Genomic DNA, 54,618 nt, shown 5'->3' with positions numbered 1-54,618 from the left:
GGCGACACCGAGGATGCCGGCGCCGACTTCGACCATCTGCCGGTTTTCCGGCGAGATCGTCGAAAGCTTGATGGCGAGATCGGCCATGTTGAGCGTGCCGGTCGCACCATAGATCAGGCTGACGCCTATCAGGAAGAGCGAGGAGGCGGCAAGGTTGATCGCGACATAGTGCAGGCCGGCCTTGACGCGCAACGGACCGGATCCGTGCAGCAGCAGGCCGTAGGATGCCGCCAGCATGAGCTCGAAAAAGACGAAGAGATTGAACAGGTCGCCCGTCAGGAACGCGCCGTTGAGGCCGGCGATCAAGAGCTGGAACAGCGAATGAAAGTGATGGCCGGCGGTGTGCCAGCGGGCGATCGAATAGACCTGGGCCGCAAGCGCCAGGCCGCTCGTCAGGCAGAGCATCAGCGCCGATAGCCGGTCGAGAACCAGAACGATCCCGAACGGCGCCGGCCAGTTGCCGAGCTGGTAAACGCTGGTGCCGGCAAGGAAGCCTTCGGTCGAGGCGGCTGCGCGCATCAGCACCATCGAGAGCACGAAAAGAACAAGCGTTGAGACGAAGCCCATGACGCCCTTGGCCATGCGGTTGCGCTCGTCGATCGGGATCATCGCCGCGCCGACCATCAGCGGTATGAGGATGGGCAGGATGATCAGGTGGTGCAGCCAATTACTCACTGCGCTGCTCCCTTCCGTCGACATGGTCGGTGCCGGTGAAGCCGCGCGAGGCGAGCAGCACGACGAGGAAGAGCGCCGTCATGGCAAAGCCGATGACAATGGCGGTCAGCACCAGGGCCTGCGGCACCGGATCGGTATAGCGCGAGAGATCGCCGACGCCGCCGGGTTCCAGAATGGGAGGCGCGTTCACGCGCAACCGGCCCATGCTGAAGATGAAGAGATTGACGGCATAGGAGAGCAGCGACAGACCGATGATCACCTGATAGGTGCGCGGCCGAAGCAGGAGGTAGACGCCTGAAGCGGTGAGGACGCCGATGGCGGCAGACAGGATGATCTCCATTACTTCGCCTCCTTTGCGGCGCGAAGGGCGCGGGCATGGGCACGCGGCGCGCGGATCGACTGGTGCGCGAGCGCGATCAGGATGAGGACGGTTGCCCCGACCACCAGCGAGAAGACACCGAGGTCGAAGAAGATCGCACTTGCCAGCGGGATCTTCCCGACAATCGGCAGGGTGACGTATTGGGCATGCGAGGTCAGGAAAGGATAGCCGAACAACCATGAGCCGATGCCGGTTGCCGCCGCGACGATGATGCCGATGCTCATCCAGCGAAGCGGGTGGATACGCAGCCGCTCTTCGACCCAACGCGTGCCGCCGGACATGTATTGCAGGATGAAGCCGATCGACATGGCGATGCCGGCGGCAAAGCCGCCGCCCGGCAGGTCATGACCGCGCAGGAAGAAATAGGCCGCCAGCATGCCGCTGACCGGGAACATCCAGCGCATGATCACCGAGGGAACGAACAGATATTCAGCGACGCTGTCGCCCTTGGCGCGGTCGGGATGATCGTCGTCGAAGGCATTCTGGACCTGCTGTTGTTCCGGCGCCTCCAGGCTGTCGGCCTGCGGACGGAAGCGCAGCAGAAGGGCAAAGACGGTCAGTGCGACGATGGCCAGCACCGCGATCTCGCCGAGCGTGTCGAAGCCTCGGAAGTCGACGAGGATGACGTTGACGACATTGGTGCCGCCGCCTTCCTTGTAGGCGCGCTCGAGGAAATAGCTGGCGATGGTTTCCGGCATCGGTCGGGTCATCACCGTATAGGCGATCAGCGCCACGCCGCCGCCTGCCACAAGGGCAAGCACAAAGTCGCGCAGTCGCCGCAGGCGTACCCGCAACGAAAGCAGTTCGGATTCCTGAGTGTCCTCGATGCGCTTGGGCAGCCAGCGCAGGCCGAGCAGGATCAACACCGTCGTGACGATCTCGACGAGGAGTTGGGTGACGGCAAGGTCGGGTGCCGACAGCCACACGAAGGTGATGCAGGTCACGAGACCGGCGCCGCCGAGAAGCACGAGCGCTGCCAGCCGGTGGAATTTCGCCTGGTAGGCGGCACCGACGGCGCAGGCGATGCCGATCGCCCAGAGAAGCGCAAAGGCCGGATCGATGCCACGGACCAGAAGCGGGGGCAGCTCGTAGTGGTTGAGCAGCAGCGGCAGGGCACCGGCCATGATCGCGACGAAGACGAGGAAGCGCATCTGCGGCTGCAGCCGGCGCGTGCCGAGCCGCTGTTCGAGCGAACGCGCCCATTTCCACGAGAGCGTGACCAGGACGCGCTCAAAGATACGCTGGCCGTGCAGCAGGCGGAAGACCGGCGGTCCCTCGGTGCTGGTTGCCAGATAGTTGCGCATCAAGAAGTAGAGGCCGATGCCGCCGAGAAGCGCCACGAAGCTCATGATCAGCGGCAGGTTCCAGCCGTGCCAGACCGAAAGGCTGTATTGCGGCGTGCTGGCGCCGAGGATGGACACGACGGCGGTGTGCAGGAACGGACCGATCGTGATCGCCGGAATGATGCCGACGACGAGGCAGGCCAGCACCAGGAATTCGATCGGTGCGCGCATCCAGCGCGGCGGCTCGTGCGGGATCTTCGGCAGGTCGCTCGGCGTCTTGCCGAAGAACACGCTGTGGATGAAGCGCAGCGAGTAGGTGACGGCAAACATGCCGGCGAGGGTGGCGACGTAGGGCGTGATCGTGTCGAGCAGGTTGGCCTGATGCGTCTCGATCGCCTCGGCGAAGAACATCTCCTTGGAGATGAAGCCGTTGAGCAGCGGCACCCCGGCCATGGCGGCGCTCGCGACCATCGCGAGCATGGCGGTGCCCGGCATATAGCGTATCAGCCCGCCGAGCTTGCGCATGTCGCGCGTCCCGGTTTCATGGTCGATGATGCCGGCTGCCATGAACAGCGATGCCTTGAAGGTAGCGTGGTTGACGATGTGGAAGACGGCGGCGACGGCGGCGAGCGGACTGCCGAGGCTGAGCAGCACTGTGATCAGCCCGAGATGACTGATGGTCGAATAGGCGAGCAGCCCCTTCAGATCCTGTTGGAAAATCGCGAAATAGGCGCCGAGAAGCAGCGTCGTCAGGCCGGCAAGCCCGACGATCCAGAACCAGGCCTCGGTGCCGGCCATAACAGGCCAGAACCGCACAAGCAGGAAAACGCCTGCCTTTACCATCGTCGCCGAATGCAGATAGGCGGAAACAGGAGTCGGTGCGGCCATCGCGTGCGGCAGCCAGAAATGGAACGGGAACTGCGCGCTCTTGGTCAGGGCGCCGAGCAGGATCAGCACCAATGTCGCCAGATAGAGCGGGTGCTCGCGGATGATGTCGCCAGAGGCGAGCACGACGTCGAGATCGTAGCTGCCGACGATGCGGCCCATGATCAACAGGCCGACCAGCATGCAGAGCCCGCCCATGCCGGTCATCGTCAGCGCCATGCGCGCGCCGTCGCGAGCGTGGGCATTGTGATGCCAATAGCCGATAAGCAGGAAGGAGACGATGCTCGTCAGCTCCCAGAAAACCGCAAGCAAGATCAGGTTGCCGGAAAGAACGACGCCGAGCATCGATCCCATGAAGGCGAGGAACAGGGCAAAGAAGCGCGGCACCGGATCTTCCGCCGCCATGTAATAGCGGGCGTAGAGCACGACGAGCACGCCGATCGCGGTCACCAGCACCGTGAACAGCCAGGCAAAGCCGTCCATCCTCAAGGTGAAGTTGAGGCCGAGTTCCGGTATCCAGGCCAGTTCATAGCGAAGAACGCCGCCAGATGTGACGAAGGGGTAGAGGCCGGCCGCAATCAGGAAGCAGAGAAGCGCGATTGCGCCTGCGAACCAGGCTGTGGCGCCGCGTTGATCGGGCGGAAAGAAGATTGCAATGAGGCTTCCCGCGAACGGGGCTAGGATGAAGACAGAAAGCAATTTCCCCGCGTATTCGATCGTACCGTTCCCTTCTCTTGGGCATAATGGAGATTGGGTGCCGAAGCCCCTCAAGGACCATCGCTGATGCAACGGTCGCAGACGATGCCGTCACAGTCCGCATAGCGGTAACAGCCGTATGTTTTTATGACGATTTTCCCGGGGGCTGCCAAGCCTCGAAGGTGGGAAAAATGTGAGATTGCGTCATTTTTGACCAGCACGGGCACGTGCCGAACCGTCGCGGGCGGATAGCGGCGATGTCAGGCCGCCTGCCACCTGCGCTCGAAAACAAAGGTGGCGAGATCGTTGGCGCTCATCGGCCGGGCAAAGGCATAGCCCTGCAGGCCATGACAACCAAGCTCCTGCAGCATGCGGGCGTGCTCGAGCGTTTCGACGCCCTCAGCGATCACTTCGATGCCGAGCGACGTGCCGATATCGATGATCGATTCGACGAGGCGCTTTTCGGTCGGCGAATCCAGGATCGGCAGAATCAGCTGGCGATCGATCTTCAGGCGCCGCGGGGTCAGCTTCAACAGGCTGAGGATCGAGGCATAACCGGTGCCAAAATCGTCGATCTCGATATCGATGCCGAGTTCCTTGATCCGGCGAATGTTCGACAGCACGGTGATGTCGCTCTCGTCGAAGGAGATCGACTCCAGAAGCTCGAAGGACAGGCGGCCGCGCGGGATCTGCAATTGTTCGAGACGGTCGATCAGCCCTTCATCGTGCAGACGCGCATAGGAGAGGTTGACCGAAACCTTCGGGATATGGATGCCGTTGGCCTGCCAGCGGTAGATCTGGAACAGCGCCTGCTCCAGGATCACCTGGTCGATGGACGCGACGACGTTGATGTCTTCGGCGGTCTTGAGAAAGGTGTGCGGACCCAGCAACCCCTTGGTCGGGTGGTCCCAGCGCGCGAGCGCTTCGACGCCGATGACCTCAAGGGTGCTCGGACAGAATTGCGGCTGGAAATGCGCGATGAATTCCTTGTGTTCCAAGCCGCGAAGGATTTCGTCGGCGGTCTGCTTGGTCTTGAACACGGCGGTCTTCAGATCGCCGGTGAAGGTTTCGTGCCGGTTGCGACCGCGGCGCTTGGCCTCGTAAAGGGCGATATCGGCATTGACGAGGATCTGGGATAGATCGTCGGTCGGTCGGGCTTGAGCGGCTATGCCGATGCTGACTCCGATGCGGCATTCCTGGTCCTTGTAGCGAACCGGAACGCTCATCGCCTCGATGATGCAGGATGCGAGCCGCGCGTCGGGCTCGGCGCTGTCTTCCGGGCGGACGATGACGAACTCGTCGCCGCCGATGCGGGCGACGAAGTCCTTCTCCTTGGCGTTGGTGCGCAGCAGCTCTGCGGCGTGACGTAGGATTTCGTCGCCTGCGGCGTGACCGAGCGTATCGTTGATCTGCTTGAACCGATCGAGATCCATGTGAAAGATGCTGAGCCTCGCCTCGGCATCGAAATGCTGGCTTCTGTCTGCAAGCACCTGGTCGAGAAACCGGCGGTTGGGCAGGCCGGTCAGCGGATCGTGCAGGGCATTGAATTCCATGCGGTGGCGAGCTGCTTCCAGTTCGGCGCTATGGGCTTCTGCCTGCCGCTTGGCTTCCGACAGCGTGGCACGGGTCTGGATGTCGGCAGTCACGTCCCAGTTGACGCCGACGAACTTCTTGCGCCCATCGGCGCCGTCATAGGCCGAGCCAACCGCACGGATATGGCGCACGGTGTCATCCGGCAGCCGCACCCGAAACTCGGAGTTGTAAGCGGCGCCCGAGCGAAGTGCTTCGGCAAACTCCTCCTCGGCACGAGCGACATCGTCAGGATGCAGCGTCGACTTCCAGTCGTCATAGGCCTGACGGACAGATCCCGTCTTGCCGTAGAGTTCCTTCATCCGCTCGTCCCAGAGCAGTTTGCCGCTGGCAATGTCGAGTTCCCAGATGCCGATCTCCGAGGTGTCGAGGGCGATCTTCAGGCGGTGCGACAGTTCCTGCAATTGCGCCTTGCTCTGCCTGAGGGCGCGGATGTTGTTCTGGCGCTCGCTCATCAACCGGCCGGTCAGGAGCATCGGCAGGACGATCATCAGTCCGCCGGCGACAATCAGCGCGCGGATGAGCCAGGCGTTGCGCGCGGTGTGCGGCCAACCGCCCTTGGGAATGGCAGCGATGTGCCAGGAGCCTCCCGGCAATAGGACCGTCATCTCCACCGGGGACTGATCGAAGACCTTGGCATTCCCGTAGAAGGCCGTACCGCCGCTGCCCGTCCCGTCGCGGCCGGTGATGGCGATATCGATGCCGAGCGAGGGGGAGAAGAGGCCGCTGTCATTGTAGAGACGATCGACGTCGATGACTGCCGAGACGATGCCCCAGAAGCGGTTGCTGCCGCCGCCCGCTTCGATCGAGACCGGAAAACGACCGATCAGCCCGCGCCCGCCCTGCACCAGATCCACAGGGCCGGCCAGAACCATCTTGCCGGTATCCCTGACCTTCATGACGGCGGCGCGCTGCGCCTCGTTCTTGCGGTAGTCGAGCCCGATCGCCTTTTCGTTGCCTTGCATAGGAAAGGCCATGCGCACGATGAGGTCGGGTGCGGCGGCGATGCTGCGCAATTGGGAGCGTTCGGTGAAGATGCTGCGCGAAAGAGCGGCGAAGCGCTGCTGCCCCATGCCCGGCTCGGTGACGATGGTTCCGATCAGGCCCCGCACGAGCTGGATGTTGCCGTTGATGCTGGCTTCAAGCTTGGAGCGGATCGGGTTGAGTTCGTCGGCGACCTGTGAACGCACGCGCGCTTCGGAGACCACCTGGTTCTGGTTGTCTGCGAGGATGCCAGCCACCAGAACGACGAGAGAGGCGATGATCGCGGGAAGGTAGTTCGGCGTCAGAAACCCGGAGAGTTTCTTTTTCCCGAGATCGAAGGCATGTCTGGCAGGCACAAGATCACCCCGGCGGCATCAGAAGGATACGAAACGACCGGGATGATCCCAAATTGGTATTAACAATTATTGTTTTAGTTCCGGCTTTTATGCCTGCCCAGGGTCATTTTGACGTCTTGCGCTCGGGCAGTTTCTTGTGCTTGGTTTCGGCAAGGTCTTCCAGTTCGCCTTCGGTCATGGATTTCTCCATCTCGCGCGACGCACCCTTGAGTTCGGATTTCTTCATGTCTCCACGTTTGGCGGCAAGTGCTGCGCCGGCCGCTTTCTGCTGTGCCTTGGATTTTGCAGGCATGTCGCATCTCCTTGCGGGTGTTCGAACAGCTCAAACGCAGGCTGAACGGACCGGTTCCCCGCGATGGATCACGATTTGCTCTCGATCATCGCCTGCAATGTCTCCAGGCGGTCGGCCTCATGAGGGAGCTTGTCCTGCCGCAGCCGCGCGATACGGGGAAAGCGCATGGCAACGCCAGACTTGTGCCGCGTCGAGCGGTTGAGGCCTTCGAACGCGACCTCGACAACGAAGCCGAAATCGCGATCGGCTCGCACTGCGCGCACCGGACCGAAGCGCTCGGTGGTATTGTCCCTGACGAAGCGGTCGAGAATTTCCAGTTCGGCATCGGTGAAGCCGAAATAGGCCTTGCCCACCGGCACCAGCGTTTCCAAGCCGTCAACCTCGGTCCATACGCCGAAGGTGAAATCGGAATAGTAGCTGGAGCGCTTGCCGTGGCCGCGCTGGGCATACATCAACACGGCGTCGACATTGTAGGGCGCGCGCTTCCACTTGAACCACGGACCCTTGGCCCGGCCGGCGGTATAGGGAGAATCCAGTCGCTTCAGCATGATGCCTTCGATGACGGGATCGGGCGGCTCGGAGCGGAGCTGGTCGAGCTCTTCCCAGGAGGAAAACGGCACGAGCGGCGACAGGTCGAAATGCTGCGGCGAAGCCCGTTCGACGAGGTCGCTCAGCATCGCCCGTCGCGCCAGGAAGGCTTCTGCCCGAACGTCGGTTTCGCCCGAAAAGAGGACGTCGTAGGCGCGGATGAAGGCGGGGTATTCGTCGAGCATCCTGCGGCTGACGGACTTGCGGTTCAGCCGCTGCTGCAGGTCGGAAAAGGTCCGGGTGGCGCGGTTGGTGCGAGCGGTGCCGCCGACCAGCAGCTCGCCGTCGATGATGCCGGAAAAGTCTGATGCCTCCAGCACGTCGGGGAAAGCACCGGAGATTTCATCGCCGCTGCGCGAATAGAGCCGTCTGGTGCCGCCGACATTGGCAAGCTGCACGCGGATGCCGTCCCATTTCCATTCGGCGGCAAAGTCCTTTGGGTCGAGCCCATCGAGATCGCCTTCGCCGACCGGTGTCGCAAGCATCACCGAATGGAAGACGGCGGGCGTCGACAGCACCGGCCTTTCCGCTTCGCCCGTCAGCCACTGGAAGAGCGGCAGGTAGGGTGGGGCGAGCCCATGCCAGAGGGTCTCGATCTCGGTGACGTCCTTGCTGCCCATCTCGGCCAGCGCCTGCTTGGCAAGCTTGGCCGAGACACCGATGCGCAGGCCGCCGGTCACGAGTTTCAGAAAGGCGAAGCGCGCCGACGTATCGAGCCGGTCGAGCATGTCGCGAACGACGCTGCGCACGTTGGCGCGGCCGGTCGTCTGCAGCTTCTCGATGGCGTCGCCCAGCGGAATGTCGTCCGGTACAACGTCTTCCGGCGGCTCCCAGACCAACGACACCGTTTCGGCGAGGTCGCCGACATAATCGTAGGAATAGCGAAACAACACTTCGTCCATGCGCTCGAGCAGGAGGTCACGGATCATCGCCGGCTTGACGGTGGCGAGCGACAGGGTGCCGGCGATGGCCGCCAGCGCATAGCCGCGATCCGGATCAGGCGCGGATCGGAAGTAGTCCGCCAGCAGCCGGATCTTGGCGTTGCGCTGCGGCGTCAGGACGAGGCGGTCGAGCAGTTCGGCGAAGGCCTTCATCGCTCATTCCCCCTCGTCGTCGTAGCCGACGAGATGCAAGGGCCGCGCGGCGATGCCCTCAAGCTCACACCAGCGCACCAGCGCCTCCTCGCGGCCATGGGTGACCCAGACCTGCGCGGGGGCGATCTCGCGGATCGTTTGCGTGAGTTCAGGCCAGTCGCAATGGTCGGAGATGACCAGCGGCAGCTCGACGCCGCGCTGCTTGGCGCGCTGCCGGATCATCATCCAGCCCGAGGCGAAGATCGCCAGGGGATCGACGAAGCGCCGGGCCCAGCGGTCGGCAAAGGCGGCGGGTGGGCCGATGACGACGGTGCCGGCAAAGTCCTGCTTCTCGTCGGCGGCAAGCGTTGCCGGGCGGAGTTCGCCGAGGTCGATGTCTTCGCTCCGATAGTAGTCGCAGAGTTTCTGCAGGGCGCCGTGGATGTAGATCGGCTGGTCGTAGCCCTGCTCGCGCAGAAGCGCGATCACCCGTTGCGCCTTGCCGAGCGCATAGGCGCCAACCACGTGGGTGCGCTCGGGAAATTGCTTCAGCGACGTCAGCAGCTTGCGCATTTCGGTGCGGTCGTCAGGGTGGTGGAAGACCGGCAGGCCGAAGGTCGCCTCGGTGATGAAGACGTCGCAGGGCATCGGTTCGAACGCCAGGCAGGTCGGGTCCCGCCGTCGTTTGTAATCGCCCGACACAACGATGCGCGTGCCCTTGGCCATGACCGAAATCTGCGCCGAGCCGAGAACATGGCCGGCCGGGTGAAAACGTACCTCGACGCCATTGACGGTTATCGTCTCGCCCAGGGCTACGGTCTGGCTGGTGCCGCAAAAGCCTTCGCCATAACGGATGCGCATGATGTCGAGGGTTTCGCGGGTGGCGAGCACCTGGCCGTGGCCGGCGCGGGCATGGTCGGAATGGCCGTGGGTGATCAGCGCGCGATCGACCGGCTGCACCGGATCGATGTAGAAATCCCCGATCTCGCAGTAGAGACCTTTGGGAGCGGGATAGAGCAGGGCGTCCGGTTTCATGCCCTTAGAGATAGCTGGCGGAAACGGATCCGCCAGCCATGGCTGCAAAGTTTTTCGAACGGTCGGCAATGCCGGTCCGTTCGATATGGCATCAGCCGTTCAGTGCCAGCGTGTCGCCGATCAGCTTGAGCGTCCCTGCTGCATCGATGTCGATGCAGGCCTTCTGGCTCGGCAGGTTGTCCCAAGGGCTTGGCGGGAACAACCGGCTGTCGGGCTTCTGGATCGTCTGGCCATCGGCAATGCCGCCGCAGACGACGCGGATGACGCCGCTGCGAACCTTGAACAGATCCGGCGCCACGACATAGGCGCAGGCGCAGCTGTCGTGCACCACCATGCCATCGGGCACATGCTGCTCGTAGAAGGTGATGTAGAACTGCGAGATGTCCGAAAGCAGCTTCGCCGGCGCTCCGCCGCGCTCGGCGATGTCGGCAAGCATCGCCTTGGTCATAACCGTCTTGGTGGTGACGTCGAGACCGACGACGGTCACCGGCCACGGTGCCGTCATGACGACGTCGGCAGCCTCGGGGTCACCATGAATATTGGCTTCGGCAGCCGGCGTGATGTTGCCGTTGACGTCGAAGGCGCCGCCCATGATCACGACTTCGCGCACCAGTGGCGCAAAGTCCGGATCTTCGCGTAGCGCCAGCGCCAGGTTGGTCATGCGACCGACGGCAATCAGCGTCACTTCGCCGGGGTTGGCGCGCACGGTGTCGATGATGAAGCGGTGCGCCGAACGCGGATCGACCGGCAGGTCGATCGTCTCGGGCACGTCGATGTTGCCGAGGCCGTCATCGCCATGGATGAAGGTCGGCCAGCCGACATGCGGCCGGTCCGGATTGAAGGTCTTGTCGAGACCCTTGGCGACCGGCGCCTTTATGCCCCACTCACGCTTCAGGAACAGCGCGTTGCGCGTCGTCGTTTCGACCGAGGCGTTGCCGAAGACCGTGGTGATGCCGATGAGATCGATATCCGGGTGGCGGTGGAGGAAGAGCAGGGCCATCGCATCGTCGATGCCCGGATCCGTATCAAAGATAACCTTGTGCATGTGTTCTTCTTTTCTTTTTCTTGCGTTTGACGGGTCGCAATGGAGGCAAGATGCCCGCGAAAGTCAATCGGTGATCGATCCCAGCCGGGCATGCCTGACGGCAAAGCTGATGACGCCTCCGGCATGAACCGTGTTGTTTTCGATCACCCAACCGCCGAACCCGCTTAAACTTTCCGAAAGGTCGAGCGCTTATCCTTGCCAGGCGCCTTCGGGCTTTTGTTTCAGTTCCTGTCATGACAGCGGAGCCATTCTCGTGAAGGCTATTCTCGGCAAGTTGCGCCCATCGAAGAGGCTGGTCGTCATCCTTGCCGCCGCATTCGGCGTGTCGGCCGCCTCAGGTGCTGCCGCCGTCTATGTCGGCCGCGACGCGCTGATGGAGCAGATGTCGAAGCCTGCCACATCGGGTCTCGAATGCACGCTGGTCAGGACCGTCAAGCTCGGCCATCACGGGCAGCGCTGGGTTCGCATGCACATCAAGACGGACCGTGCCGATGGCGAGGCACGCATGCGCACGGCGCTGCGCGTGGTCGGCGCGCTGTCGAAGTCGGAAAAGGCAGATCTCTATCAGGTGGTCGTTCTCGATGCTGCCGGGCCGGAAGAGCGGGCTGCGGTGCGTGGCGCCGCGATCGGGGCGCAAGTTCTTTTCGCACCGGGTCCGCAAAGCGTGCCGGGCATGGATGAGCGTTTCCGCGCGTCCTACAATGATGGCACGGCCAACTCGGCCGGTTTCTTTCACGGCAACACGGTCGATCTTTCGGTTGCCGATATCGGTGGAATGATGGCCGGTATGGACGATCGTTCGCCCTGCATCGATCCGAACGCAATTGCTGTCGAGGGCGAGGCAGCGCCCGAAGTCGCAGCGGCAGAGCACAAGGCCGAGAGCGCCGAGGCGCCTGCCGGCCACTGAGAGGCCGATGGCACGATCGGACGCGTCGCCGGCAAATTCACCATCGACAACGGAAAAAGCCCGCCGCATTCGCGCCGGGCTCTTTGTTTCGTGCCGTTGTGGCCCTGATCAGTCGGCCTTGTTGCGGCGCGCCGGGAACAGGATGATGTCGCGGATCGACGGTGCATTGGTGAGCAGCATGATCAGGCGGTCGACACCGATGCCGAGGCCACCTGCCGGCGGCATGCCCTGGTCGATGGCATCAAGGAACTCGTCGTCGAGCTGCTTGGCCTTCTCGCCGCGCGCATGCGCCTGCTCCAGCTGCTCGACCATGCGGGCGCGCTGCTCTTCCGGATCGTTGAGCTCGGAAAACGCGTTGCCGAGTTCCCAGGTGTTGCAATAGGTCTCGAAGCGCTCGACGAGGCGCGGCTCGCCCGGAACTTCCTTGGCAAAGGGCGAGATGTCCTTCGGGAAATGGGTGACGTGCGACGGCTGGATCAGCGTCGGCTCGACCTTCTCTTCGAAGACGAAGGCGAGGCATTCGCCCCAGGTCCAGTCTTTCTCGACTTCGAAACCGGCTGCCTTGGCGGCAACGCGGGCTTCCTCGTCGGTCTTCATCGCCAGGAAATCGATGCCGGTCGCTTCCTTGACGGCATCCGGCATCGGCACGCGACGGAATGGACCCTTGAAGGAGATTTCCTTGTCGCCGAACATGAATTCGGTCGAACCGTGGATCGACAGAGCGAGCTTCTCAAACAGCCGCTCCACGAGGTCCATGATGTCCTCGTAGTCGGCGTAGGCCCAGTAGCACTCCATCATGGTGAATTCGGGATTATGCCGCGTTGACACGCCTTCGTTGCGGAAGTTGCGGTTGATCTCGAACACCTTGTCGGTCAGGCCCGATACCAGCGTGCGCTTCAGGTACAGTTCCGGCGCGATGCGCAGGTACATGTCGAGCTTCAGCGTGTTGTGGTGGGTCTTGAACGGTTCGGCCGTGGCACCGCCATAGACCGAATGCAGCATCGGCGTCTCGACTTCCATGAAGCCGTCGTCTTCCATGAAGCGGCGGATACCCGAGACGATCCTGCTGCGCTGCTGGAAGCGGAGCTTGGATTCCTCGTTGGTCATGATGTCGAGGTGGCGCTTGCGGTAGCGCAGCTCGATGTCGGAGAGGCCATGCCACTTCTCGGGCATCGGCAGCAGCGACTTCGTCAGCATGGTGATCGCCTGCGCGTTGATCGTCAGCTCACCACGCTTGGTGCGGCGCACGACGCCGGTGACGCCGATGATGTCGCCGATGTCGATCATGGGCAGCAGTGCGCGCGCGTCTTCCGGCGTTGTGTCCTTGTGGCTGAAGATCTGGATCTTGCCGGAGGCGTCATGGATGTCCATGAACATGCCGGAGTTGCGCGACGAGTAGACGCGGCCGGCGACCGTGACGACGTCCTGCGTCTCGGTGTCGAGCTCCAGGTTCTCGTACTTCGCTGCCAGCTCGGCATTGGTCATCGTGCGGTGGAAATGCGCCGGATAGACGTCGCCGATCTGTTCGCGCAGCAGCTTCAGCTTCTGCGCGCGCACTTCCGTCACGTCGGAGGAGAGGGCTGTTGTCTCGGTCTTGTCGTTCATCGTCCTGTCCTTACTTTCCGCTGCCGGCCATCGAGGCGGCGACCTGACCTGCAACCTTCAACCGCTGGCGCACGACCGAGCGGCCGAGCAGTTCCATGCTGTCGAAGAGCGGCAGGGAGCGCGACGAGCCGGAAACCGCGACAAACAGCGGTGCCAGCACGACCTTGAGCTTCTTGCCCATGCGGTCGGCAATCGCGCGCAGTTCCGCCTCGATCGTTTCCTTGTTCCATTCGAGGATCTTTTCCAGGTCCGGCTGAACCGTGTTGAAGATCTCGACCAGTTCTTCCGGGCTCGACTTGATCTTGCCGAAGGCCGAGGGCTCGAGTCCGAGGTCTGACTTCAACAGGAAGTCGGCCAGACCAGGCAGTTCGCCGAGCTTGGAGATGCGCGACTGCGACAGCTTCAGGCCCTGCTTCAGGCGATCGTTTTCGGACGCCCAGGCCAGCACCCGGCCGAGGAATTCGTCGTCGCTCAGCTTCTCGCGGATCCAGCGGCCGTTCAGCCAGTCGAGCTTCTGTATGTCGAAGATCGCGCCCGACTTCGACAGGTTGTCCGGGTCGAACTTTTCGGCAAGCTCGGCCATGGTCATCAGCTCCTCGCCTTCGGCGATCTGGATGAAGAACAGGCCGAGGAAATTCATCAGCGCTTCCGGCAGGTAGCCGAGCGCCGAATAATAGGAGATCGAGGTTGGGTTCTTGCGCTTCGACAGCTTCGACTTGTCGGCATTGCGCATCAGCGACAGGTGCATGAACACCGGCGGCGTCAGGCCGAGATATTGATAGATCAGGATGTGCTTCGGCACCGAGGCCAGCCACTCCTCGCCGCGCGCGACGTGGGTGATCTTCATCAGATAGTCGTCGACGACGTTTGCCATGTGATAGGTGGGCATGCCGTCGGCCTTGAGCAGAACCTGCATGTCGACCGAATCCCACGGGATCTCGACGTCGCCATAGACGCCGTCGGTGAACTTGCAGGAGCCCTCGGTCGGGATCTTCATGCGCACGACGTGCGGCTCGCCGGCGTCGACGCGGCTGGTCACTTCTTCGGCGGAAAGCGTCAGGCAGTGGCCGTCATATTTCGGCTGCTTGCCGGCGGCGCGCTGGGCCTCGCGCATCTGCTCTAGCCGCTCGGGCGTGCAGAAACAGCGGAAGCCGTGGCCGTTCTTCTCGATCTGTCGGACGTAGTCGAGGTAGATGTCCTTGCGGTCGCTCTGGCGGTAGGGTCCGTAGGGGCCGCCGACGTCAGGGCCTTCGGACCATTCCAGCCCGCACCATTTCAGCGCATCCAGCACCTTCTGCTCGAACTCCGGCGTCGAGCGGGTGGCATCGGTATCTTCGATCCTGAGGATGAAGGTGCCGCCGTGCTTCTTTGCGAAGAGATAGTTGAACAGTGCGATATAGGCGGTGCCGACATGCGGCTCGCCGGTGGGGGAGGGTGCGATGCGTACCCGAACTGCTGAATCTGCCATGGTCTTTGCCCGTTTGACGTGCTTCTCGCCCCTTGCCGGAAGACAAGTCCGGCCGCCGGGCGCGCATTTTATGGGAAGGAAAGGCCCGTAGGGGTGCCGCACAAGCGGTATCGGCGGGCTTTCCAGTCGGCTCGCGTGAGACCATAGAACATGGGGCATGTCAACGGAAAGTGGATCACGCCACTTTTTGTTGACACTGCCGATGGCTGGTTATATTGAACCGTAAGGTTATTTAACTGAAAGGTTTTTTAGAAAATGCCGGAAGATCGCCTGTCGACCACGCTTTCAGCCCTCGCCGATCCGACGCGCAGGGCCATCCTTGCCCGGCTCTCTCTCGGCGAGGCTTCGGTCGGCGAACTGGCGGAGCCGTTCGAGATGAGCCTGCCGGCCGTTTCCAAACACTTGAAAGTCCTCGAGCGCGCCGGATTGATCAGCCGCGGCCGCGAGGCGCAGTGGCGCCCCTGCCGACTTGAAGCCGCACCCTTGCGCGACGTCAACAGCTGGCTCGATAGCTACCGCGGTTTCTGGGAAGAGAAGTTCGATCGTCTCGACGCCTATCTGCAGGAGTTGCAAAAGGTGGATCCGGACGCAGAGACGAACTGATTTCAGCGATCTTGCCGGCGCAAACTGGCTGCGCTACACATCCCGTGTCGAAAAAGGCAGGACCGGATATGGTAAGCCCGGTCCCTTCGCGAGGCTGTCCCAGTCCTTGCGAAGCTCTGCTCGAACCTGATCGTTCGAACCCGCGGCGTGGTTCCGATGCATCCGCATCGGTCCGCGGCGGGGTGTATCCGGATCAGACGCAGTCCGCCGCGTTTCTCAAAACACGGAGACTGGATATGCGACTGAACCATCTCGATCTTCACAGCCCCGTCGTTGCCGAAACGGCGAGTTTCTTCATCGACCATCTCGGCTTCATGCTCGTTGAAACGCGCGGCAAGGACGCCTTTTATCGCCTCGCCGACGAGGCCGGCATGGTGCTCGTGATCAGCCCGCCGATTGCCAGGCTCGGCGGTGGCGACCAGGTCAGCCTCGGCCTGCAGACCTATCATGTCGGCTTCCTGCTGTCTGAGAGGACAGAGGTCGAGGATGCCTATCGACGTATCCTGCCGACGGGCATCCGCATGACCGATCCGGAAGAGCGGCATGGCGCCTATGTCTTCTATATGGTCGTCCCCGGCAACATCCTGGTGGAGATCGGCCACCGTCCCGACGCCTGACGTCCACCGGAACGATCGACCGGGTGATGCGTTACCCGTTCGAGAGGCGCGGGCTGTGCCAATCGGACAAGGCGGAGGTGGAGAACACGGGAATTTTTCCGATTTCTTCCCGTGGCCAACGAAATGGCAGTCGAGCTCCCTGACCCGTCCGGCTTGTGCCCTCGCAAACGCTTGCAGCAAGGTGGCCTGCATCCCCCGTGATGCAGGCCTTTTTTTGTGGAGTTCACGAAAAAGGCGGAGCCATGTAGCCCCGCCCTTTTGCTTTTCGACAATGGCCTCAGATCACTGCGGCTTGCCGGCGGCCTTCTTTCGCAGCCGCGCATTGCGAGCCACCATGTTGAGAACCTCGACCAGGGCCGAAAAGGCCATGGCGGCATAGATGTAGCCCTTCGGCACGTGCAGGCCCATGCCTTCGGCGATCAGCGTCGTGCCGATCATCAGGAGGAAGGCGAGCGCCAGCATGACGATCGTCGGGTTCCTTTCGATGAAGTTGGCAAGCGGGTTTGCAGCAACGAGCATCACCGTGACGGCGGCGAGAACGGCGATGACCATGATCGGCAGATGCGGCGTCATGCCGACGGCGGTGATGATGCTGTCGACCGAGAAGACCAGGTCGAGCAGCAGGATCTGGCCGATCGCCGCACCGAAGCTGTTGATCGCCGACGAGGCGATGAAATCCTCGCCATGGTCGGCCGGGTCGACATTGTGATGGATTTCCTTGGTTGCCTTCCAGACGAGGAACAGGCCGCCGGCGATCAGGATCAGGTCCTTCCAGGAGAAGCCATGTCCGAAGACCTCGAAGACGGGCGTCGTCAGCTTGACGATCCACGCGATGGTGCCGAGCAGAGCGAGGCGCATGACGAGCGCCAGGCCGATGCCGATGCGGCGGGCCTTTTCACGGTGTTCGGGCGGCAGCTTGTTGGTGAGGATCGAGATGAAGATCAGATTGTCGATGCCGAGAACCACCTCCATGACAACCAGTGTTATGAGGGCAACCCAGGCGGCCGGGTCCTGGGCTAGCAGCATTAAATCCTGCATCAGCGATCTTTCCTTGTCTCGGTGGCGCGTCGTCGCGCAAGAATCGCGGCAGTATTTAAGCAACTATGCGAGAGTGACAAGCGCCGCCGGGCGTTTGCGGCGGCGCTTTACCGTTTACGGTTTGATCGGGATCCACATTTCCACAACACCCATGCCCGAATGCGGGTCGAAGCGCTCGTCATAGCGCTCGATCAGATCGGGCGTTTCACCGTGCTGAAGGCCGGACTCCGGCAACCAGGTGCCGAAGATCCGGTGGGCGGTCGTCGCGATCGATGAGATATGGCCGCGATGCAGGAACACGGCATAGCGCTGCTTCGGCAGTTTGATGGTCGTAAAGCCGGCGGGCAGGGCGCCGGCATCGTCGATTTCGACTGCCGCCATATAGTGAAAGCTGCCTGCTTCACTGTCGTTCTGGCTGCAGACGCCATAGGCGATGTTGCCCTTCTGCCCTCGGATGTTGCCGAAGTGGGTGTTGAAGCGTTGCCAGAGCGAAGGAATGCCTTCGGTGCGGCCGTAGGCATAGGTTTCACCAAGGCCGGCGAGAAGCAAGGCCGGGCTGTCTTCGAAGCGCGGCGGGTCCAGTTTGAGGAGGCGGGTGTCGTCCATTCTGATTGGCTCCGTCAGTTCGATGTTGCCGAGGTGCCCTTGCTTGCGCACGGTCTCCGGCGTTACGCCGAACTGCTCGCGAAAGGCACGGGTGAAGGCCTCGTGCGAGCCGTAGCCTGCTTCGAGGGCCACCGCGAGAATGCTGGAGGAGCCGTCGGCAAGGCTTTGCGCAGCGCCGCTCAGGCGCCGTGCGCGGATATAGGCGCTGATGGAGTAACCCGTCACCAGTCCGAAGACGCGTGACAGGTGAAAGCGCGACAGGCCGGCGGCCTCAGCGATCTCTTCCAGCGATATATCGCTCGCGAAATGGCTCTCGATGAACCAGATCGCCCTTCCGATGGCACTCATGATCACTCCCGTGGCAGACACCCATGCTCATAGGGTTTTGCTGGAAGGCGTGCTTGATCGCAATTGCTGGATTGAAGGGGCACACCGAATGCGCGTTCGTCTCAAGCCGTCTTCTTCGGTCCGTATGCGGCCATGAAGACCCGCACAGCTGCCGTAACCGTGCCCTCGATCTGCTCGCGCGGTGGCGCCGAACACATGCCACCGAACAGCCGGTGCTTGAAGAGGCCCGCCTGTGCCATCTCGATGAACTGCCGCGCCGCCATCTCCGTGTTGTCGATGTCGAGCGTACCGGCCGGGACCTGGCGGTCGAGATAGGCCTTGAGCACGGTATAGCCGTTTTCCGGCGCCTCGCTGAAGAAGCGTTCGGCCAGATGCGGCATGCGGTCGATCACGCCGATCACCATGCGCATGGAGCGGATTGTTTCCTCGGCGGTCATGCTGGTGGTCAGCGTCACGCCGAAATCAAAAAGCGATTCCTCGACATCGTCGTGATCGTTGAGCGCATGCTTGGCAGTCTGAACCACCCGGGTCTTGCCCTGGATGATCAGCGCCTTGAACAGGTCTTCCTTGTTTTCGAAATAGACGTAGAGCGTGCCCTTGGAGACGCCGGCCTCGCGGGTGATGTCGTTCATACTGGCGGCGTCGAAGCCCTGGTTCATGAAGGCGCGCCGGGCACCTTCCAGGATCTGCTCGCGCTTGGCGGGGTCTTCGCCCGCCGCATGGCGTCCGCCGCCGGGACAAAGCTGCTCGTCCATGCCGTTGTCGGGCTGGATGGTCTCTTTCTGTCCGGTCTTTGCTGGTTCCATGATCGCCGTCTGTACCCGTCCTGTTCGCATCAAATTACGTCCATCGAACTGCGTGGTTCGATTCCCCCTTGATATGCGACGTAAAAGCGACTAAGTCAAGCTTCGATCGAACCGAACGGTTCAGTTCAATCACCACTCATTAACCAGGCCGGTACCCATGTCCGCATCCAAAACGTCCAGCGCCGCTCGCGTTCGCCCTGTCGGCGAGGATTTTGAAGTTCCGCAGACCCATGAGGCCGCGCCCGAGGCTAAGGGGGCGACTGCCGAGGCGCCTGCGCTCACGCAGGAACCCGCTGTCGAAGTCGCTTCGAAAAAGAAGAAGCGCAGCCCGATCTTGCCCGTTCTCGGCCTCGCAGCTTTGGCCGCAGGCGGCTGGTATGGCTATGACTGGTGGACCAATGGCCGTTTCATGGTTTCGACCGACGACGCCTATATCGAGGGCGACATCGCCACGATCTCCCCGAAGGTTTCGGGTTATGTCGCCAAGGTCGACGTCGTCGCCAACCAGCAGGTGAAGGCCGGCGACCCGCTGGTCACGCTCGATGACGGCGACTATCGCATCGCCGCCGAGCAGACCGAGGCCCAGATCGCCACGCAGAAGTTGGCGCTCAGCCGCTTCGACGCGCAGATCGCCGGCGCAAAGGCGAGCCTTGCCCAGGCCGAAGCCCAGAAAAATGCTCTCGAAGCAACGGTGCGCGGCGCCGAACTTGCGCAAAAGCGCGCAAGCGACCTCCAGTCCAAGGACGTCGGCACCGTTGCTTCCCGCGATAATGCCGACGTGGCGCTGGATCAGGCGCGGGCAAACCTTGCCGGCGCCGATGCCAACATCGCGACTGCCAACGCCAACATCACCGTGCTGCAGGCTCAGCGCGCCGAGGCGGAAAGCCAGATCCGCTCGCTGGAGCTTGCCCGCGACAAGGCCAATCGCGACCTCGGCTTCACCGTCTTGAAGGCGCCCTATGACGGCGTCATCGGCAACGTCGCCGTCCAGGTCGGCGATCTCGTCTCTGCCGGCCAGAGGCTGGCGGCACTCGTCCCTGTCGACCAGCTCTACATCGACGCCAACTTCAAGGAGACGCAGATCGCGCATCTGGTCCCCGGCTCGAAGGTCAAGGTTCACATCGACGCCTATGACGAGCACGCGATCGAAGGCACGGTTGCCTCCATCTCGCCGGCATCCGGCTCGGTGTTCTCGCTGCTGCCGGCCGAAAACGCCACAGGCAACTTCACCAAGGTGATCCAGCGCGTGCCGGTGCGCATCACGCTGCCGGCCGATGTGCTGGCGGAAGGCCATCTGCGCGCTGGCTTGAGCGTGGTCGTCGATGTCGACACGCGCACGGCACCCGCTGAGACCAAGGTCGCCGCCACGAAGTAATCGGGCCCCGACGCGCCGGCATGTTCGATCGAACGCGCCGGCCGCGCCTTTACACGCAGGGAGTGGCTCAGATGGCCGCAACGGCAACAGCAGGCTCGGTGGCGGCAGCCGCACCGAAGGTCGAGGAACATATGGACCCGAGAAGGCTGATCGCCTTCTTCGCCATGGTCGTCGGCATGTTCATGGCGATCCTCGACATCCAGATCGTTTCGGCGTCGCTCGCCGAAATTCAGGCCGGTCTGTCAGCCGGCTCCGACGAAATCGGCTGGGTGCAGACCTCCTACCTCATCGCCGAAGTCATCATGATCCCGCTGTCGGGCACGCTGGCGCGCATCGTGTCGACCCGGGTCCTGTTTTCGGTGTCGGCGGCCGGCTTTACGGCGGCAAGCGCGCTGGCCGCGACCGCCACCAACATCGACCAGATGATCGTCTACCGGGCGATCCAGGGCTTTATTGGCGGCGGCATGATCCCGTCGGTGTTTGCGGCCGCCTTCACCATTTTCCCGCCGTCGAAGCGCAACATCGTCTCGCCGATCATCGGCCTGATCGCCACGCTGGCGCCGACCATCGGCCCGACCGTTGGCGGTTACCTCAGCCACGCCTTTTCCTGGCACTGGCTGTTTCTCGTCAACGTCATTCCCGGCATCATCGTCGCGACGCTGACCTGGACCTTTATCGATTTCGACAAGCCGGAATTGAGCCTCTTCAAGAAGTTCGACTGGTGGGGGCTCGCCTCCATGGCGGTCTTCCTCGGCTCGCTCGAATATGTTCTGGAAGAAGGCAACGCCAACGACTGGTTCAATGACGATCACATCGTCATGGGCGCCGTTGCAACTGTCATCGCCGCGGTGATCTTCTTCTACAGGGCCTTCAAGGTGGAATTCCCGGTGGTTGATCTCCGGGCGTTCTCCAACCGCAACTTTGCCTTCGGCTCGATGTTCTCCTTCGTCATGGGCATCGGGCTCTATGGCCTTACCTATCTCTATCCGCTCTATCTCGGGCGCATCCGCGGCTACGATTCGCTGATGATCGGCGAGACGATGTTCGTCTCGGGCCTGGCGATGTTCGTAACTGCGCCGGTTGCTGGCATCCTGTCGGGCAAGCTCGATCCGCGGGTGCTGATGACCATCGGCTTTGCCAGCTTTGCCAGCGGCACCTGGATCATGGCGCACCTGACGGCCGACTGGGACTTCTACGAGCTGTTCATCCCGCAGATCCTGCGTGGCGTCGGGCTGATGTTGTGCATGGTGCCGATCAACAACATCGCGCTCGGCACCATGCCGCCGGCGCGCATGCGCGGCGCATCCGGCCTGTTCAACCTGACGCGCAATCTGGGCGGTGCCGTCGGCCTGGCGGTGATCAACACCATCCTGACCCAGCGCCAGGACCTGCACTATGCCCGGCTTTCCGAGCATATCCAGTGGGGTAACCCGGAAGCGATGGCGCAGTTCAACAACATGGAGGCCAAGTTCGATGCCCATGGCCTCGACGGTGCTACGATCGCCATCAAGCAGCTTGCGGCAATGGCGCAGAAGCAGGCGATGATCCTGTCGTTCAGCGACGTCTTCGTCATCCTCACGGTGCTCTTCCTTTCGCTGATCCTGGGTGTGATGATGATCAAGAAACCGGAGGGCGTTGGCCCAAGCGGCGGCGGCCACTAGTCGCGCTGCTGCAAGGTTTACGCGTCCGTCGCGTTGCGGCACAATCCGGCCGGAAAACAATCTCCGGCCGGTCCGTGATCGTCGATCCGGCGCCGCCGGTTGGGCGAAAACGGGGTCATTCATGCAGCCATCGAGGCGCTTCGTCATCTCCCGGCGTTCCTTCCTTGCCGGTGCGGCCGGCATGGGCGCGGCTTTGCTGGCAAGCCCGACACGGGCAGCCGGGCGCCCGCCCATCGATGCCACATTCCTGTTTTCGAACGACATCCATGCATGCCTCGTCTCGACCGAAGGCCTTGCGCCGAACTGTGCGGCGGAGGGTAAGACCGACGAGAACCTTTTGCGTCACGTGGCGGCGCTCAATGGTCTGCCGGGGATGCGGTGGCCGGCAAGCGTTGCCGGCGAGGCGAGCGGGCTCGGCAGCGCCGGCCGGCAGATCGGCCATCCGCTCGGACTGGTGCTGGGCGGCGACCTGACCGATGACGGCGGCGGGCAGGTGCGCCAGCCGCGCGAGGGCCGGCAGCTGCAGCAGTTTTCCAGCCGCTACCAGGAAGGTCCCGGCGCCGACCGTGTTCACTTTCCCGTCTATGTCGGTCTCGGCAATCACGACCTCGACCAGGACGGTCCGCCGCCGCATGTGGACTGGTATCGCCGCGAGCTGCGCGACTATGTCGAACTCAACCATCGCCAGACGGTGTTCTACAAGCCGCCGGTGCCGGTGACGAACTACGATCCACTGTCGGATTGCTATTCTTGGGACTGGGGCGGGCTGCATCTCGTCCAGCTCCAGCGCTTCGGCGGCGATGTCAGCAAGGGCGCCGTCGATGCGCTTCCCTGGCTGAAGCAGGATCTGGAAACCTATGCGGCCGACGGCCGGCCGGTGATCCTGTTCCAGCACTATGGCTGGGACGCTTTCTCGACCGAAGTCTGGGATGCCGCCGCCAAGACCTTCGACGATCAGGGTGACGGTCCGCCACATTGGTGGAGTACCGAGCAGCGTCAGGCGCTCGTGGACGCCATCAGGGGCCACAACGTCGTCGGCGTGTTTCACGGCCACCAGCACGAAACGGCGATGATCTATCGCCGCGAAGGTCTCGACCTCTTCAAGCCCAAGGCTGCATATATGGGCGGTTTCGCGCTCGTGCGCGTGACCGACGGCTTCATGGACGTGGCGCTTGGCGAAGCCGGCAAAGGTCACGGCGAGGTCGCCTTCACCCAGGTGTTCAGCAAGCGGTTTTAGCCAGCGAAATCAGCGTTCGTCCGTCTCGCTCGCATTTTTGATTTACGTACATCAAAAATTCCTCTAAGGCAGTTTGCGGGAGGAAATGATGCGCCCTACAGTTCACGACATTGCTGCAGAAGCAGGCGTCAGCCTTGCGACCGTCGACCGGGTTTTGAACAATCGCCCGGGAGTCAGGTCGGTCACGCGTGACAAGGTCGAGCGCGCCATCGCGACGCTCGGTTATGTCAGGGACGTGGCGGCGGCCAACCTTGCCAAGGGCCGCAGCTATCCGCTGATCTTCATCCTGCCCGAGGGCGAGAACGCCTTCATGCGCGGCCTTGAGGCCGAGGTCGAGGCGGCAAGGGCGCGCTCTGCCGTCGAGCGCACCGATATTTCCATCCTCTCCGTTCCCGCCTTCGATGCGACGGCGCTGGCCGATGCGCTCGACGAAGCGTGCAGCCGTGAGCCGGCCGGCGTTGCCGTCGTTGCGGTTGAAGCGCCGGAAGTGGTGGCGGCCGTCGGGCGGCTTCGCGAAGACGGCATTGCCGTCGTCACGCTCGTCTCCGATCTGACCGGGTCGGAGCGCGACCATTTCGCCGGTGTCGACAACATTGCAGCCGGGCGCACAGCCGGCAGTCTGATGCGGCGTTTCCTGGGTGGTCGCGACGGGCCGGTCGCCATCGTTGCCGGCTCGATGCTGGTCAGAGACCACCGGGATCGACTTGAAGGCTTCAGTGCCGCCGTCAGCGAAGGGGCGGACACGCGGCATCTGTTGCCCGTGGTCGAGGGGCACGACGATCCGACCGAGGTCGAGACGCTGGTTCAGGATCTGCTGGCCGCGCATGCGGACCTTGCGGGCATCTACAGCCTCGGCGCTGGCAATCGCGGCCTGATCGCGGCGCTCGAAAAGGCCGGCCGGCAGTCCGAAATCTGCGCAATAGCCCACGAGCTGACGCCCTACAGCCGTGCCGCCCTGATCTCGGGCACGATCGATGCGCTGCTCAACCAGGATGCGGGTCATGAGGTGAGGAGCGCCATTCGCGTGCTGAAGGCGCGCGCCGATGGGCTGTCGATGATCGAGGCGCAGGAGCGCATCCGCATCGACATCTTCCTGAAAGACAACCTGCCGGTCGAGCCGGCGTAATATTTTGAATTTACACAATTCCTGACGGAAAATCGTTGCGCGCTTTTCCTGTGGTTGCTCTCAATGGAGGCCTACATGTATCTCGGACTGGATCTCGGCACGTCGGGCGTCAAGGCGATGCTGATGGACGACAATCAGCGCATTGTCGGCTCGGCTTCCGGCGCGCTCGACGTCTCCCGGCCGCATCCCGGCTGGTCGGAGCAGGATCCGGCCGAATGGGTGCGCGCCACCGAGGAGGCAATCGCCGGCCTGAAGGCGGCGCACCCGGCAGCTCTTACGGCCGTGCGCGGCATCGGCCTTTCCGGCCAGATGCATGGCGCGACGCTGCTCGATACCGACGACAAGGTGCTGCGCCCCTGCATCCTGTGGAACGACACTCGCAGTTTTCGCGAGGCGGCCGCACTCGACGCCGACCCGCAGTTCCGCGCCATCACCGGCAACATCGTCTTCCCGGGATTTACAGCGCCCAAACTCGTCTGGGTGCGCGAAAACGAGCCTGAGATTTTCGCCAGGGTGCGCCGAGTGCTTCTGCCGAAGGACTATCTGCGCCTGTGGCTGACCGGCGAGCATATCTCTGAAATGTCTGATTCTGCCGGGACCTCGTGGCTCGACACCGGCAAGCGTCGGTGGTCCGAAAGCCTGCTTGCAGCCACCGGCATGGAAGAACGGCAGATGCCGGATCTCGTCGAAGGGACCGACGCGGCCGGAAAGCTGCGGTCTGAACTTGCCGCACGTTGGGGAATTTCCGGCGATGTCGTGGTTGCCGGTGGCGCCGGCGACAATGCGGCGTCCGCTTGTGGCATGGGAACTGTGGGTGAGGGCCACGCCTTCGTTTCGCTCGGCACGTCGGGCGTGCTGTTTGCCGCCAATGCCAGCTACCTGCCGAACCCCGCGAGCGCCGTTCATGCCTTTTGCCATGCGCTGCCGAACACCTGGCATCAGATGGGCGTCATCCTGTCGGCGACCGATGCGCTCAACTGGTATTCGGGGGTTGCCGGTCGCAGCGCGGCCGACCTCAGCGCCGAGCTCGGCGAGACGTTGAAGGCGCCAAGCGGCGTGACCTTTCTTCCGTATCTTTCCGGCGAGCGCACGCCGCACAACGATGCCGCCATCCGCGGCGCCTTTGCCGGGCTCGGCCACGAGAGCAGCCGGGTGGTGCTGACGCAGGCGGTGATGGAAGGGGTTTCTTTCGCCATTCGCGACAGCCTCGAAGCCCTGCGTGCCGCCGGGACGACGCTTTCGCGGGTGACGGCGATCGGCGGCGGCTCGCGCTCGCGCTACTGGCTGAAGTCGATCGCGACTGCGCTCGACCTTCCGGTCGATTTGCCCGCCGATGGCGATTTCGGTGCCGCCTTCGGTGCCGCGCGCCTGGGGCTGATCGCGGCAACCGGTGCCGATCCGGTTGCGACCTGCACCGCGCCGAAAACAGCGGAAACGATCGCGCCCGACGCCGACCTGGTGCCTGCCTATGAGGCGGCCTATCAGCGCTACCGGCGCCTTTATCCCGCCATCAAGGGCGCGACGACGTGACCGCGCCGCGCCCTTCCATGGTTGTTGCCGACCCAGCGCACTTACTGCGCCGGTACCTTATCGATGAAGCCGGTGACCTGCTTCAGCCGGCCGTTCTCGATCAGGCCGACATCGGTGCCTTCGATCACGGAATCGACACCTTCGGGGCCGAGCGCCCAGGAGAAGCGGATCGTGTCGGCAAAGCCGTCGGGCGTGCCCTTGAGCGTGAAGACGAAGCCGGGGAACTGGCCCTTGACGCCGGCGATCAGGCCGCCGATGCCCTCGTGCCCGTCACCCTGCATGATCGGGTCGCGGTAGGCGACGTCGGCGGTAAAGGCCTTTTCGATCAGTGCGTTGCGGCTTCCGGCCTCGGCGTTCCAGGCGGCGATATAGGCTTCGGCGATCTGGTTGAAGTCGTTCATCTGAATGTTCCTTCGTTTGGCGTTTCGATGCCCAAGCTATCGCCCGCCGAGGGAATGAAACCAATTACCTTCCACGTAATGGCCGGACGTTTCGCAACTGCGACGCCGGCACACCATCTTTGAGAGGAGCTACACCGTGAGCACGGGATTTTTCGGCGATATCGCCAAGATCAAGTATGAGGGACCGGAGAGCCGCAACCCGCTCGCCTTCCGCCACTACAACAAGGACGAGGTCGTCTTCGGCAAGCGCATGGAAGACCACCTGCGCTTCGCGGTCGCCTACTGGCACACCTTCGTCTGGCCGGGCGGCGACCCATTCGGCGGACAAACGTTTGAGCGCCCGTGGTTCAAGGACACGATGGACGCGGCCAAGCTGAAGGCGGATGTCGCCTTCGAATTTTTCCAGTTGCTCGGTGTTCCCTACTACTGCTTCCACGACGCCGACGTGCGGCCGGAAGGGCGCAACTTCGTCGAGAACACCAGGAACCTCAACGAGATCGTCGACTACTTCGAAAAGAAGCAGGCGGATACCGGCGTCAAGCTGCTCTGGGGCACGGCCAATCTCTTCTCAAACCGTCGCTACATGTCGGGTGCCGCCACCAATCCGGATCCGGACGTGTTTGCCTTTGGGGCCGCGACAGTCAAGACTTGCCTTGACGCCACCCACCGCCTCGGCGGCGAGAACTACGTGCTTTGGGGTGGGCGCGAGGGCTATGAGACGCTGCTTAACACCGACCTGTCTCGCGAGCTCGACCAGCTTGGCCGCTTCGTCAACCTCGTGGTCGAATACAAGCACAAGGTCGGCTTCAAGGGCGCGATCCTGATCGAGCCGAAGCCGCAAGAGCCGACCAAGCACCAGTACGACTACGACGTCGCCACCGTCTACGGCTTCCTGAAGAAATACGGCCTGGAAAAGGAAGTGCAGGTCAACATTGAACAGGGCCATGCGATCCTTGCCGGTCATTCCTTCGAGCACGAGCTGGCGCTTGCCAATGCGCTCGGGATCTTCGGTTCGATCGACATGAACCGCAACGACTACCAGTCGGGCTGGGATACCGACCAGTTCCCCAACAACGTGCCGGAAATGGCGCTCGCCTATTACCAGGTCCTGGCCGGTGGCGGCTTCAAGTCCGGCGGCACCAACTTCGACGCGAAGCTGCGTCGCCAGTCACTCGATCCGGAAGACCTCTTGATCGGCCACATCGGTGGCATGGACTGCTGCGCTCGCGGCCTCAAGGCGGCCGCCCAGATGATCGAAGACAAGGCATTGTCCGCGCCGCTCGATCAGCGCTACGCCGGCTGGCAGGTGCCTGAGGCGAAGAAGATGCTCGACGGCGGTTTCTCGCTGGAAGAGATCGAAGCCTGGGTGCTGAAGTCCGACCTCAACCCGCAGCCGAAATCCGGCAAGCAGGAACTGCTGGAGAACGTCGTCAACCGCTACGTTTGATGCGGCAGTCGCATACCTTTTGTGAACACGGGGCGGAGGGAAACCTTCGCCCCTTTTTCTGCCCTGAATGCTCGTCTGCGGGCTCCAGGGATGCCTCGAGCTGATCTGCGAAAACTGTCCTTCGGCCGGTTGCTCCATGCAAAAAATCTGCTAGTTTCTGCGCCTGCAACGTTTCAGGTTCTTCAGTAGAAGCGAAAATGAAATCCAATTCCGCTTCTTCCTGTCGTTGGCCTAACAGGCCGGCCTTGCCGGCAGCCATAGCATCAGGAGGATGTTTGGGATGAAAACGATCAAGGGCCCCGGCCTGTTTCTGGCGCAGTTTGCGGGCGATGTCGCACCGTTCAACTCGTTTGCGTCGATTGTGAAATGGGCTGCCGATTGCGGCTACAAGGGTGTGCAGGTGCCGACATGGGATGCGCGGCTGATCGATTTGAAGAAGGCGGCGACGTCAAAGGCCTATTGCGACGAGCTTTTGGGCATTGCCCGCGACAACGGTGTCGAGATCACCGAGCTGTCGACCCATCTGCAGGGCCAGCTGGTCGCCACCCATCCGGCCTATGACGAGGTGTTCGACGGCTTTGCCGTGCCGGAAGTGCGCGGCAATCCGAAGGCCCGGCAAGAGTGGGCGGTCGAGCAGGTGAAGCTGGCGCTGACGGCCTCGAAGAACCTGGGGCTTGATGCGATGGCGAGCTTTTCAGGCGCGCTCGCCTGGCCGTTCGTCTATCCCTGGCCGCAGCGGCCGGCCGGCCTGGTCGAGACCGCCTTCGACGAACTGGCGAAACGCTGGAGGCCAATCCTCGACCATGCCGAGGACTGCGGCGTTGATATCTGCTACGAGATCCATCCGGGCGAGGACCTGCACGATGGCGTCACCTATGAGATGTTTCTCGAGCGCACCGGCAACCATGCCCGCGCCAACATGCTCTACGACCCCTCGCACTATGTGCTGCAATGCCTCGACTATCTCGACAACATCGACATCTACAAGGATCGCATCCGGATGTTCCACGTCAAGGATGCCGAGTTCAACCCGACGGGTCGGCAGGGCGTCTATGGCGGCTACCAGGGCTGGGTCAACCGGGCCGGCCGCTTCCGCTCGCTCGGCGACGGCCAGGTCGATTTCGGCGCGGTGTTTTCCAAGATGGCGGCCAATGATTTTGCCGGCTGGGCGGTGGTGGAATGGGAGTGCTGCCTGAAGCATCCGGAAGACGGCGCGCGCGAGGGGGCCGAGTTCGTCAAGCACCATATCATCCGGGTCACCGACAAGGCCTTCGACGACTTTGCCGACGGTGGCACCGACGAGGCGGCCAACCGGCGGCTGCTGGGGATTTGAGGCGTAGCCGCGGGCGGACCCGGAGCTTGCCTTTGCTGTAGCCGCGATCTCTGATTGAACCGCTGCCATGGCGCAAGCGGCTGCCCTTCACCCTAGCCCTCTCCCCGCAGGCGGGGAGAGGGGACGTGGCAAACGGATGCGGCCGAGAATGGGAAGACTTGGGGGAAGCACAAGCGGTGCGACAAGTCCTTTCTCCCCGCCTGCGGGGAGAAGGTGCCGGCAGGCGGATGAGGGGCTACGTCCCCAATATGGGCGGCCCCACAACAACAAGATGGACAGACACGAGGAGACAGGACGATGGCAATCGAGGGAACGAGCGAGAAGCGCGAGCGGCGGATCCGGCTCGGCATGGTCGGCGGCGGTTCGGGCGCCTTCATCGGCGCGGTGCACCGCATCGCAGCGAGGCTCGACGATCACTACGAGCTGGTGGCCGGCGCCCTGTCGTCGACACCGGACAGAGCCGAAAGCTCCGGCCGCGAACTCGGGCTTGATCCGTCGCGGGTCTATTCCGATTTCAAGCAGATGGCGATCCGCGAGGCCAAACTGAAGGACGGCATCGAGGCGGTGGCGATCGTCACCCCCAACCACGTGCACTATGAAGCGGCCAAGGAGTTTTTGAAGCGTGGCATCCATGTGATCTGCGACAAGCCGCTGACCTCGACGCTGTCGGATGCGAAGAAGCTGAAGAAGGCGGCCGACGACAGCGATGCGCTGTTCGTGCTCACCCACAACTACACCGGCTATCCGATGGTGCGCCAGGCGCGCGAGATGGTTCAAAACGGCGACATCGGCGCCGTCAGGCTGGTGCAGATGGAATATCCGCAGGACTGGCTGACGGAGAATATCGAGCAGTCGGGCCAGAAGCAGGCGGCCTGGCGCACGGATCCGGCCCGCTCGGGCGCCGGCGGCTCGACCGGCGACATCGGCACGCATGCCTATAATCTCGGCGCCTTCGTCTCCGGGCTGGAGCTCGAGGAACTCGCCGCCGACCTCGACAGTTTCGTGCCGGGCCGCCAACTCGACGACAACGCCCATGTGATGATGCGCTTCAAGGCCAAGGACGGCGAACGGGCCAAGGGGCTCTTGTGGTGCAGCCAGGTGGCGCCGGGCCATGAGAACGGGCTGATGGTCAGGGTTTACGGCACCAAGGGCGGACTGGAATGGACGCAGAAGGATCCGAACTATCTCTGGTACACGCCGTTCGGCGAGCCGAAGCGGCTGATCACACGTGCGGGTGCGGGCTCTGGCGCTGCTGCTGCCCGCGTCAGCCGCGTGCCCTCAGGCCATCCCGAAGGTTATCTCGAGGGTTTTGCCAACATCTACAGCGAGGCGGCGCGGGCGATCTTCGCCAAGCGCAAGGGTGAGGCCATCGACCCCGCCGTCACCTATCCGACCATCGACGACGGCATGAAGGGCATGGCCTTCGTCGACGCCTGCGTCCAGTCGTCAAAACGAAACGGGGCGTGGGTAAAGCTGTAACCGGAAAGCTTGCCGACAGGGCAAGTGCGGGGGATGCCCCGCCCTTTCTCGTGAGTTGACTTTTGCCGGGCTCGCTTTAGGCCGACCCGCAAGAAAAATGAAAATACACGAAGGAAAGCGGCCGCCCGCCGGATGCGGGCCGCTGCAAAGGACGAGACAGGCTGATGATCGAAGCAAAGACCCTTGCCCGGCGTTTCCCGGGCGATTTCGTGTTCGGGGTGGCGACCGCCTCCTTCCAGATCGAGGGCGCCACCAAGATGGACGGGCGCAAGCCATCGATCTGGGATGCCTTCTCCAACATGCCGGGCCGGGTCTTCGGCCGGCACAACGGCGACATCGCCTGCGATCACTACAACAGGCTGGATGAGGATCTCGATCTGATCAAGAGCCTCGGCGTCGAGGCCTACCGGTTTTCGATCGCCTGGCCGCGCATCATTCCGGAGGGCGTCGGTCCGATCAACGAGAAGGGTCTCGACTTCTACGATCGTCTCGTCGACGGTCTGAAGGCGCGCAACATCAAGGCCTTCGCCACGCTCTATCACTGGGACCTGCCTCTGGCGCTGATGGGCGACGGCGGCTGGACGGCGCGCAGCACGGCCTATGCCTTCCAGCGCTACGCCAAGACCGTCATTGCCCGTCTCGGCGACCGGCTCGATGCGGTCGCGACCTTCAACGAGCCCTGGTGCTCCGTCTGGCTCAGCCATCTCTACGGTATCCACGCGCCGGGCGAGCGCAACATGGATGCCGCCCTGCACGCGCTGCATTTCACCAATCTGGCCCATGGCCTGGGTGTCGATGCCATCCGCTCGGAGCGGCCGAACCTGCCGGCCGGCATCGTCATCAATGCCCATTCGGTCTATCCCGGCAGCGATAGCGATGCCGACAAGGCAGCTGCCGAGCGTGCCTTCGATTTCCACAACGGCGTGTTCTTCGGGCCTATCTTCAAAGGTGCGTATCCCGAGAGCTTCCTGAGCGCGCTCGGGGACCGCATGCCCGAGATCGAAGACGGCGATATGGCGACGATCTCGCGCCCGCTCGACTGGTGGGGCCTCAACTACTACACGCCGATGCGGGTCAGCGACGATCCGACGCCAGGCGTCGAGTACCCTGCGACGGTCAATGCCAAGCCGGTCAGCGACGTGAAGACCGACATCGGCTGGGAGGTCTATGCGCCGGCGCTCGGCCAATTGGTCGAGACGCTCAACGCCCGCTACGACCTACCCGATTGCTACATCACCGAGAATGGCGCCTGCTACAACATGGGCGTGGAAGACGGTGCGGTCGATGACCAGCCGCGGCTCGACTACATCGCCGAGCACCTGTCGGTGACGGCAGACCTGATCGCCAAGGGTTATCCTATGCGCGGTTACTTCGCCTGGAGCCTGATGGACAATTTCGAGTGGGCCGAAGGCTACAGGATGCGCTTCGGCATCGTGCATGTGGACTACGAAACGCAGGTGCGCACGATCAAGAAGAGCGGTCACTGGTACAAGACACTGGCCGAGGAATTTCCCGGCGGCAATCACATCTAGGGATCAGGGCCTTGCGCGCCCTACGAAGCGCGCAAGGCCCCCTATTAATCGAGGCGTCGCGAAACCGCCTTGCGCACCGGCAGCACTTCGAGGCTACCGCGATCGAGCTGGGCGAGCACTTCCTTGAAGCCGAAACGCGGCTTCCATTCGAGCGCGCCGATGGCGGCACTCGGGTCGTAGATCCGGTCGATCGCGGTGGGCAGCGGCCAGCCGCGTTCGGCAAAGGCCTGGGAAAACTTGCTTGCCCGCTCGCGCAGAACGGCATCCGCATCGCCCGCCAGATGCCGGCAATCCGTCGGTAGGAAGGCCGGCTCGCCCGAAATGATGAAGCGCTGGAAGGCGGGGCCGTCATTGTCGAGCGCGGCTGCATGGGCGTCGGCCACATCGCGGACGTCGATGCCGCGGTGCAGCCGATAGGCGGCCATGCGGTCGGCCTGTTCCGGAAAACACCTGGACATGCGCAGGACGCGGACGTGCAGCCCCCGGTCGGCGGCATTTTCAAGCAATGCTTCGGCAGCAAGCTTGGTGTGGTGGTAGATCGTGTGCGGTTGCGGCGCCGTTTCCTCGGTGATCCAGGCGCAGGCATTCGCCTTGACCGCATGGCCGTAAAGCGCCGTCGTGCTGGTGAAGACGATGCGGCCGACGCCGGCGGCTTGCGCTGCGGCAATGACCAGATGAGTGCCCATCACATTGACCCGCTCGAACTCCGCGTCGGGGATCGTCTCGACGTGCGGCGCATGCAGTGCTGCCGTGTGAATGACGGCATCGGCGCCTTGCATGGCGCGCTCGAGCAGGACGCCATCGACAAAGTCGCCGGTAATGTCAGTGGTCGCGAAAGGGGCACGATCGATGCCGACCACGTCATGGTGAGGCGCCAGCGCATTGTAGATTGCCCGGCCGACGCGTCCCGAACTTCCGGTCAAAACGATGCGCATCCGAATTCCTGTCCTTCTTGTCTGTCTTGGCGTGTTCGTAGCAGAGAACGGCGGCCAGTAAACCGTGGTGGCGCGGTATTCCCTTCACGGCGTGAAACCATCAACGACTGCGTGAGGCCATCATTCCGGTGCGTAGTCCGAAGCTATGCGCCTCAGCCCCTTGATCCGCCAACTGCCGTTGTTCTATGCGTTAGCGATAGCGAATAGGCGTGCGGGGCACGCCTGGGGGACCATCGTTCATGGAAATCTTCACCTCTGCCGGGCTGCTGGCGCTTCTGCAGGTCATCGTCATCGACCTGGTTCTGGCCGGCGACAACGCTGTCGTCATCGGCCTTGCGGCCGCCGGCCTGCCGGCCGAGCAGCGCCGCAAGGCGATCCTGGTCGGTATTCTGGCTGCCACGGTGCTGCGTATCGCGCTTGCCAGCGTTACCGTGCAGCTTCTCGACATCATCGGACTGCTGTTGGCCGGCGGGCTCCTGCTTCTCTGGGTCTGCTGGAAGATGTGGCGTGAGATCCGCGCCGGCGGAGCGGAGGATTTCGAAGGCGAGGGCGCCAATTCGGCGCCGCGAAAGACCTTCCTTCAGGCCGCCATCCAGATCGTCATTGCCGACGTGTCGATGTCGCTCGACAACGTGCTGGCAGTTGCCGGTGCTGCGCGCGAGCATCCGACGATCCTCGTCTTCGGTCTCATCCTGTCGATCGCGCTGATGGGCATCGCCGCCAGTTTCATCGCCCGGCTGCTCAACCGCTATCACTGGATCGCCTATGTCGGTCTCGCCATCATCCTTTATGTGGCGCTCAACATGATCTATCGCGGCTCGCTCGAAGTCTGGCCGCATCTGGAGCCGGTTGCCCACGCCATCGGTGTCTGACCGCCCACGACACATCGCCTGCATCGGCCCGCTTGTCGGGCCGATGCCCGCCCGTCCACGGGGAGATCCGTCCACGAAAGAGCGGTTTTTTCCGCAAACGCCGTGCAAGGCGGAAAAACATACCTGTAAACACCAATCTCAATTGTCCATAAGCGCCGTGGATTATGTCGCATGTCCTTCCTGCGGCAACGACATTGAACTCACCGGTTGGCTAATGCTAGAGAAGTGCTCCCTGTTGCGAATGCGTTGTCGAATGTCGGCCTGACAAGACGCGCCTTCCATCCCGCGCCATGAGCCCGGGATCTTGAGTTTCGAGCATCCGAGAGCACCTATGTACCCGTCCATAACGATAACGCCTCTTTCGGGGGTATCCGAACGATGAGCGTTTCCGCCTATACAGTCCCGGCGCCGGGCGATGCGGCCGTCATCTTCGACGGCGTATCGAAGCATTTCCCAGCCTCCGGCAAGAGCGACGGCTTTACCGCACTCGACAACGTCTCGCTTTCGGTCGGCCGCGGCTCGATCACTGGCATCATCGGCCGCTCCGGCGCCGGCAAGTCGACGCTGATCCGCCTCGTCAACGGCCTGGAAAAGCCGACGGGCGGCAAGGTGCTGGTCGATGGCGTCGATGTCGGCGGCCTCGATGAGGCGGGCCTTCGCGAGCTCAGGCGCTCTGTCGGCATGATCTTCCAGCATTTCAACCTTCTCTCGTCGCGCACCGTGTTCGGCAATGTGGCACTGCCGCTCGAAATCGCCGGCATGGCCAAGCCCGCCATCGAGAAGCGCGTGCGGCCGCTGCTTGATCTCGTCGGGCTGGCGGACAAGCATGCACGCTACCCGGCCGAGCTGTCCGGCGGCCAGAAGCAGCGGATCGGCATCGCCCGGGCGCTCGCGACCGAGCCGAAGCTGCTGCTTTCGGACGAAGCGACATCGGCGCTCGATCCCGAGACGACGCAGTCGATCCTCGAACTCCTGAAGCGCATCAATGCCGATCTCGGCTTGACGGTGCTGCTCATCACCCACGAGATGGAAGTGGTGAAGGCCGTCACCTCCGACGTTGCCGTCATCGATCACGGCCGCATCGTCGAACGCGGCCACACCTTCGATGTCTTCACCCATCCGAAGCACGAGACGACGCGGGCGATGCTTTCAGGCCTGCCAGGCTCGAAGCTGCCTGACGCCGTATCGCGGGCGCTGAAGCCGCAGGCGGCTGCCGGTGACCGCGCCGTCGTGCGCCTGACCTTCTTCGGGGCGGCGGCAGAGCGACCGCTGATTTCGCAGCTGATCAAGTCGGTTGGCGCCGAGGTCAACATCATTGCCGGCACGATCGACGAGATCGGCGGCCGGCCCTACGGCTCGCTGGTCGTCGCCTATGGTGCCGATGCGGAAACCGCAGGCCGCGCCGAACGCTTCTTCACCGAAAACGGTCTGGTTACGGAGGTGCTCGGCTATGTCGCCTGATATCCTGCTGAAGATCTGGGGCGCCACGCTCGACACGCTCTACATGGTGGCGGCTGCCGGCCTGATCGGCTCGTTGATCGGCGGGCCGATCGGCATCTTCCTCGCAACCAGCGGCAAGGGCGAGCTTTTCCCGGCGCCGATGACCAACCGCATCGTCGGGCTGATCGTCAATGCCGCGCGCTCGACGCCGTTCATCATCCTCGTCGTCGCCATCATTCCTTTCACGCGGCTCCTCACCGGCACGTCGATCGGCACCAAGGCGGCGATCGTGCCGCTGACGATCGCCACAATTCCCTTCGTTGCGCGCCTCGTCGAGGCGGCGATCCGGGAGATCGACAAGGGGCTGATCGAGGCGGCCCGCGCCATGGGCGCGACGCCGATGCAGATCGTCTTCAAGGTGCTGCTCGCCGAAGCGCGGCCGGCGCTGACGATGGCGCTGACCATGACTGCCGTCAGCCTCATCGGCTACTCCGCCATGGTTGGTGCTGTCGGGGGCGGTGGGCTCGGCGACCTCGGCATCCGCTACGGTTACCAGCGTTTCATGCCCGACGTGATGCTCGTCGTCGTCATCGTGCTGATCGTGCTGGTGCAGCTGGTGCAAAGCGCCGGCGACGGGTTGGCGCGCCGTTTCGACAGGCGCAGCCGCAAGAACTGATTTCCCAGGACATTCACATCACTAACAAGGAGATACCCATGAAGAAGCTCATCATTGCTGCGGCAATCGCAGCGCTTTCCGCCGGTGCGGCGTTCGCCGAAACCATCAAGGTCGGCGTCACTCCGGGCGAACATGCCCAGATCATGGAAAAGGTGAAGGAAGTCGCGGCACCCAAGGGCCTCGACATCGAGATCCTCGAATTCTCCGACTACGTCGTCCCGAACCAGGCGCTTGCCGATGGCGACCTCAACGCCAACTCGTTCCAGCACCAGCCTTACCTCGACAACCAGATCGCCGATCGTGGCTTCGACATCGTCAGCGTCGGCACCACCATCACCACGCCGATGGGTGTCTATTCGAGCAAGGTGAAGAGCCTCGACGAGCTGAAGGACGGCGCGACGATCGGTATCCCGAACGACCCGACCAACGGTGGCCGCGCGCTGCTCGTGCTCGCTTCCAAGGGCCTGATCAAGGTCAAGCCGGAAGTCGGCCTGAAGGTGACCCCGTCCGACATCACGGAAAACCCGAAGAACATCACGTTTGCCGAACTGGACGCAGCCCAGCTGCCGCGCTCGCTCGCCGACGTCGACGCGGCCGTGATCAACACCAACTACGCGCTCGAGGCCGACCTTCACCCGAAGGAAGACGCCATCGCCATCGAAGGCGAAAAGTCGCCCTATGCCAACGTCATTGCCGTGCGCACTGCCGACAAGGACGCGCCTTGGGTGAAGACTCTGGTTGAAGCCTACCACGACGAATCCGTCCGGACCTTCATCAACGACACCTTCAAGGGCGCGCTGATCCCGAGCTGGTAATTTCTGGCGCGCAAAACCGAACATCGAACCGCGCGCCGCATCCCGGCGCGCGGTTTTCTTTTGAATGCGGGTCGCTGCGCGCTATGTTTGCTGCAATCTCGGGAGGAGGCAGGCATGAAAGGTGGATGTCTCTGCGGTGCGATCCGGTATGAGACCAGGCGTGCGCCGTCCTATTCCGGGTTTTGCCACTGCCGCGATTGCCAGCGGGTCACCGGTACCGGTCACTGCTGCTACATGATCTTCGATCGCTCGGACGTGGCGATATCGGGCACGTGTCGTGCTTACGAGAAGCGTGCCGAAAACGGCAATCTGACGATCCGTTACTTCTGCGAGACCTGCGGCAGCCAGCTCTTCGGCTCCGGCCCGCCTGATGATTACCGCTGGTCAATCTATGCCGGCACGCTCGACGATCCCTCTGAATTCACACCGACGGAAGCAATCTTTACTCGCAGCCGGCCCGAATGGGATCGCGCGGCGATGGTGCTTGAGGAATGTGAGGCGCTGCCGGGCTAGAGAAGCGGCGCCGAGATTTGCCCCGCACCCTAACCCTATCCCCGCAAGCGGGGCGAGGGAACGTGGACTGGCCCGCGGGCTTGCCGGACGTGGTGAGCTGGATGTGGACGGGGGCTCTTTGGAGTTGGGGCGGTGCGGCACAAATCCCTTCGCCCCGCCTGCGGGGAGAAGGTGCCGGCAGGCGGATGAGGGGCATTTTCTGCGAAAAGATCAGCTTCCGAGGTGTTTTTCGCCGCGTTTTTTCGCAAGTGAGATCTGGCGCTGCCGTTGGCGATACCGCTCGCGGTCCTCGTCGGTGCGCACTTCATGACAATGAATGCAGGATACACCGTCCTCGTGATGCGGCGAGGCGAGGTCGGCAGGGGTCAGTGGCTGGCGGCAGGCGTGGCAGAGCGTGTGCTCGCCCTCTTCCAGCCCGTGCGTGACCGACACGCGGTCGTCGAAGACGAAGCAGGCGCCTTCCCAGAGGCTTTCTTCCTGCGGCACCTCTTCGAGATACTTCAGGATGCCGCCCTTGAGATGGAAGACTTCGTCGAAGCCCTGTTCCTTCATGAAGGCCGTGGCCTTCTCGCAGCGGATGCCGCCGGTGCAATACATGGCGATCTTCGGCTTGTTGTGCAGGCCGGTGTTGTTGCGCACCCAGTCGGGGAACTCGCGGAAAGTCTTGGTCTGCGGGTCGACGGCACCCTTGAAGATGCCGATCGCTGTCTCGTAATCGTTGCGCGTGTCGATGACGATCGTTTCCGGATCGGAGATCAGCGCATTCCAGTCCTTCGCGTCGACATAGGTGCCGACGATCTTGTTGGGGTCGATGTTGTCGACGCCCATGGTGACGATTTCCTTCTTCAGCCGCACCTTCATGCGCAGGAACGGCATCGCCGAGGCACGGCTTTCCTTGTATTCCAGGCCCGTGAATTCGGGCTGGGAGCGCAGATAGGACAACACCGCCGTGATGCCGGCATCGGTGCCGGCGATCGTGCCGTTGATGCCTTCATGGGCGAGAAGCAGGGTTCCCTTGACGCCGTTCTCGTCGCAGACGGCTTGCAGCGGCTCGCGGAATTCGGCGAAGCGCGGGAAGGCGACGAAATGATAGAGCGCTGCGACCATGAACTGGCCATGCGTCTCCGGGCGCGGGGTCGTTGAAATGTCGGTCATGGGCCGTGCAAATACAGCTTTCGCGCGGCAAGTGCAATCCGGACCTCCCGCGCAGGGCCATCTGTCGCGGCTCGGGACTAGCGGCTGGCCTCAAGCCAGAGCAGCCGGACGGTCCGGCTCTCGTCATCAGGCGCGTCGAGGAAGACGTTTCTTGCGCGGTCGAGCGCTTCCAAGCGCAGGGTCTCCTGCCGCGCGATGACGGCGGAGATCAGATAGGCCTGATCCTGGCTGTTGCCGGCGAGACACGGATTCTCGTTGACGACGGAGGTCATGACGTCGAGGTCGTTGAGGTGGCCGAGGACATCGACCAGCGCCTTTGCATCCAGGCGTTTTGCCTCCATCGCCGAGGGCCACGCGTCACGCATCAGGGCCAGGTGCATGCGGTAATCCTGCGCCCGCTTGCGCAACTCGTGGAAGGCGGCCGCCTCGGTGCTGGCCCCACACGCTTCGCGAGCGCGGGCTGCGCGCTTCAGCGTGCGGCGCCAGCCCTTCGCCAGCCGGTCCGCCGTCTTACCGCGACGGTCGTCGAAGGTGACATGGGCGAGCGCTGCCATCGCCTGCTCGCAATTGACGATGGTGGCCGCGATCCTGTCGTCGAGATCGGTTTCGCTGGCTGCAATCCGGTCGCGCCGCTCGAGCAGTCGCGAACAGACGTGGTCGAGCGCCTTCTCTTCGTCGTCATTGCGGGCACCTTCATGCAGATAGCGGGCATTTTCGACGAGTGCGGCTGCGTCCCGGACGGTGGAGAGATTGCGCGCCATGTCGCGGATGCGGGCATTCTCCTGCCTTTGAAACAGCGGTGCGTCGGCGGCAACGAGCCGGTAGAGCGCGCGTATGCGTTTGAAACATTTGCGGGCGCCGTGGATCGCCTCGTGCACACCATCAGGGCGAAGCCGAAGGAGTTCGACCGCCTGCTCGAATTGTTCGGCACCCACCCGCTTGAAATCGTCGGTGAAATCCCGTGTCGGTCGGAAGGCGTAGCTCATGCCTGTTCTTCCACGAGTCCGTCAGTGGCAAGCGACTGGTTGGAATAGCGGCGGTCCCCGGTGATCTCACGGCCGAGCCATTCGGGAAGTGCCGGCAGATCCGTTTCCCGCTTCATCTCGACCTCGGCAACGACCAGCCCTTTCAGCGCGCCTTCGTAGACGTCGACCTCCCAGGTGAAGCCCTTGTGCGGCACGCGGAAGCGCCGCTTTTCGATGACGACGCCGACCGCCTGTGTCAGCATCTCCTGCGCGTCGTCCATCGACACGTCATACTCGTATTCGTTACGCACCAGCGCCGACTTGCCGATCTTGATCGTCAGCCGTGCCCATTTGTTGCCGTGGATCCGAACACGCACGGAGCGGTCGTCCATGGTCACGACATAGGCTTGCCTGAGCTGCGTGCCCTTGTCCGCTTGCTCCCGCCATCCGTCGGAGGCCACCAGGAACTTGCGCTCTATCTCCTTCGCCATGGGTATCCCGCATTTCGAGAGGGTCGATGGTCATCAAACTATCGTTTTACGGGAAAGGCTCAAGTATCTCTTTGTTGTCGAAGTTATTTTATTATTTACTCATATGCGATCGGTGGCCGCGCTCTTCCTTCGGTCTCGACAAGCGGCGGCAGGCGGAGTATGCGGGGACGCATATTCAATCGTTTTAAAAGGACGATCTGCATGAGCGTGAAAACCGACAAGCTTCTTTCCATCCTCAAACTTCAGCCGGTCGTGCCGGTTCTGGTGATCGACGACGTGGCGACCGCCGTGCCGCTGGCGCGCGCACTTGTCGCAGGTGGGCTGAGAGCGATCGAGATCACCTTGCGCACGCCGGCAGCCCTTGAGGCGATCAGCGCCGTTGCCAACGAGGTCGAGGGTGCGGTGGCCGGCGCCGGTACCATCCTCAATGCTGCCCAGTTCGAAGCGGCGATCGAAGCGGGTTCGCAGTTCATCGTCAGCCCCGGCACGACGCAGGAGCTGATCGACGTTGCCAGGGACCACGACGCCCCGCTGTTGCCGGGCGCTGCGACCGCCAGCGAAGTCATGGGCCTGCGCGAAGAGGGCTATGAGGTCATGAAGTTCTTCCCGGCCGAACAGGCCGGCGGTGCCGCCTATCTCAAGTCGCTGTCGTCGCCGTTTGCCGGCACCTTCTTCTGCCCGACCGGCGGCATTTCGCTGTCGAACGCGCGCGACTACCTGTCGCTGCCGAATGTCATCTGCGTCGGCGGTTCGTGGGTGGCGCCGAAGGATCTGGTCGCCAAGGGCGACTGGGCCGGCATCACCAAGCTTGCTGCCGAAGCCTTTGCGCTCAAGGGCTGAGACCCGTTCCATCGCCTGAAGAGTTTTAAGGCCGAGCCAAGCGCTCGGCCTTTTTCGTGTGCAACGCGAATTTGTATTTTCACTGCAACGTTCCTATGTCTCAATCGATTTGACGGGACGGGTGCAGGCGGCGCCCAGTTTCGCACGTTGTTTCAACCGCCTGGAACCGACAAGGAGCGAGACCCCATGTTCGACGCGAAGAAATTGCTGGACCAGTTTCTGGGATCGCAGGTGCCGGGAGCCGGTGGATCGGTGCGTGACCGCGCCGGCCAGGTAACGCAACTCGCCAAGGACAACCCGCTGGCAACCGGTGCCATCGCCGCCGTCCTGCTCGGAACCAAGTCTGGCCGGCAGCTGACCGGCAATGCGGCCGTGCTCGGCGGGCTCGCTGCCATCGCCGGCCTCGGCTACCAGGCCTACAAGAACTACCAGTCCGGCAATGCTCCGGTCACCGATCCGGCCGCCCAGAGGCAGCCTGAACTCTTGCCGCCGCCGACCGATTCCGGATTTGCCGCAGAGCCGGAAAAAATCAGCCACGATTTCGCGCTTGTTCTCGTACGCGCCATGATCGCCGCCTCGCGCGCGGACGGCCATATCGACGAGGTCGAGCGCCGCCACATCATGGACAAGCTGTCGGTGTCCGGCCTGTCGGCGGATGCATCGGCGTTCCTCGAGGGCGAGCTTGCCAATCCTGTTGATATCGACGCCATCGTCAGCGCTGCGAAGACCGAAGAAGAGCGCGTTGAGGTCTATACCGCTTCGCGCCTGACGATCGAACCGGAAAGCCGCGCCGAGCGGGGCTATCTCGATCTGCTCGCCGGTCGCCTCGGCCTTCCCGATGCGCTCGTCGACCATATCGAGGCGACGGTGTCATCGGCCAAGGTACCGGCCTGATCATTTCGCTCATGGATTGATCACCAGTTTGAATTTGTGTCGGCCGCTTCTCTGCCCTATGCCGAAGACGATAGCGACGCGCGTCTTACCGGACGCGCAAAGGTCGCTATAGCGCTTTGAATTGCTGCAGCAGGAGAGGTGGCCGATGCGTGATCTGAGCAACTGGAAGGGATGTCCGGCGCCGAAGGCGGTAGCGATCGAAGGTCGATACGTCAGGCTTGAGCCCTATGACCGTGCGACGCACAGGCAGGACCTGTGGGACGGGCTCGGCGGTATGGGCATCAATCCGCTGCTCAAGTATTTCGCGCAGGCCGATTTCGGCGGCATCGACGATTTCGACACCTGGCTGACCACCGCCCAGGAAAAGGGCGGTTGGGTCACGGAAGTGTTTCGTGACAAGGCGAACGGCAAGGTCGTCGGCATGGCGAACTACATGCGCGCCGATCCGGCAAACGGCGTCGTCGAGGTCGGGTCCGTTGCGCATGGCGCGGCGATGGCCCGCTCGCCACTGTCGACCGAGGTGCATTACCTCATGGCCAAGCACATCTTCGAGGATCTCGGCTATCGCCGCTACGAGTGGAAATGCAACAGCGAGAACCAACCAAGCCGGACGACCGCACTGCGCCTCGGCTTCAGTTTCGAAGGCATTTTCCGCCAACATATGATATCCAAGGGCGGCAACCGCGATACGGCCTGGTACTCGATGATCGACAGCGAATGGCCGCTGCTCAATGCCGCATTCGAAAACTGGCTGTCGCCTGATAATTTCGATGCCGATGGTCGTCAGAAGCGGCGACTGGAAGATATTCGCGCGGACCTCGCGCCAAAGGAGTGAGCGTGAACGCGCCCGAGAAGACCAGAGAAAACCAGGCCCCCAAGGAAAAGTCGCCGGCGATCGCCGCGGCAGTCATTCTGGCCGTCGTCGGCATCGGCTTTTTCGTGCTGCCGTCGATAATGCTGAGGCTCGGCGATATCTCGGTGTGGCTGGCCGGCGCCTTCGGCGTCGTCTTCGTTCTCGGCTTCTTCCTGATTTTCTGGCTGCGCGCGCGCCATCAGCGCAAGCGCGGCCTCTAGAGCGTTTCCGATTTAGACGGAAACACAGAAACGCTCTATGTCTCTGTTTTTGCGCATTTCCTTACGGAAAACCGCGCCGCACTTTTCCTGGAAGTGCTTTAATCCAACGCGGGACGCCGTAAGAGTGTCAGCTCTGCAGCGCGGCGCCCAGCAGGACCAATCCCAAGATAATCACGAGCAGGGCTCCTGATATCTCGATACCGTTCGAGATGCGGGCGGCCGATGCGGCGCTTGATGCGTAGCGCACGGCAAAACCCTTTGCCGTGACAGCCAGCGTCGCCAGGATCGACACGGTGATCGCCGTGCCGATCGACATGGCGAAGACCGACAGGATGCCGCCGAGATAAAGGCCGTTGAGAAGCGCGAAGGACAGGACGATCAGTGCGCCTGAGCATGGCCTAAGGCCGACGGCGACGATCGCCGACCAGGCCTCGCTCACGGCGAAGCGATCGCCCTTCAGCATCGACGGATCAGGCGCATGCGCATGGCCGCAGCTCGAGCAGACCTCGCCGACGCCATGGCTGTGGCCGTGATCATGCCCATGATCGTGGCGATGGTGAGCATGATCGTGATGATCATGGTGATGACCGTGCTCGAGATGAACATGGCCGCCGCCCGCCGTTGCCATCAGAGCCGACGGGCGCATCATCGAGCGCAGCTTGCGAAACAGGAGCCAGCCGCCGAAGGCGGCGATCAGCGCGTAGCTGGCGATTTCCAGGGAGCGCGTGGCGTCGGTCATGCTGATCGAGGATCCGCGCAGAACCAGATAGACGGCGCCGACGAGCAGGATGGCGACGACACCCTGCAGGATCGACGACATGAAGGAGAGCAGTACGCCGCGTTTCAGCTCGGTCTCGTTGGCGATCATGTAGGAGGAGATGACCGCCTTGCCGTGGCCGGGGCCGGCGGCATGGAAGACGCCATAGGCGAAGGAAAGGCCGATCAGCGACCAGAGCTGCCAGGGGTTATCGCGCATGCCCTTCAGCGCGCCGGTGAGTGTGCGATAGAACCCTTGCTGCTCGGCGTTTACCCAGGCGAAGAAACCGCCGAGGAAGCCGGTGGTCTGGAAGGATGGTTCGGCCGTGCCGATGCCGAGCGGCGACTGCGCCGCTGCAAGGCCGGTCGTGAGGGCGGTTAGCACGAGCGTGGCGACAATCAGGCCGCCGATCCTGCGGGTGTTCAGCATGTGATCTCGATCCGGGTTGCAAAGAGCTTCGACATGTCGGTGCCGGTCGGATCGCTCCAGAAGGCATCGGTCAACGTATCCTTGTTTTCAGCGAGGACTTCGTCAGGATCAGGGCGGACCACCTTGTGCTCGCAGGCTGAGATCTTGTCGCCGACCACGGTCAGGTCGTCGTCGGTCGGGAAGTCCATGGCCGTATACATGGTCGGGTCGTAGACGCCGAAGGAGAGCTTGCCCTTGAGCGGCATCGGCTCGGCCGGCTTGACCGCGAAGATCATCAGCAACTGGCCGTCCTTGTAATCGACGGTGATGTGCTCGGGCTTGCTGACCTTGATGGATTTGCCGTTTTCGAGCGCTGTTGTGTAATAGTTGTACTCTGCCAGCGATTCCAGCACTGTCTGGCCGACTTCCGCCAGCTCGTCCGGGTCGAGCGTCGCGTTCGAGTTCTTGTCGAAATCCAGCACGACACTGGCGGAAAACAGCTCGTCGAAACGCCAGACGTTCCTGAGCTCGCTCACTTCACCCTTGTCGTCGGAGGCCACTTCGAGCCGCGCCTCGGCGAAGATGTGCGGGTGAGCTGAGACCAGGGTCGGCGCAAGCAGGGTGGCGAGGCCGGCCATGACGAGGCGCTTAATTCTCATGAAACGGCAATCCTTCTGGTCGGGCCTTCTGGTCGGAGGCGTGTTGGCGCCTCCGATTCGGTCCCGCAATGTACTGGAAATGGGACGGATTTGGGACCTTGCCGCCTCAACGCGGCTTGCGGAACCAGGTGTGGAGGTAGTCGACCAGCGTGCGCACCTTGGCCGGCAGGTAGCGGCGATGCGGATAGATCGCGTAGATGCCGCGGTCGCGCGGCAGGAAATCGTCAAAGAGCGTGACAAGCTCGCCAGTGGCGACCTTGGGGCGGGCGATGAAGTCGGGAACCAGCGCCACGCCGATGCCGGAGACGGCGGCGCGTACGGAGGCAAGCGGACTGTTGACCTCGATCGGGCCGCTGACGGGCACGGTGAAGGAGGAGCCATCCGGCTCGACGAAACGCCAGTTCGAATAGGACCTGCCATTGGTATCGAGAATGCAGGGGACTTTGGAAAGGTCGGTCGGATGGGCGATCGGCCCAATCTTCTCGAGGAAATCCGGGGCGGCACAGATCAGCACCTGGAAATCGTCGAGCTTGCGGGCGATCAGCGTCGAATCTTCGAGCCGGGTGATGCGGATGGCAACATCGAAGCCTTCTTCGACGAGGTCGACGAATCGGTCGTCTGAAATGATTTCCAGCGACAGCTCCGGATGCTGCTTGCCGAAATCGATGAGCGACTGGCCGATCTCGGCGTCGACGAAGGTGCGTGGCGCGGTGATCCTGAGCCGGCCCTTAAGGTCGGAATTGTTGGCGCGCACGAGATCGGCGAGATTGTCGATCTCCTTCAGGATTTCCGACGCCGTGCGATAGTAGGTATGGCCGGCTTCCGTCAGCGAGAATTGCCGTGTGGTGCGATTGAGCAGAAGCGCGCCGAGTTCGTCCTCGAGTTCACGCACGTATTTTGAGAGCAGCGCCTTCGACCGGCCGACGCGCCTGGCCGCGGCCGAAAATCCTTCGGCGTCCACGACATCGATGAAGGCGCGGATGCGGGTGAGCGTGTCCATGGCAGGTCTTCCCTCGTCTTCCTGGTCGCGGGATTCGATTCGCCGCGATGGCTTCTTTCACGTTTCTTTGTTCGGCAGCTGTCTTTGTGGCCGATTTCGTCCGCTGTCCGGATTTCGATGATCGGATAGGCGAGGCGTCGAAATAAATCCAGTTCTTTCAATCGCTTGCAACGGTCATGACGTCAGCTTCGATTGTTCAGTAAACGTGAACACTGTGAGTGTTACCGGTCTCGAAAAAAATTCAACAGCGGTGATGAAAAAACTCTTGATTACGACAAGGTTTTTTCTTACCTACGCCCTTGCCCAAAGTCGCACGTGCCTGTGGGTGTCCGCCGACCCTCGATTAGGTGAGGGTATCGGTAAGGTACCTGGAACTAACCCCTCCAGTCGCTATTCCGGCCAACCGGGAAATGCGAGGACATCTTGAAGCAACGACGGTGCGGGCCTTTCTGGTGTCTGCCGGCTCTCCAACAGCCGGGGTTACTGAAGAGGCACACCTTCATTGCCGGAAGTGCGGTTGGGTTATCCCCTCCAATCCATGGCAGACAAAGCCGAATTGAAGCCTAGGCGGGCTTCGGTTCACCGTTCGCGCATCGAGCGCATGCTTGGTTCCGGGGTCTCCACCGGCTGGTTCCAGAGCATTCGCGCGTATGCCCTTTGTCCTCCGCGCAAGCGGAGCATTTTGGATCAGGGGAATAAGGCCATGACCACGGCTCGCATCATCGACTTCATCAACACCCGACGACCCGAAGGCCCGTGCCTCGTTGTCGATCTCGACGTCGTGCGCAACAATTTCAAGGCTTTCCGCCACGCGATGCCGGACAGCTCGATCTACTATGCGGTCAAGGCAAACCCGGCGCCGGAAATCCTGCGCCTGCTCGCCGGCATGGGCTCCTCCTTCGATTGCGCGTCCGTCGCCGAAATCGAAATGGCGCTCGACGCCGGTGCGACCGCGAGCCGCGTCTCCTACGGCAACACCATCAAGAAGGAGCGCGACATTGCCCGCGCCCACGCTCTCGGTGTGTCGCTCTTTGCTGTCGACAGCCATGAGGAAGTCGAGAAGGTTGCCCGCGCAGCCCCCGGCGCCCGCGTGTTCTGCCGCGTGCTCACCGATGGCGAAGGCGCCGAATGGCCGCTTTCGCGCAAGTTCGGTTGCGTCCCGCAGATGGCCGTCGACGTGCTCGTCTACGCCCATCAGCATGGCCTCGTATCCTACGGCGTTTCGTTCCATGTCGGTTCGCAGATGACGAAGCTCGACGCTTGGGATGCAGCTCTCTCGGATGCCAAGCGCGTCTTCGTGCAACTGGCCAAGCAGGGCATCGAGCTCAAGATGGTCAACATGGGCGGTGGCTTCCCGACGAAGTACCTCAAGGACGTGCCGACCGCTGAAGCCTATGGCCAGGCGATCTTCGGCGCACTGAAGAAGCATTTCGGCAACCACATCCCGGAAACGATCATCGAGCCGGGCCGCGGCATGGTGGGCAATGCCGGCGTGATCAAGGCGGAAGTCGTTCTCGTCTCGAAGAAGTCGGATAACGACGCTCACCGCTGGGTGTTCCTCGACATCGGCAAGTTCGGCGGTCTCGCCGAAACCATGGACGAGGCGATCCGCTACCCGATCCGCACGGCGCGTGACGGCGACGAGATGGAGCCTTGCGTGCTGGCCGGCCCGACCTGCGATTCGGCCGACGTGCTCTACGAGAAGAACATGTATCCGCTGCCGATCACGCTCTCGATCGGCGACGAGGTTCTGATCGAAGGCACCGGCGCCTACACGACGACCTACTCGGCCGTCGCCTTCAACGGTTTCGAGCCGTTGAAGTCCTACGTGATCTGATCCGGCTGCTCCCGTCTTCGGGCGGGAGCGCCATTTCACAATTTCTTCCAGATGCCGCCTGAAGCGGTTTTGATGACGGGAGGCCCGGATGGCCGCTGTTGTTGATGCCCTGCGCGCGTTTTTCGCGCCGTCCACATTCGTGATCGATAGCGAAAACCCGGGTGACGTCGTTGCCCGCGAAAACCTGCTCGACCGGGCAATGGGCCCGGAACGGCGCCGCAAGTCGTCGGAAAAGCTGCGCAACGGCCGCGTGCCGGCCGAAGGCCTCGCCTTCGTCGCCCGCGATCTCGATGGCCACGTCATCGCGACCGTTCGGTTGTGGAATGTCGAGGCAGGCGTCAACCGTGAAGGCCACAGCATTCCGGCGCTTTTGCTCGGCCCGCTGGCGGTCGATCCGGCCCATGAGGGCAAGGGCATCGGCGGCATGCTGATGCGGGCGGCGATCGAAGAGGCAAAGAGCCGCGGCCACGGCGCGATCCTGCTCGTCGGTGACGCCGCCTATTACGAGCGTTTCGGCTTTTTCGCAGCCGGCGCACAACATCTGGTCATGCCCGGCCCGTTCGAGCGCAGCCGCTTCCTGGCGCTTGATCTCCGCGATGGCTGGCTAGAGGGTGCTGCTGGCCTGATCGTCGCCAGCGGCCGCAAGCTGGCGCTGCCGCGGGTCAAGCGCGCCGCCTGACGCCTTTCCGCCTCCAACCCTGCGGAGGCGGATTTTTCGCTGCTCCCTCATCTGTCTCATGCGAGGGATGGGGGAGCAGTGTATCGCCAGCCGGTGTCGGCACTACAGACCCATGCTGCCGCTTGACACGGCGCCGTGCCTCCTCTCCTCTCGCAGGCTTGGATCTTGGCGCATCGGAGTGAACGCTCTCGCATGGATTTGCTGTCGCTCGGGGCTGCGGCTCTCATTCCCTTCACGCTGACCTGCTTCATCATCGAGCTGACGCCGGGGCCGAACATGGCCTATCTCGCGGTGGTCTCCGCGTCTGAAGGGCGCAAGCCCGGCATGGCGACCGTTGCCGGCATCGCGCTGGGCCTTGCTATTGTCGGAGCGGCTGCCTCCTTTGGCGTCGCCGAGTTCGTCGCCCGCTCGGATGCGCTCTATGGTGTGTTGCGATGGGCGGGCGTCGGCTTTCTGCTTTATCTCGCCTACGACGCGTGGCGTGACGGAACGGCTTCGGCGGAGCCGACCGGCAAGACGCCGGCCTTCTATTTCCGCCGCGGCCTGTTCACCAATCTCCTCAATCCCAAGGCTGCGCTTTTCTTCGTCACGGTGTTGCCGAGCTTCATCGTCCCCGATCGACCGCTGCTGGCGCAGAACCTAACGCTCTCGACGATCTATGTCGGGGTCGCCACCGTAGTGCATATGACGATCGTGTTGCTGGCGAGTACGCTCGAGCCGGTGCTCAACTCACCATCGCGCGAGCGTATGGTGCGGCGTGGGTTGGCGTTGTTGCTGGCCGCGGTCGCGATCTGGTTCGCTTGGACGACGCGCCGTTAAGGCTGTCGCTTCGATTGCGTCCGTGCGGCAGGTGCGCCTGCGTCGTAGCAGACAAAGGCAAGCTTGTTTCCATCGGGGTCGCGCACATAGGCGGCGTAGAAGCCGTCGCCATATTGCGGGCGAAAGCCCGGCTCGCCCTCGACACTTCCGCCCTGTTCCATCGCCGTTGCAAACAGCCGGTCGATGATCTCGGCAATGGTGCGAGGAACGCAGTCATCGCACCATTGCCGACGCCGGCTGCGTTGCCGTCGAAGGGATAACCGGTGAAGAAGCGCGGGGCGAGGTCATCATCTCTGCGTCCCCAGGATGCCACCTGCTCGTCGCACCAGCAGCGCTCCTGGCCGATCAGTGCCATCAGCGGATCGTAGAACCTTTCGGCTCGCTTGAGATCGGTCGTGCCGACCATCGTGTATCCGATCATATCGTCTCCATGGTCTTGCTCGGCATCGCTCAGGTCTCGTCAAGGAAGGACCGGCCGCGGGGTGACAGCCGGTAGCCGACCGTCAGGCTCTCCGTCAGACCCAGCTCCTTCAGCTTGCGGATGCGCACCTTGATTTTGAGTTTATCCACGCCGACCCATTCGGCGATCTCGGCGGCGGTGATGCCATCACGCGAAGCGATCAGGCGGAGCGTCGGCTCGGTCCATGACTGGTCGGCCGTTTCGTCGAAGCGGGCGAGCCTGTCGGCGATCGCCGCCCGGTCGACTTTTGCAAGCGTCGCTTCGTCGCGCAAGGACAGGCGTGGATCATCGCCCGCCCGATGGAAGGCAATGCGGTAGAGGGTGCCGTCGGGGCGGACGTCAAGCTCTGCAAGCAGTGCCTCGCGTGTCGTAAACCCGGCGCGGTGCGCGTCCTCAACGCTGATGTCTTCGGTGCCGGTGACGTCGACCGCGTCGATCGACAGCACGCCGGATGCTGTGCGCAGACTGCCGCCAGCCTTGACAGTCGGCTTCGTCCAGCGCCTGAAGGCCAGGGTCACCGCGCCTTCGGCAATCTGGTCGAGGATGGCCTTGCGGAACAGCATGTCAGTTGGCGGCGCGGCGATAGACGGCAAGCGAGCCGGCAAGGGCGAGCAAGGCTCCACCGCAGATCCGTTCGAGCCAGACGGCTCCGGAGTGCTTCAGAAAGCGAGCCGCCTGGGAGCCGATGAGGGCGTAGCCGAGCATGACAGCGAAATCGACTGCGGCGAAGACCACGGCGAGCACGGCATATTGCGGTGCTTGTGGCAAACCGAGATCGACGAACTGCGGCAGGAAGGCCGAGAAGAACAGATAGCCCTTCGGGTTGGTGACGGCGACCAGGAAGCTCTTCAGAAAGATGGCGGTGGTGGTGACGTCGGCACCGTCGTGTTTGCCAGCGACGTCAATCGTTCCCTTCGACCGTAACAGCATCACACCGAGGAACGCCAGATAGGCGGCGCCGAGCCATTTGACGACGGTAAACCAGAATTCGGAGGCCGCGAGCAGGGCGCCGAGACCCAGCGCCACCGCGCCGATCAACACGAAATCCGAGAGCACGGCGCCGACCATGCCCGCAAGCGCACGCTTGATGCCGTAGCGCGAACCGTTGGTCAAGGCGAGCAGGACCGTCGGACCGGGCGTGGCGATACCGATGAAAGCGACAAAGGCAAATGCGAGAATGGTGATTTCACTCATGAGATCCTCCCGGCGTTGCATTGCATTTCCGGCAAGTCGTCCCATACCTTGAGTTCCCGTGCAACATGAGGCGGGGCGGCATTTGACAGCCTGGGGCGCTTCCCCTATGGAGGGGGCAGGGTGAGGGCCCCTGCCGTCCGCGAGCGTCATGCTTTGGTGAAGCCTTCCTTATCAGACACGGTCAGCCGAAACGGCATGCGAACCGGTGGCAATGCGGGCTCCCATCTCTTGAAAATGCATGCCGCAGCAGGAGACCCTGTCATGATGCGCGGATCAAACACGTTGCCATCGCTCGATGCCCTCAAGGACCAGGCCAAACGCCTGCGATCACGGCTATCCAGCGAAGGCGAGGAAATCAGCCACTCGCGTTCCCTTGAACTGATCGCTGCCCAATACGGTTATCGCGATTGGAACACTCTTCACGCCGCCGTCGGCAACCGACCGCCGTTCAATCCGTGGATGCTCGGTTCGCGGGTGAAAGGCCTTTATCTCGGCCAACCCTTTGAAGGCGAGATCCTCTCGGTGCAGGCGCTGACGGCACAGCCCGGGCGCTACCGTTTGACGATGAAGTTCGACGAACCCGTCGATGTCGTCACTTTCGAGAGCTTCTCTGCCTTTCGCCAGCGGGTGACCGCGACGGTTGACGAGACCGGGCGCACGATCGAGAAGACGTCGAACGGCCGGCCGCAATTGGAGCTGGAATGGTGAGCCGCGGTTGCTGTGGTTGCGACGCGACCATTGTCGCTGCCACCTGCCTGGCATTCGCCGTTCAGCCAACATCCCCGAAGCCGAACGCTTCGGGGATGTAACGGTCCTCACATCTCATCCTTCAACGATACCTTGCGGGCGCCAGTCCGCTAATCGTCCCCGCCCGCGCCTTCATCAATTGCGAATGAGTTGCATTTGCATTATCAATGTAGTTGCGAACGGTTCGCAATTGGGTGGGCCGGTCAATTCGGGCTTTGTGGCATCGCCTCTGCAAATCGGAGCGGACACGTGGCGCTGTATCGGGCGAGGGATGACATTCATGGACAATCCGGTGAAACAGGACCTGCTCGGGCGGCGCAGCCTTCTGATGGGCGGGCTGGCGGCGGCCGGTGGCACGGCGATCTGCGCCGGCGCCGCCTTGGCGCAGCAGGCGACCCATGGCGGCGGCCACCAGATGGCGGCGCAGACTTCGGGGGATATGGCGGCACCCGTGCCGGCAATGGGACACGGCGCCATGATGACGGTCGGCGACGTCGACAGCAGCGTCAACGGCTTCGATCCGACGGACATGCTGACCGACTGGGACACCGGCACCGTCTCGGTGCTGCCGGACGGGCGAACGCTCAGGACCTTCGAGATGACCGCGCAGGATCGCGATATCGAGATCGCGCCCGGCATCACCTTTCCGGCCTGGACCTATAACGGCCGCGTGCCCGGGCCGGCGCTTCGGGCCAAGGAGGGCGAGCGCCTGCGCATCGTCTTCCGCAATTACGCTTCGCATCCGCATTCGATCCATTTTCACGGCATTCACGCAGCGCGAATGGACGGCGTGCCTGGCGCGGGCATGGTCGATCCCGGCGACGAGTTCGTCTACGAATTCGATGCCAAGCCCTTCGGCTGCCATCTCTACCATTGCCATGCGATGCCGCTGCGCCGCCACATCCACAAGGGCATGTACGGCGCTTTCGTCATCGACCCGGATCCCGAGCGCCACCCGGACCACGTGGACGTCGCCCGTTCGCGGCTCCTCGGCACGGCGGAGAATGCCGGCTGGCAGGAACTGGTGATGGTGATGAACGCCTTCGACACCAACTTCGATGCCGAGAACGAATTCTATGCGGTCAACACCGTCGCCCACGCCTTCATGAAGCGGCCGATCCGGATCGTGAAGGGCAAGCCGGTGCGCATCTATCTCGTCAATGTCATCGAGTTCGATCCGATCAACTCGTTCCACCTGCACGCCAACTTCTTCGACTACTACGACCAGGGGACGACGCTGACGCCGACGCTGAAAACCGTCGATCTCATCACCCAATGCCAGGCGCAGCGCGGCATTCTGGAGTTCACCTTCGCCGAGCACGAACCCGGCCTCTACATGTTCCATCCGCACCAGACCGAGTTTACCGAGTTGGGGTGGGTTGGCATGTTCGATGTCGTGGAGGCGCTGGCATGAACGAGACCTTGCCGAGAGCCGCGATCCGCGCGGCAAAAACCAACCTGGTGTGGTTGGCGCTGCCGCTCATCGCCTTTGGTATTGCCGTTGCCTGGATACTGTCGACCGATCCGCTGTCGGGCTTTCGCAACGGGGCGCCGCCGGTCGAAAACCTGACCTTCGAGCGAACCGTGCTCGATGACAGCGGCCTGCGCCTGCTGGTTCGTGCGGGGGGATCGGAACCGATGACGGTGGCGCAGGTCCAAGTGGACGACGCCTACTGGCAGTTCACCCAGGATCCGCCGGGTCCGATCCCCCGCGGCAAGACAGCCTGGCTGAACTTACCCTTCCCATGGATGCTCGGCGAGGCGCATGCGCTGAAAGTGTTGACCAATACCGGCGCCACCTTCACCCACGACATCGCTGTCGCGGTGCCGACGCCGCAGGCGACGGCGGGTCAATTGCGGCTGCAGGCACTCGTCGGCATCATCGTCGGCATCGTGCCTGTTGCCGTCGGCCTGATGTTCTATCCCGTGCTGCGCGGCGTCGGCGCATCGGGAATGGCGTTTCTGTTGTCCTTGACGATCGGCCTGCTCGCCTTCCTGCTGGTCGACGCAAGCGCCGAAGCCCTGGAGCTGGCGTCTGAGGCTGCAGCCATTTTCCAGGGGCCAGTCATGGTGGTACTTGCGGGCGTCGGCAGCTTCCTCGTGTTGATGGCGATCGGCCGACGCGGCGGGGTGCCGACGGGGCTGGCGCTTGCCACTTACATTGCGCTCGGAATCGGATTGCACAATCTTGGCGAGGGGCTGGCGATCGGGGCCGCCTTTGCCGCCGGATCGGCGGGTCTAGGCACCTTTCTGGTGGCCGGCTTCGCCCTGCATAACGTGACTGAAGGCATCGGCATCGCAGCGCCGATCCTGAAGCAGCGACCGTCCCTGTGGGCTTTCGTCGGCTTGATATTGCTCGCCGGCGGGCCGGCGGTGCTGGGCATGTGGCTCGGCAGCCTGGCGACGTCGGCGCAATGGTCGGCGCTGGCATTGGCGATCGGGGCGGGCGCAATCTTGCAGGTCATCGTCGAGGTTGGCGCCTATCTGATGCGCCAGAGCGGAAAGCGGACCGAGGTCTTCCTGACGCCGCCGGTGATGGGTGGCCTCGCTGCCGGCGTTGGCTTCATGTACGTGACAGCGGCGTTGGTGAAGATTTGATTTTTGGAGGTCGCTGCCGGTTGTTGAACTTGCAGGTCGTGGCCGCATCAGCCCCTCATCCGGCTACCGCCACCTTCTCCCCGCCTGCGGGGAGAAGGGACTTGCGGGGCGGTGTCGCCCGGCAATTTCGCGGCACACTTTGACGGAGCATATGCCACGTCCCCTCGCCCCGCTTGCCCGGAGAGGGCTCGTCCTCGGGTTAAACCCGAGGAGAGGCACAGTTGCGCTGACGCCTTCGATGAGCGTCGAGTGAATGCTACCCGGCGATATCGACGACGCCGCAGTCGCCCTCGGCCGACCCGAACACGAGCTGGCGCCCGTCCTTGCTCCAGGCCATGGCCGTGACCGCACCCTTGCCGGGGCGGCGCAGCAGCACTTCCTTGCTGTCGGCAAAACGGGCCGCGAGAATCATGCCGTCCTGATAGCCGATGGCGACGATGTCTTCGGTCGGATGACAGGCAACGGACGTCACCATGATGTCGGCGCGGGTGCCGAGTTCAAGCGGCGCCTTGCCCATCGGCCCGTCCTTGCCCTGGAAGGGCCAGACGATGGCGGCCGGCGCGCCCGAGGAGGCGAGCCACTTGCCCTTGGCGGACCAGGAGAGCGACTTCACCTTGGCGGGGTATCCGGTCATGCGCATGTGGCGCGCCTCGGCGCCTGGCTTGGCGTCGAGCTTCCAGCCATGCAGGGCATTTTCCTGCATGGTGGTGACGAGGAACCGGCCGTCGGGAGAGAAGGTGACGCCGGTATGGGCGCCCTTCCAGTCGAGGTCGATCGGCTGGCCGGAGGT

The 54,618-nt window shown here is 62.9% G+C and carries 52 protein-coding genes (2 of these 52 only partly in view); 27 read left to right on the top strand and 25 right to left on the bottom strand.

From position 1 onward, the window contains the following. The 8 genes from LPJGGPFB_RS31045 to LPJGGPFB_RS31010 all read right to left on the bottom strand — a co-directional run. Positions 1-699, bottom strand: the 5' portion of a protein-coding gene (locus LPJGGPFB_RS31045; protein WP_173423748.1) for a monovalent cation/H+ antiporter subunit D. Its footprint begins 945 nt before the window's first position; 699 of the gene's 1,644 nt are visible here — the first part of the coding sequence; the start codon lies at positions 697-699; its stop codon lies off the left edge, out of view. Next, entirely contained in the window at positions 668-1,015 is a 348-nt protein-coding gene (locus LPJGGPFB_RS31040; RefSeq protein ID WP_173423747.1) for a Na+/H+ antiporter subunit C, read from the bottom strand. The genes LPJGGPFB_RS31045 and LPJGGPFB_RS31040 overlap by 32 nt, the downstream gene beginning before the upstream one ends. Continuing rightward, positions 1,015-3,921 carry a monovalent cation/H+ antiporter subunit A gene (locus LPJGGPFB_RS31035; protein WP_173423746.1) on the bottom strand — a complete coding sequence of 969 codons (2,907 nt, stop codon included), beginning with the start codon at positions 3,919-3,921 and terminating at the stop codon, positions 1,015-1,017. The genes LPJGGPFB_RS31040 and LPJGGPFB_RS31035 overlap by 1 nt, the downstream gene beginning before the upstream one ends. A 257-nt stretch (positions 3,922-4,178) precedes the next feature. Further along, on the bottom strand, positions 4,179-6,848 hold the full coding sequence (locus LPJGGPFB_RS31030) for an EAL domain-containing protein (protein WP_173423745.1): 2,670 nt from the start codon (positions 6,846-6,848) through the stop codon (positions 4,179-4,181). A gap of 103 nt (positions 6,849-6,951) precedes the next feature. Next, positions 6,952-7,140: a DUF3008 family protein gene (locus LPJGGPFB_RS31025; protein WP_173423744.1), complete on the bottom strand. Its 189-nt coding sequence runs from the start codon at positions 7,138-7,140 to the stop codon at positions 6,952-6,954. A gap of 68 nt (positions 7,141-7,208) precedes the next feature. Beyond that, positions 7,209-8,822, bottom strand: coding sequence for a cisplatin damage response ATP-dependent DNA ligase (locus tag LPJGGPFB_RS31020; protein WP_173423743.1), 1,614 nt, complete (start codon positions 8,820-8,822; stop codon positions 7,209-7,211). Between the two features lie 3 nt (positions 8,823-8,825). Beyond that, on the bottom strand, positions 8,826-9,836 hold the full coding sequence (locus LPJGGPFB_RS31015) for a ligase-associated DNA damage response exonuclease (protein ID WP_173423742.1): 1,011 nt from the start codon (positions 9,834-9,836) through the stop codon (positions 8,826-8,828). A 91-nt stretch (positions 9,837-9,927) separates the two neighbouring features. Further along, positions 9,928-10,881: a nucleoside hydrolase gene (locus tag LPJGGPFB_RS31010; RefSeq protein ID WP_173423741.1), complete on the bottom strand. Its 954-nt coding sequence runs from the start codon at positions 10,879-10,881 to the stop codon at positions 9,928-9,930. Between the two features lie 253 nt (positions 10,882-11,134). On the opposite strand from LPJGGPFB_RS31010, the gene LPJGGPFB_RS31005 reads away from it, so the two are divergent. Further along, positions 11,135-11,788, top strand: coding sequence for a hypothetical protein (locus LPJGGPFB_RS31005; protein ID WP_173423740.1), 654 nt, complete (start codon positions 11,135-11,137; stop codon positions 11,786-11,788). Between the two features lie 108 nt (positions 11,789-11,896). Here LPJGGPFB_RS31005 and lysS read toward each other — a convergent pair whose 3' ends face one another. Continuing rightward, complete coding sequence (gene lysS / locus LPJGGPFB_RS31000) at positions 11,897-13,393, bottom strand: lysine--tRNA ligase (RefSeq protein WP_173423739.1); 1,497 nt, start codon at positions 13,391-13,393, stop codon at positions 11,897-11,899. A 10-nt stretch (positions 13,394-13,403) separates the two neighbouring features. Further along, positions 13,404-14,861 (bottom strand): glutamate--tRNA ligase, encoded by a 1,458-nt coding sequence (gene gltX / locus LPJGGPFB_RS30995; RefSeq protein ID WP_173423738.1) that lies wholly within the window; start codon positions 14,859-14,861, stop codon positions 13,404-13,406. 255 nt (positions 14,862-15,116) lie between these two features. Here gltX and LPJGGPFB_RS30990 point away from each other — a divergent pair, with 255 nt between their 5' ends. After that, positions 15,117-15,464, top strand: coding sequence for an ArsR/SmtB family transcription factor (locus LPJGGPFB_RS30990; RefSeq protein ID WP_173423737.1), 348 nt, complete (start codon positions 15,117-15,119; stop codon positions 15,462-15,464). A gap of 236 nt (positions 15,465-15,700) precedes the next feature. Then, positions 15,701-16,081: a VOC family protein gene (locus tag LPJGGPFB_RS30985; protein ID WP_173423736.1), complete on the top strand. Its 381-nt coding sequence runs from the start codon at positions 15,701-15,703 to the stop codon at positions 16,079-16,081. 282 nt (positions 16,082-16,363) lie between these two features. Here LPJGGPFB_RS30985 and LPJGGPFB_RS30980 read toward each other — a convergent pair whose 3' ends face one another. The 3 genes from LPJGGPFB_RS30980 to LPJGGPFB_RS30970 all read right to left on the bottom strand — a co-directional run bounded on the left by LPJGGPFB_RS30980 (position 16,364) and on the right by LPJGGPFB_RS30970 (position 18,879). Further along, complete coding sequence (locus LPJGGPFB_RS30980) at positions 16,364-17,119, bottom strand: TerC family protein (protein WP_173423735.1); 756 nt, start codon at positions 17,117-17,119, stop codon at positions 16,364-16,366. 114 nt (positions 17,120-17,233) lie between these two features. Beyond that, positions 17,234-18,073, bottom strand: a complete 840-nt coding sequence (locus LPJGGPFB_RS30975; RefSeq protein WP_173423734.1) for an AraC family transcriptional regulator — start codon at positions 18,071-18,073, stop codon at positions 17,234-17,236. 101 nt (positions 18,074-18,174) lie between these two features. Continuing rightward, positions 18,175-18,879, bottom strand: a complete 705-nt coding sequence (locus tag LPJGGPFB_RS30970) for a TetR/AcrR family transcriptional regulator (RefSeq protein WP_173423733.1) — start codon at positions 18,877-18,879, stop codon at positions 18,175-18,177. A 157-nt stretch (positions 18,880-19,036) separates the two neighbouring features. Here LPJGGPFB_RS30970 and LPJGGPFB_RS30965 point away from each other — a divergent pair, with 157 nt between their 5' ends. The 5 genes from LPJGGPFB_RS30965 (at position 19,037) to xylB (ending at position 25,808) form a co-directional block, all read left to right on the top strand. After that, positions 19,037-20,254, top strand: coding sequence for an HlyD family secretion protein (locus tag LPJGGPFB_RS30965; protein ID WP_173423732.1), 1,218 nt, complete (start codon positions 19,037-19,039; stop codon positions 20,252-20,254). A gap of 71 nt (positions 20,255-20,325) precedes the next feature. After that, positions 20,326-21,915, top strand: coding sequence for a DHA2 family efflux MFS transporter permease subunit (locus LPJGGPFB_RS30960; RefSeq protein WP_173423731.1), 1,590 nt, complete (start codon positions 20,326-20,328; stop codon positions 21,913-21,915). A gap of 121 nt (positions 21,916-22,036) precedes the next feature. After that, positions 22,037-23,152 carry a metallophosphoesterase gene (locus tag LPJGGPFB_RS30955; RefSeq protein WP_412728435.1) on the top strand — a complete coding sequence of 372 codons (1,116 nt, stop codon included), beginning with the start codon at positions 22,037-22,039 and terminating at the stop codon, positions 23,150-23,152. A gap of 88 nt (positions 23,153-23,240) precedes the next feature. Next, a complete protein-coding gene (locus LPJGGPFB_RS30950) occupies positions 23,241-24,278 on the top strand; it encodes a LacI family DNA-binding transcriptional regulator (RefSeq protein ID WP_173423730.1) in 1,038 nt (345 codons plus the stop codon). A 75-nt stretch (positions 24,279-24,353) separates the two neighbouring features. Continuing rightward, the gene (gene xylB, locus LPJGGPFB_RS30945) at positions 24,354-25,808 is read left to right on the top strand and encodes a xylulokinase (protein ID WP_173423729.1); all 1,455 of its coding nucleotides are present in this window, start codon (positions 24,354-24,356) and stop codon (positions 25,806-25,808) included. A 41-nt stretch (positions 25,809-25,849) separates the two neighbouring features. On the opposite strand, the gene LPJGGPFB_RS30940 is transcribed toward xylB, so the two are convergent. After that, on the bottom strand, positions 25,850-26,209 hold the full coding sequence (locus LPJGGPFB_RS30940; RefSeq protein WP_173423728.1) for a nuclear transport factor 2 family protein: 360 nt from the start codon (positions 26,207-26,209) through the stop codon (positions 25,850-25,852). Between the two features lie 136 nt (positions 26,210-26,345). On the opposite strand from LPJGGPFB_RS30940, the gene xylA reads away from it, so the two are divergent. The 4 genes from xylA (at position 26,346) to LPJGGPFB_RS30920 (ending at position 32,000) form a co-directional block, all read left to right on the top strand. Continuing rightward, positions 26,346-27,656, top strand: coding sequence for a xylose isomerase (xylA, locus tag LPJGGPFB_RS30935; protein WP_173423727.1), 1,311 nt, complete (start codon positions 26,346-26,348; stop codon positions 27,654-27,656). A gap of 280 nt (positions 27,657-27,936) precedes the next feature. Beyond that, positions 27,937-28,989 (top strand): sugar phosphate isomerase/epimerase family protein, encoded by a 1,053-nt coding sequence (locus LPJGGPFB_RS30930; RefSeq protein WP_173423726.1) that lies wholly within the window; start codon positions 27,937-27,939, stop codon positions 28,987-28,989. 297 nt (positions 28,990-29,286) lie between these two features. Then, entirely contained in the window at positions 29,287-30,468 is a 1,182-nt protein-coding gene (locus LPJGGPFB_RS30925) for a Gfo/Idh/MocA family protein (protein WP_173423725.1), read from the top strand. Between the two features lie 164 nt (positions 30,469-30,632). Further along, the gene (locus LPJGGPFB_RS30920) at positions 30,633-32,000 is read left to right on the top strand and encodes a GH1 family beta-glucosidase (RefSeq protein ID WP_173423724.1); all 1,368 of its coding nucleotides are present in this window, start codon (positions 30,633-30,635) and stop codon (positions 31,998-32,000) included. Between the two features lie 44 nt (positions 32,001-32,044). Here LPJGGPFB_RS30920 and LPJGGPFB_RS30915 read toward each other — a convergent pair whose 3' ends face one another. Continuing rightward, a complete protein-coding gene (locus LPJGGPFB_RS30915; protein ID WP_173423723.1) occupies positions 32,045-32,935 on the bottom strand; it encodes an NAD-dependent epimerase/dehydratase family protein in 891 nt (296 codons plus the stop codon). A gap of 239 nt (positions 32,936-33,174) precedes the next feature. Between LPJGGPFB_RS30915 and LPJGGPFB_RS30910 the strand changes: the two genes are divergently transcribed. From LPJGGPFB_RS30910 to LPJGGPFB_RS30890, 5 genes are all read left to right on the top strand, one after another. Next, positions 33,175-33,807: a TerC family protein gene (locus LPJGGPFB_RS30910; protein ID WP_173423722.1), complete on the top strand. Its 633-nt coding sequence runs from the start codon at positions 33,175-33,177 to the stop codon at positions 33,805-33,807. 378 nt (positions 33,808-34,185) lie between these two features. Then, a complete protein-coding gene (locus LPJGGPFB_RS30905) occupies positions 34,186-35,268 on the top strand; it encodes a methionine ABC transporter ATP-binding protein (protein WP_173423721.1) in 1,083 nt (360 codons plus the stop codon). After that, entirely contained in the window at positions 35,258-35,923 is a 666-nt protein-coding gene (locus tag LPJGGPFB_RS30900) for a methionine ABC transporter permease (RefSeq protein WP_115419179.1), read from the top strand. The genes LPJGGPFB_RS30905 and LPJGGPFB_RS30900 overlap by 11 nt, the downstream gene beginning before the upstream one ends. Positions 35,924-35,961: 38 nt before the next feature. Continuing rightward, on the top strand, positions 35,962-36,738 hold the full coding sequence (locus LPJGGPFB_RS30895) for a MetQ/NlpA family ABC transporter substrate-binding protein (RefSeq protein ID WP_173423720.1): 777 nt from the start codon (positions 35,962-35,964) through the stop codon (positions 36,736-36,738). Positions 36,739-36,852: 114 nt separating this feature from the next. Further along, complete coding sequence (locus tag LPJGGPFB_RS30890; protein ID WP_173423719.1) at positions 36,853-37,251, top strand: GFA family protein; 399 nt, start codon at positions 36,853-36,855, stop codon at positions 37,249-37,251. A 210-nt stretch (positions 37,252-37,461) separates the two neighbouring features. On the opposite strand, the gene trhO is transcribed toward LPJGGPFB_RS30890, so the two are convergent. The 3 genes from trhO to LPJGGPFB_RS30875 all read right to left on the bottom strand — a co-directional run bounded on the left by trhO (position 37,462) and on the right by LPJGGPFB_RS30875 (position 39,862). Next, complete coding sequence (gene trhO / locus LPJGGPFB_RS30885; RefSeq protein ID WP_173423718.1) at positions 37,462-38,406, bottom strand: oxygen-dependent tRNA uridine(34) hydroxylase TrhO; 945 nt, start codon at positions 38,404-38,406, stop codon at positions 37,462-37,464. Between the two features lie 77 nt (positions 38,407-38,483). Continuing rightward, positions 38,484-39,392: a CHAD domain-containing protein gene (locus LPJGGPFB_RS30880; protein ID WP_173423717.1), complete on the bottom strand. Its 909-nt coding sequence runs from the start codon at positions 39,390-39,392 to the stop codon at positions 38,484-38,486. Further along, on the bottom strand, positions 39,389-39,862 hold the full coding sequence (locus LPJGGPFB_RS30875; RefSeq protein WP_173423716.1) for a CYTH domain-containing protein: 474 nt from the start codon (positions 39,860-39,862) through the stop codon (positions 39,389-39,391). Before LPJGGPFB_RS30875 ends, LPJGGPFB_RS30880 begins: the two co-directional genes overlap by 4 nt. A gap of 201 nt (positions 39,863-40,063) precedes the next feature. On the opposite strand from LPJGGPFB_RS30875, the gene LPJGGPFB_RS30870 reads away from it, so the two are divergent. From LPJGGPFB_RS30870 to LPJGGPFB_RS30855, 4 genes are all read left to right on the top strand, one after another. Beyond that, complete coding sequence (locus LPJGGPFB_RS30870; protein WP_173423715.1) at positions 40,064-40,702, top strand: 2-dehydro-3-deoxy-phosphogluconate aldolase; 639 nt, start codon at positions 40,064-40,066, stop codon at positions 40,700-40,702. Positions 40,703-40,888: 186 nt separating this feature from the next. After that, positions 40,889-41,596: a tellurite resistance TerB family protein gene (locus LPJGGPFB_RS30865; RefSeq protein ID WP_173423714.1), complete on the top strand. Its 708-nt coding sequence runs from the start codon at positions 40,889-40,891 to the stop codon at positions 41,594-41,596. A 145-nt stretch (positions 41,597-41,741) separates the two neighbouring features. Next, positions 41,742-42,431 (top strand): GNAT family N-acetyltransferase, encoded by a 690-nt coding sequence (locus LPJGGPFB_RS30860; RefSeq protein ID WP_173423713.1) that lies wholly within the window; start codon positions 41,742-41,744, stop codon positions 42,429-42,431. Between the two features lie 2 nt (positions 42,432-42,433). Continuing rightward, positions 42,434-42,670, top strand: coding sequence for a hypothetical protein (locus tag LPJGGPFB_RS30855; protein ID WP_173423712.1), 237 nt, complete (start codon positions 42,434-42,436; stop codon positions 42,668-42,670). 127 nt (positions 42,671-42,797) lie between these two features. Here the strand turns inward: LPJGGPFB_RS30855 and LPJGGPFB_RS30850 are convergent, their stop codons facing one another. From LPJGGPFB_RS30850 to LPJGGPFB_RS30840, 3 genes are all read right to left on the bottom strand, one after another. Beyond that, positions 42,798-43,856 carry a nickel/cobalt transporter gene (locus LPJGGPFB_RS30850; protein WP_173423711.1) on the bottom strand — a complete coding sequence of 353 codons (1,059 nt, stop codon included), beginning with the start codon at positions 43,854-43,856 and terminating at the stop codon, positions 42,798-42,800. Continuing rightward, the gene (locus LPJGGPFB_RS30845) at positions 43,850-44,494 is read right to left on the bottom strand and encodes a DUF1007 family protein (protein ID WP_173423710.1); all 645 of its coding nucleotides are present in this window, start codon (positions 44,492-44,494) and stop codon (positions 43,850-43,852) included. Before LPJGGPFB_RS30845 ends, LPJGGPFB_RS30850 begins: the two co-directional genes overlap by 7 nt. A 106-nt stretch (positions 44,495-44,600) precedes the next feature. Next, on the bottom strand, positions 44,601-45,494 hold the full coding sequence (locus LPJGGPFB_RS30840; protein WP_173423709.1) for a LysR family transcriptional regulator: 894 nt from the start codon (positions 45,492-45,494) through the stop codon (positions 44,601-44,603). A gap of 703 nt (positions 45,495-46,197) precedes the next feature. Here LPJGGPFB_RS30840 and odc2 point away from each other — a divergent pair. From odc2 to LPJGGPFB_RS30825, 3 genes are all read left to right on the top strand, one after another. Beyond that, the gene (gene odc2, locus LPJGGPFB_RS30835; protein WP_173423708.1) at positions 46,198-47,331 is read left to right on the top strand and encodes an ornithine/lysine decarboxylase; all 1,134 of its coding nucleotides are present in this window, start codon (positions 46,198-46,200) and stop codon (positions 47,329-47,331) included. Between the two features lie 88 nt (positions 47,332-47,419). Further along, a complete protein-coding gene (locus LPJGGPFB_RS30830; protein WP_173423707.1) occupies positions 47,420-48,010 on the top strand; it encodes a GNAT family N-acetyltransferase in 591 nt (196 codons plus the stop codon). A 192-nt stretch (positions 48,011-48,202) separates the two neighbouring features. Further along, complete coding sequence (locus LPJGGPFB_RS30825) at positions 48,203-48,829, top strand: LysE family translocator (RefSeq protein WP_173423706.1); 627 nt, start codon at positions 48,203-48,205, stop codon at positions 48,827-48,829. On the opposite strand, the gene LPJGGPFB_RS33405 is transcribed toward LPJGGPFB_RS30825, so the two are convergent. The 3 genes from LPJGGPFB_RS33405 to LPJGGPFB_RS30810 all read right to left on the bottom strand — a co-directional run bounded on the left by LPJGGPFB_RS33405 (position 48,826) and on the right by LPJGGPFB_RS30810 (position 50,483). Then, positions 48,826-48,990 carry a VOC family protein gene (locus LPJGGPFB_RS33405; protein ID WP_234903155.1) on the bottom strand — a complete coding sequence of 55 codons (165 nt, stop codon included), beginning with the start codon at positions 48,988-48,990 and terminating at the stop codon, positions 48,826-48,828. The two genes, LPJGGPFB_RS30825 and LPJGGPFB_RS33405, sit on opposite strands and share 4 nt — an antisense overlap. A gap of 289 nt (positions 48,991-49,279) precedes the next feature. Further along, positions 49,280-49,852 (bottom strand): ASCH domain-containing protein, encoded by a 573-nt coding sequence (locus tag LPJGGPFB_RS30815; protein WP_173423705.1) that lies wholly within the window; start codon positions 49,850-49,852, stop codon positions 49,280-49,282. Between the two features lies 1 nt (position 49,853). Continuing rightward, on the bottom strand, positions 49,854-50,483 hold the full coding sequence (locus LPJGGPFB_RS30810; RefSeq protein ID WP_173423704.1) for a LysE family translocator: 630 nt from the start codon (positions 50,481-50,483) through the stop codon (positions 49,854-49,856). Positions 50,484-50,747: 264 nt separating this feature from the next. Here LPJGGPFB_RS30810 and LPJGGPFB_RS30805 point away from each other — a divergent pair, with 264 nt between their 5' ends. The 3 genes from LPJGGPFB_RS30805 to LPJGGPFB_RS30795 all read left to right on the top strand — a co-directional run bounded on the left by LPJGGPFB_RS30805 (position 50,748) and on the right by LPJGGPFB_RS30795 (position 53,828). Continuing rightward, the gene (locus tag LPJGGPFB_RS30805; RefSeq protein WP_173423815.1) at positions 50,748-51,191 is read left to right on the top strand and encodes a glyoxalase superfamily protein; all 444 of its coding nucleotides are present in this window, start codon (positions 50,748-50,750) and stop codon (positions 51,189-51,191) included. 319 nt (positions 51,192-51,510) lie between these two features. Next, a complete protein-coding gene (locus LPJGGPFB_RS30800) occupies positions 51,511-52,644 on the top strand; it encodes a multicopper oxidase domain-containing protein (protein ID WP_173423703.1) in 1,134 nt (377 codons plus the stop codon). Beyond that, positions 52,641-53,828 carry a ZIP family metal transporter gene (locus tag LPJGGPFB_RS30795; protein WP_173423702.1) on the top strand — a complete coding sequence of 396 codons (1,188 nt, stop codon included), beginning with the start codon at positions 52,641-52,643 and terminating at the stop codon, positions 53,826-53,828. Before LPJGGPFB_RS30800 ends, LPJGGPFB_RS30795 begins: the two co-directional genes overlap by 4 nt. Positions 53,829-54,084: 256 nt before the next feature. Here LPJGGPFB_RS30795 and LPJGGPFB_RS30790 read toward each other — a convergent pair whose 3' ends face one another. After that, positions 54,085-54,618: the 3' portion of a WD40 repeat domain-containing protein gene (locus LPJGGPFB_RS30790; protein ID WP_173423701.1), read on the bottom strand. 456 nt of this gene lie beyond the right edge of the window; 534 of the gene's 990 nt are visible here — the last part of the coding sequence; its start codon lies beyond the right edge, outside the window — the gene reads right to left on this strand; it ends in the stop codon at positions 54,085-54,087.

The sequence above is a fragment of the Ensifer adhaerens genome, assembly GCF_013283195.1.
GTDB classification, from domain to species: Bacteria; Pseudomonadota; Alphaproteobacteria; order Rhizobiales; family Rhizobiaceae; genus Ensifer; species Ensifer adhaerens_G.
Note: the sequence above shows the minus strand (reverse complement) of the source record. Positions and strands in the feature narration are given on the sequence as shown.

What these genes read in the sequence shown, in the direction of transcription:
- LPJGGPFB_RS31040 (WP_173423747.1), bottom strand. Translation starts at nt 1,015, where the DNA reads ATGGAGATCATCCTGTCTGCCGCCATCGGCGTCCTCACCGCTTCAGGC.
- LPJGGPFB_RS31025 (WP_173423744.1), bottom strand. Translation starts at nt 7,140, where the DNA reads ATGCCTGCAAAATCCAAGGCACAGCAGAAAGCGGCCGGCGCAGCACTT.
- LPJGGPFB_RS31020 (WP_173423743.1), bottom strand. Translation starts at nt 8,822, where the DNA reads ATGAAGGCCTTCGCCGAACTGCTCGACCGCCTCGTCCTGACGCCGCAG.
- LPJGGPFB_RS31015 (WP_173423742.1), bottom strand. Translation starts at nt 9,836, where the DNA reads ATGAAACCGGACGCCCTGCTCTATCCCGCTCCCAAAGGTCTCTACTGC.
- LPJGGPFB_RS31010 (WP_173423741.1), bottom strand. Translation starts at nt 10,881, where the DNA reads ATGCACAAGGTTATCTTTGATACGGATCCGGGCATCGACGATGCGATG.
- lysS (WP_173423739.1), bottom strand. Translation starts at nt 13,393, where the DNA reads ATGAACGACAAGACCGAGACAACAGCCCTCTCCTCCGACGTGACGGAA.
- gltX (WP_173423738.1), bottom strand. Translation starts at nt 14,861, where the DNA reads ATGGCAGATTCAGCAGTTCGGGTACGCATCGCACCCTCCCCCACCGGC.
- LPJGGPFB_RS30990 (WP_173423737.1), top strand. Translation starts at nt 15,117, where the DNA reads ATGCCGGAAGATCGCCTGTCGACCACGCTTTCAGCCCTCGCCGATCCG.
- LPJGGPFB_RS30985 (WP_173423736.1), top strand. Translation starts at nt 15,701, where the DNA reads ATGCGACTGAACCATCTCGATCTTCACAGCCCCGTCGTTGCCGAAACG.
- LPJGGPFB_RS30980 (WP_173423735.1), bottom strand. Translation starts at nt 17,119, where the DNA reads ATGCAGGATTTAATGCTGCTAGCCCAGGACCCGGCCGCCTGGGTTGCC.
- LPJGGPFB_RS30975 (WP_173423734.1), bottom strand. Translation starts at nt 18,073, where the DNA reads ATGAGTGCCATCGGAAGGGCGATCTGGTTCATCGAGAGCCATTTCGCG.
- LPJGGPFB_RS30970 (WP_173423733.1), bottom strand. Translation starts at nt 18,879, where the DNA reads ATGGAACCAGCAAAGACCGGACAGAAAGAGACCATCCAGCCCGACAAC.
- LPJGGPFB_RS30965 (WP_173423732.1), top strand. Translation starts at nt 19,037, where the DNA reads ATGTCCGCATCCAAAACGTCCAGCGCCGCTCGCGTTCGCCCTGTCGGC.
- LPJGGPFB_RS30960 (WP_173423731.1), top strand. Translation starts at nt 20,326, where the DNA reads ATGGCCGCAACGGCAACAGCAGGCTCGGTGGCGGCAGCCGCACCGAAG.
- LPJGGPFB_RS30955 (WP_412728435.1), top strand. Translation starts at nt 22,037, where the DNA reads ATGCAGCCATCGAGGCGCTTCGTCATCTCCCGGCGTTCCTTCCTTGCC.
- LPJGGPFB_RS30950 (WP_173423730.1), top strand. Translation starts at nt 23,241, where the DNA reads ATGCGCCCTACAGTTCACGACATTGCTGCAGAAGCAGGCGTCAGCCTT.
- xylB (WP_173423729.1), top strand. Translation starts at nt 24,354, where the DNA reads ATGTATCTCGGACTGGATCTCGGCACGTCGGGCGTCAAGGCGATGCTG.
- LPJGGPFB_RS30940 (WP_173423728.1), bottom strand. Translation starts at nt 26,209, where the DNA reads ATGAACGACTTCAACCAGATCGCCGAAGCCTATATCGCCGCCTGGAAC.
- LPJGGPFB_RS30930 (WP_173423726.1), top strand. Translation starts at nt 27,937, where the DNA reads ATGAAAACGATCAAGGGCCCCGGCCTGTTTCTGGCGCAGTTTGCGGGC.
- LPJGGPFB_RS30925 (WP_173423725.1), top strand. Translation starts at nt 29,287, where the DNA reads ATGGCAATCGAGGGAACGAGCGAGAAGCGCGAGCGGCGGATCCGGCTC.
- LPJGGPFB_RS30920 (WP_173423724.1), top strand. Translation starts at nt 30,633, where the DNA reads ATGATCGAAGCAAAGACCCTTGCCCGGCGTTTCCCGGGCGATTTCGTG.
- LPJGGPFB_RS30915 (WP_173423723.1), bottom strand. Translation starts at nt 32,935, where the DNA reads ATGCGCATCGTTTTGACCGGAAGTTCGGGACGCGTCGGCCGGGCAATC.
- LPJGGPFB_RS30910 (WP_173423722.1), top strand. Translation starts at nt 33,175, where the DNA reads ATGGAAATCTTCACCTCTGCCGGGCTGCTGGCGCTTCTGCAGGTCATC.
- LPJGGPFB_RS30905 (WP_173423721.1), top strand. Translation starts at nt 34,186, where the DNA reads ATGAGCGTTTCCGCCTATACAGTCCCGGCGCCGGGCGATGCGGCCGTC.
- LPJGGPFB_RS30900 (WP_115419179.1), top strand. Translation starts at nt 35,258, where the DNA reads ATGTCGCCTGATATCCTGCTGAAGATCTGGGGCGCCACGCTCGACACG.
- LPJGGPFB_RS30895 (WP_173423720.1), top strand. Translation starts at nt 35,962, where the DNA reads ATGAAGAAGCTCATCATTGCTGCGGCAATCGCAGCGCTTTCCGCCGGT.
- LPJGGPFB_RS30890 (WP_173423719.1), top strand. Translation starts at nt 36,853, where the DNA reads ATGAAAGGTGGATGTCTCTGCGGTGCGATCCGGTATGAGACCAGGCGT.
- trhO (WP_173423718.1), bottom strand. Translation starts at nt 38,406, where the DNA reads ATGACCGACATTTCAACGACCCCGCGCCCGGAGACGCATGGCCAGTTC.
- LPJGGPFB_RS30880 (WP_173423717.1), bottom strand. Translation starts at nt 39,392, where the DNA reads ATGAGCTACGCCTTCCGACCGACACGGGATTTCACCGACGATTTCAAG.
- LPJGGPFB_RS30875 (WP_173423716.1), bottom strand. Translation starts at nt 39,862, where the DNA reads ATGGCGAAGGAGATAGAGCGCAAGTTCCTGGTGGCCTCCGACGGATGG.
- LPJGGPFB_RS30870 (WP_173423715.1), top strand. Translation starts at nt 40,064, where the DNA reads ATGAGCGTGAAAACCGACAAGCTTCTTTCCATCCTCAAACTTCAGCCG.
- LPJGGPFB_RS30865 (WP_173423714.1), top strand. Translation starts at nt 40,889, where the DNA reads ATGTTCGACGCGAAGAAATTGCTGGACCAGTTTCTGGGATCGCAGGTG.
- LPJGGPFB_RS30860 (WP_173423713.1), top strand. Translation starts at nt 41,742, where the DNA reads ATGCGTGATCTGAGCAACTGGAAGGGATGTCCGGCGCCGAAGGCGGTA.
- LPJGGPFB_RS30850 (WP_173423711.1), bottom strand. Translation starts at nt 43,856, where the DNA reads ATGCTGAACACCCGCAGGATCGGCGGCCTGATTGTCGCCACGCTCGTG.
- LPJGGPFB_RS30845 (WP_173423710.1), bottom strand. Translation starts at nt 44,494, where the DNA reads ATGAGAATTAAGCGCCTCGTCATGGCCGGCCTCGCCACCCTGCTTGCG.
- LPJGGPFB_RS30840 (WP_173423709.1), bottom strand. Translation starts at nt 45,494, where the DNA reads ATGGACACGCTCACCCGCATCCGCGCCTTCATCGATGTCGTGGACGCC.
- odc2 (WP_173423708.1), top strand. Translation starts at nt 46,198, where the DNA reads ATGACCACGGCTCGCATCATCGACTTCATCAACACCCGACGACCCGAA.
- LPJGGPFB_RS30830 (WP_173423707.1), top strand. Translation starts at nt 47,420, where the DNA reads ATGGCCGCTGTTGTTGATGCCCTGCGCGCGTTTTTCGCGCCGTCCACA.
- LPJGGPFB_RS30825 (WP_173423706.1), top strand. Translation starts at nt 48,203, where the DNA reads ATGGATTTGCTGTCGCTCGGGGCTGCGGCTCTCATTCCCTTCACGCTG.
- LPJGGPFB_RS33405 (WP_234903155.1), bottom strand. Translation starts at nt 48,990, where the DNA reads ATGGAACAGGGCGGAAGTGTCGAGGGCGAGCCGGGCTTTCGCCCGCAA.
- LPJGGPFB_RS30815 (WP_173423705.1), bottom strand. Translation starts at nt 49,852, where the DNA reads ATGCTGTTCCGCAAGGCCATCCTCGACCAGATTGCCGAAGGCGCGGTG.
- LPJGGPFB_RS30810 (WP_173423704.1), bottom strand. Translation starts at nt 50,483, where the DNA reads ATGAGTGAAATCACCATTCTCGCATTTGCCTTTGTCGCTTTCATCGGT.
- LPJGGPFB_RS30805 (WP_173423815.1), top strand. Translation starts at nt 50,748, where the DNA reads ATGCGCGGATCAAACACGTTGCCATCGCTCGATGCCCTCAAGGACCAG.
- LPJGGPFB_RS30800 (WP_173423703.1), top strand. Translation starts at nt 51,511, where the DNA reads ATGGACAATCCGGTGAAACAGGACCTGCTCGGGCGGCGCAGCCTTCTG.
- LPJGGPFB_RS30795 (WP_173423702.1), top strand. Translation starts at nt 52,641, where the DNA reads ATGAACGAGACCTTGCCGAGAGCCGCGATCCGCGCGGCAAAAACCAAC.